Source organism: Pseudomonas sp. H1h (genome assembly GCF_000633255.1).
Taxonomy (GTDB): domain Bacteria; phylum Pseudomonadota; class Gammaproteobacteria; order Pseudomonadales; family Pseudomonadaceae; genus Aquipseudomonas.
Genome location: NZ_AYMJ01000019.1, coordinates 1 through 45,262 on the forward strand (window position 1 = coordinate 1; position 45,262 = coordinate 45,262).

General features: G+C 60.8%; 40 protein-coding genes. 18 read left to right on the plus strand and 22 right to left on the minus strand.

Annotation, left to right across the window (positions count from 1 at the left end):
• The 6 genes from U862_RS0117835 to U862_RS0117860 all read right to left on the minus strand — a co-directional run.
• On the minus strand, positions 1-1,055 hold a 1,055-nt coding region (locus U862_RS0117835), incomplete at its 3' end, for an ABC transporter ATP-binding protein (protein ID WP_025111657.1).
• A 13-nt stretch (positions 1,056-1,068) separates the two neighbouring features.
• A complete protein-coding gene (locus U862_RS0117840) occupies positions 1,069-1,917 on the minus strand; it encodes an ABC transporter permease (RefSeq protein ID WP_025111658.1) in 849 nt (282 codons plus the stop codon).
• Positions 1,914-2,822 carry an ABC transporter permease gene (locus U862_RS0117845; protein WP_025111659.1) on the minus strand — a complete coding sequence of 303 codons (909 nt, stop codon included), beginning with the start codon at positions 2,820-2,822 and terminating at the stop codon, positions 1,914-1,916. The genes U862_RS0117840 and U862_RS0117845 overlap by 4 nt, the downstream gene beginning before the upstream one ends.
• Before the next feature lie 169 nt (positions 2,823-2,991).
• Positions 2,992-4,095 (minus strand): ABC transporter substrate-binding protein, encoded by a 1,104-nt coding sequence (locus U862_RS0117850; protein WP_025111660.1) that lies wholly within the window; start codon positions 4,093-4,095, stop codon positions 2,992-2,994.
• Positions 4,096-4,312: 217 nt separating this feature from the next.
• Entirely contained in the window at positions 4,313-5,761 is a 1,449-nt protein-coding gene (locus tag U862_RS0117855) for an aldehyde dehydrogenase family protein (protein ID WP_025111661.1), read from the minus strand.
• On the minus strand, positions 5,761-7,398 hold the full coding sequence (locus U862_RS0117860) for a 5-guanidino-2-oxopentanoate decarboxylase (protein ID WP_025111662.1): 1,638 nt from the start codon (positions 7,396-7,398) through the stop codon (positions 5,761-5,763). The genes U862_RS0117855 and U862_RS0117860 overlap by 1 nt, the downstream gene beginning before the upstream one ends.
• Before the next feature lie 146 nt (positions 7,399-7,544).
• Here U862_RS0117860 and U862_RS0117865 point away from each other — a divergent pair, with 146 nt between their 5' ends.
• The gene (locus U862_RS0117865; RefSeq protein WP_025111663.1) at positions 7,545-8,426 is read left to right on the plus strand and encodes a LysR substrate-binding domain-containing protein; all 882 of its coding nucleotides are present in this window, start codon (positions 7,545-7,547) and stop codon (positions 8,424-8,426) included.
• A gap of 124 nt (positions 8,427-8,550) precedes the next feature.
• On the opposite strand, the gene U862_RS0117870 is transcribed toward U862_RS0117865, so the two are convergent.
• Together U862_RS0117870 and U862_RS0117875 are read right to left on the minus strand one after the other, a co-directional pair.
• Positions 8,551-9,165 carry an NAD(P)-dependent oxidoreductase gene (locus tag U862_RS0117870; protein WP_025111664.1) on the minus strand — a complete coding sequence of 205 codons (615 nt, stop codon included), beginning with the start codon at positions 9,163-9,165 and terminating at the stop codon, positions 8,551-8,553.
• 45 nt (positions 9,166-9,210) lie between these two features.
• Positions 9,211-10,089: an MBL fold metallo-hydrolase gene (locus U862_RS0117875; RefSeq protein WP_025111665.1), complete on the minus strand. Its 879-nt coding sequence runs from the start codon at positions 10,087-10,089 to the stop codon at positions 9,211-9,213.
• Positions 10,090-10,203: 114 nt separating this feature from the next.
• Between U862_RS0117875 and U862_RS0117880 the strand changes: the two genes are divergently transcribed.
• Positions 10,204-11,109 carry a LysR family transcriptional regulator gene (locus U862_RS0117880; RefSeq protein WP_218187652.1) on the plus strand — a complete coding sequence of 302 codons (906 nt, stop codon included), beginning with the start codon at positions 10,204-10,206 and terminating at the stop codon, positions 11,107-11,109.
• A gap of 132 nt (positions 11,110-11,241) precedes the next feature.
• A complete protein-coding gene (locus U862_RS30915) occupies positions 11,242-11,418 on the plus strand; it encodes a hypothetical protein (protein WP_007964044.1) in 177 nt (58 codons plus the stop codon).
• A gap of 74 nt (positions 11,419-11,492) precedes the next feature.
• Here the strand turns inward: U862_RS30915 and U862_RS0117890 are convergent, their stop codons facing one another.
• Entirely contained in the window at positions 11,493-12,377 is an 885-nt protein-coding gene (locus U862_RS0117890) for a helix-turn-helix domain-containing protein (RefSeq protein ID WP_025111667.1), read from the minus strand.
• Positions 12,378-12,554: 177 nt separating this feature from the next.
• Here U862_RS0117890 and pobA point away from each other — a divergent pair, with 177 nt between their 5' ends.
• Both pobA and U862_RS0117900 read left to right on the plus strand, forming a co-directional pair.
• Positions 12,555-13,748 carry a 4-hydroxybenzoate 3-monooxygenase gene (pobA, locus tag U862_RS0117895; protein ID WP_025111668.1) on the plus strand — a complete coding sequence of 398 codons (1,194 nt, stop codon included), beginning with the start codon at positions 12,555-12,557 and terminating at the stop codon, positions 13,746-13,748.
• Positions 13,749-13,828: 80 nt separating this feature from the next.
• The gene (locus U862_RS0117900; protein WP_025111669.1) at positions 13,829-15,346 is read left to right on the plus strand and encodes an MDR family MFS transporter; all 1,518 of its coding nucleotides are present in this window, start codon (positions 13,829-13,831) and stop codon (positions 15,344-15,346) included.
• 124 nt (positions 15,347-15,470) lie between these two features.
• Here the strand turns inward: U862_RS0117900 and U862_RS0117905 are convergent, their stop codons facing one another.
• The 4 genes from U862_RS0117905 to U862_RS0117920 form a co-directional block, all read right to left on the minus strand.
• Positions 15,471-16,319 carry a cache domain-containing protein gene (locus tag U862_RS0117905; protein ID WP_025111670.1) on the minus strand — a complete coding sequence of 283 codons (849 nt, stop codon included), beginning with the start codon at positions 16,317-16,319 and terminating at the stop codon, positions 15,471-15,473.
• 196 nt (positions 16,320-16,515) lie between these two features.
• Positions 16,516-17,370 carry an ATPase gene (locus U862_RS0117910; protein ID WP_025111671.1) on the minus strand — a complete coding sequence of 285 codons (855 nt, stop codon included), beginning with the start codon at positions 17,368-17,370 and terminating at the stop codon, positions 16,516-16,518.
• A gap of 115 nt (positions 17,371-17,485) precedes the next feature.
• A complete protein-coding gene (locus U862_RS0117915; RefSeq protein WP_025111672.1) occupies positions 17,486-18,478 on the minus strand; it encodes an NAD(P)-dependent oxidoreductase in 993 nt (330 codons plus the stop codon).
• 108 nt (positions 18,479-18,586) lie between these two features.
• Complete coding sequence (locus U862_RS0117920; RefSeq protein ID WP_025111673.1) at positions 18,587-19,474, minus strand: LysR family transcriptional regulator ArgP; 888 nt, start codon at positions 19,472-19,474, stop codon at positions 18,587-18,589.
• A gap of 96 nt (positions 19,475-19,570) precedes the next feature.
• On the opposite strand from U862_RS0117920, the gene U862_RS0117925 reads away from it, so the two are divergent.
• From U862_RS0117925 to U862_RS0117975, 10 genes are all read left to right on the plus strand, one after another.
• Complete coding sequence (locus U862_RS0117925; protein ID WP_025111674.1) at positions 19,571-19,972, plus strand: ACT domain-containing protein; 402 nt, start codon at positions 19,571-19,573, stop codon at positions 19,970-19,972.
• Positions 19,973-19,977: 5 nt separating this feature from the next.
• Positions 19,978-20,580 (plus strand): LysE/ArgO family amino acid transporter, encoded by a 603-nt coding sequence (locus tag U862_RS0117930; protein WP_025111675.1) that lies wholly within the window; start codon positions 19,978-19,980, stop codon positions 20,578-20,580.
• A 176-nt stretch (positions 20,581-20,756) separates the two neighbouring features.
• Positions 20,757-21,353, plus strand: coding sequence for a superoxide dismutase (locus tag U862_RS0117940; protein WP_025111676.1), 597 nt, complete (start codon positions 20,757-20,759; stop codon positions 21,351-21,353).
• 368 nt (positions 21,354-21,721) lie between these two features.
• Complete coding sequence (locus U862_RS0117945) at positions 21,722-23,773, plus strand: bifunctional diguanylate cyclase/phosphodiesterase (protein WP_025111677.1); 2,052 nt, start codon at positions 21,722-21,724, stop codon at positions 23,771-23,773.
• Positions 23,774-23,912: 139 nt separating this feature from the next.
• The gene (locus U862_RS0117950) at positions 23,913-25,256 is read left to right on the plus strand and encodes an imelysin family protein (RefSeq protein WP_025111678.1); all 1,344 of its coding nucleotides are present in this window, start codon (positions 23,913-23,915) and stop codon (positions 25,254-25,256) included.
• 278 nt (positions 25,257-25,534) lie between these two features.
• Positions 25,535-26,962, plus strand: coding sequence for a di-heme oxidoredictase family protein (locus tag U862_RS0117955; protein WP_025111679.1), 1,428 nt, complete (start codon positions 25,535-25,537; stop codon positions 26,960-26,962).
• A 27-nt stretch (positions 26,963-26,989) separates the two neighbouring features.
• Complete coding sequence (locus tag U862_RS0117960) at positions 26,990-28,054, plus strand: imelysin family protein (RefSeq protein WP_025111680.1); 1,065 nt, start codon at positions 26,990-26,992, stop codon at positions 28,052-28,054.
• A gap of 14 nt (positions 28,055-28,068) precedes the next feature.
• Positions 28,069-29,169 carry a DUF1513 domain-containing protein gene (locus U862_RS0117965; RefSeq protein WP_025111681.1) on the plus strand — a complete coding sequence of 367 codons (1,101 nt, stop codon included), beginning with the start codon at positions 28,069-28,071 and terminating at the stop codon, positions 29,167-29,169.
• A gap of 157 nt (positions 29,170-29,326) precedes the next feature.
• Positions 29,327-30,475, plus strand: coding sequence for an efflux RND transporter periplasmic adaptor subunit (locus U862_RS0117970; protein WP_025111682.1), 1,149 nt, complete (start codon positions 29,327-29,329; stop codon positions 30,473-30,475).
• Between the two features lie 13 nt (positions 30,476-30,488).
• Positions 30,489-33,524 (plus strand): multidrug efflux RND transporter permease subunit, encoded by a 3,036-nt coding sequence (locus U862_RS0117975; protein WP_025111683.1) that lies wholly within the window; start codon positions 30,489-30,491, stop codon positions 33,522-33,524.
• Positions 33,525-33,691: 167 nt separating this feature from the next.
• On the opposite strand, the gene U862_RS0117980 is transcribed toward U862_RS0117975, so the two are convergent.
• The 5 genes from U862_RS0117980 to U862_RS0118000 form a co-directional block, all read right to left on the minus strand.
• Positions 33,692-33,919: a hypothetical protein gene (locus tag U862_RS0117980; RefSeq protein ID WP_025111684.1), complete on the minus strand. Its 228-nt coding sequence runs from the start codon at positions 33,917-33,919 to the stop codon at positions 33,692-33,694.
• A 2-nt stretch (positions 33,920-33,921) separates the two neighbouring features.
• Complete coding sequence (locus tag U862_RS0117985) at positions 33,922-34,635, minus strand: lipopolysaccharide kinase InaA family protein (protein ID WP_025111685.1); 714 nt, start codon at positions 34,633-34,635, stop codon at positions 33,922-33,924.
• A 4-nt stretch (positions 34,636-34,639) separates the two neighbouring features.
• Positions 34,640-35,308 carry a class I SAM-dependent methyltransferase gene (locus tag U862_RS0117990; protein WP_025111686.1) on the minus strand — a complete coding sequence of 223 codons (669 nt, stop codon included), beginning with the start codon at positions 35,306-35,308 and terminating at the stop codon, positions 34,640-34,642.
• A 305-nt stretch (positions 35,309-35,613) separates the two neighbouring features.
• Entirely contained in the window at positions 35,614-36,888 is a 1,275-nt protein-coding gene (locus U862_RS0117995) for a HAMP domain-containing sensor histidine kinase (RefSeq protein ID WP_025111687.1), read from the minus strand.
• A complete protein-coding gene (locus U862_RS0118000) occupies positions 36,878-37,561 on the minus strand; it encodes a response regulator transcription factor (protein WP_025111688.1) in 684 nt (227 codons plus the stop codon). Before U862_RS0118000 ends, U862_RS0117995 begins: the two co-directional genes overlap by 11 nt.
• Positions 37,562-37,764: 203 nt before the next feature.
• On the opposite strand from U862_RS0118000, the gene U862_RS0118005 reads away from it, so the two are divergent.
• Positions 37,765-39,714, plus strand: a complete 1,950-nt coding sequence (locus U862_RS0118005; protein WP_025111689.1) for an LTA synthase family protein — start codon at positions 37,765-37,767, stop codon at positions 39,712-39,714.
• A 258-nt stretch (positions 39,715-39,972) separates the two neighbouring features.
• Here U862_RS0118005 and groL read toward each other — a convergent pair whose 3' ends face one another.
• The 4 genes from groL to U862_RS0118025 form a co-directional block, all read right to left on the minus strand.
• Positions 39,973-41,619: a chaperonin GroEL gene (groL, locus tag U862_RS0118010; protein ID WP_025111690.1), complete on the minus strand. Its 1,647-nt coding sequence runs from the start codon at positions 41,617-41,619 to the stop codon at positions 39,973-39,975.
• 49 nt (positions 41,620-41,668) lie between these two features.
• A complete protein-coding gene (locus U862_RS0118015; RefSeq protein ID WP_025111691.1) occupies positions 41,669-41,962 on the minus strand; it encodes a co-chaperone GroES in 294 nt (97 codons plus the stop codon).
• A gap of 259 nt (positions 41,963-42,221) precedes the next feature.
• A complete protein-coding gene (locus U862_RS0118020; RefSeq protein WP_025111692.1) occupies positions 42,222-42,698 on the minus strand; it encodes an FxsA family protein in 477 nt (158 codons plus the stop codon).
• Between the two features lie 65 nt (positions 42,699-42,763).
• Positions 42,764-43,495, minus strand: a complete 732-nt coding sequence (locus U862_RS0118025; RefSeq protein ID WP_025111693.1) for a HugZ family protein — start codon at positions 43,493-43,495, stop codon at positions 42,764-42,766.
• A gap of 165 nt (positions 43,496-43,660) precedes the next feature.
• Between U862_RS0118025 and U862_RS0118030 the strand changes: the two genes are divergently transcribed.
• Both U862_RS0118030 and U862_RS0118035 read left to right on the plus strand, forming a co-directional pair.
• Positions 43,661-44,419: an SDR family oxidoreductase gene (locus tag U862_RS0118030; protein ID WP_025111694.1), complete on the plus strand. Its 759-nt coding sequence runs from the start codon at positions 43,661-43,663 to the stop codon at positions 44,417-44,419.
• A gap of 111 nt (positions 44,420-44,530) precedes the next feature.
• Positions 44,531-44,773, plus strand: coding sequence for a hypothetical protein (locus U862_RS0118035; RefSeq protein WP_157836076.1), 243 nt, complete (start codon positions 44,531-44,533; stop codon positions 44,771-44,773).
• Positions 44,774-45,262: the final 489 nt, after the last annotated feature.

Genomic DNA, 45,262 nt, shown 5'->3' on the forward strand with positions numbered 1-45,262 from the left:
CAAGCCCCCAACACCCGACATGCCTCCGCCGGCAACGTCACCGACACCGGATGCCCGATCCCCAATCCAATCCCCTGACACGGCGTGCTCAACGCAGTGAACGTCACCCCGGAACACTCCACCGTGGTCTCGATGGTCGCGCCGATATCGCGCACGAACGTCACCTTGCCCAGCAAGCGATTGCCCGCCGTCGCCTGTGGCGCGGACAGTTGCAGGTCTTCGGGGCGAATCAGCATTTTCACCTTCTGCCCCACCACGATGCTGCTGCAGATCGGCACTTGCAGCGCGTCACCGCCCGGCAGGCTGACCTTGCCATCGCCCAGCGCCGTGGCCGGGAAAATATTGCCCGAGCCGATGAAGTCGGCAACGAACTCGTTGGCCGGATGCCGGTAGATTTCAATCGGCGTGCCCACCTGCTGCACCTTGTGCTCACCCAACACCACAACGATGTCGGCCATGGTCATGGCTTCGCGCTGGTCGTGGGTAACCATGATCGTGGTGATGTTCAAGCGCTGTTGCAGTTGGCGGATTTCCACCTGCATCGACTCGCGCAGCTTGGCGTCCAGTGCCGACAGCGGTTCGTCGAGCAGAAGAATTTTCGGCCGCGAGGCGATGGCCCGGGCAATCGCCACACGTTGCCGTTGCCCTCCGGAAAGCTTGGCCACCGGCCGGTCGATCATCGCTTGCAACTGGATCAACTCCAGCAGTTCCACCACCCGCGCCTGCTGCTCGGCCTTGCTCACACCGCGCAGCTTCAGCGGATAGGCAATGTTTTCGCCGACGGTCATGTGCGGGAACAGTGCCAGCGACTGGAACACCATGCCGAAGTTACGCAAGTGCGCCGGGGTGTGGCCGATGTTCTCGCCATCGAGGCGAATCTCGCCGCCAGTGAGGGTTTCCAGCCCGGCGATCATCCGCAGCAAGGTGGTTTTGCCACAGCCCGACGGGCCGAGAAAACACACCAGTTTGCCTTCCGGCAAATGCAGGTTGACGTCTTGTACCGCACAAGCCGAGCCGTAGAATTTCTCGACGTTTTCCAGAATCAGACCAGTCATGTTGCACCTCAAATCAAAAGGAAACGCCGCCCTCGCCCACCAGTTTCTCCAGCGCCCAGATCAGGACGAAGTCGATCAGCACGATCAGCACGGCAAACGAGAACACGGTAGGGTCGAGCGATGACACGGTGCGGCTGTACATCCAGATCGGCACGGTCATGACGTCGATGGTGTAGAGGAAATAGGTCACGGTGAATTCGTTGAACGAGACGATGAATGCCAGCAGCATCCCCGCCAGAATCCCCGACTTCATCAACGGCACCACCACGTCGACAATCGCCCGCAGCGGCGAGGCGCCGAGCATCCGCGCGGCCTCTTCGACTTCACTGCCGATGGAGAGCATCGCGGCGGTGCAGTTTTTCACCACGAACGGCAGCGCCAGAATCACGTGGGCAATCACCAGCCGCGAGGTGGTCAGGTGGAACGGCAGACTGTCGAACACCAGCAACAACGCCAGGCCCAACACCACCATCGGAAACACCAGCGGCAGTGACATCAGTTGCAGCGCCACGGCTTTGCCGCGGAACTCGCAGCGGGTCAGTGCGTAGGCGGCGGGCACCGCGATCAGCGTGGCGAAGACCATAGTCAGGCACGACACCAGCAGGCTGGTGGCCATCGCCTGACCGAGGCTCAGCACATCGCTGGCGTCCGGTGAAACGAAGGTGTGCCAGGCCGCTTTGTACCATTGCAGGCTGTAGCTGCTCGGCGGGAAGTCGAGGTTCGACGCACCGCTGAACGACATCACGATCATGGTCAGGATCGGCAACACCGCCAGCAGCAGAATGAACCCGGAAAGAATCCCGGCGAACTTGCCGGTGTCGCCGGGCAACAGCGCCATGCGCTTCTTGGTCAGGGTACTCATTGCGAAGCCTCCAGCAGGCGCCGACGACGGCCAGTGATGTATTCGGACAGGGTCATGATCGCCAGCGTGGTGACGATCAGCACCACCCCGGCCGCCGACGCGGCGGGCCAGTTCATCAGCGGCGCAATCTGGTCATGCACCATCACCGCGAGCATCGGCACACGGCGGCCACCGAGCAGCAACGGCACGACAAAACTGCTGGCGTTGTAGGCGAACACCAGCGTCGCCCCGGTAATGATCCCCGGCAGACTCATCGGCAACACCACCTGACGGAACACCTGAAAACGACTGGCGCCCAGCGTTGCGGCGGCCTCTTCGTAAGTGCGGGCGACGCCGCGCATGGCGCTGGCAATCGGCAGCACGGCCAGCGGAAATGCGGTTTGCACCAGGCCCATCAGCACGCCGTTCTGGTTGTACAGCAACATGATCGGACGCTTGATCAGGCCCAGGCCCATCAGCGTCTGGTTGAGCATCCCGCCCGGGCCGAGAATCACCAGCCAGCCATAGCTTTGCAGCAGCAGGTTGACCAGCAACGGCAATAACACCGCCGCGAGGAAAATCCGCCGCACGAACGGCGAGGTCAGCCGCGACATGGTGTACGCCACCGGGATCGCCAGCAGCACGGCGATCACCGCACTGATCAACGCCAGGCGCAGGGTCAGCAGCAGCGACTTGAGGTAATAGGGTTCCAGCAATTGCGCGTAGCTGGCGAGGCTGAACCCGCTCCACTCCGCGCCTTTGGTGCCGACACTCATGCGCAGCACCAGCAGACTGGCGGCGATCAGCACACCGAGAAACAGCATCGACGGCGTGAGGAAAAACCACGCCCGGGCGGTCGGCGAAATACCGCGCGCCGGGCGCACGTCAGCGGCGCCGACCGGTTGGGTCAGGGATTGATGTTCCATAGCAATGATCTCGTCAATGGAAAGCGAATCTCCCAAACACCTCAGTCTCCTGTGGGAGCAGGCTTGCTCGCGAAAGCGGTGGATCAGTCAAACACTTTGGCGACTGACAGATTGCATTCGCGAGCAAGCCCGCTCCCACAGGGGATCTGTGGTGTCTGGAGGGTCGGCGTCAGGAAGAAAAAATTTCCGTGTAACGACGAATCCATTGGTCATGCACGGTGGCCAGGAAGGCGTTGTCGTGCATGATCGCCTTCTCGGCAATCTGCTCCGGCGTGAGGATGTACGGGCTCTTGCGTGCTTCGGCGGAGATGATCGCCTTGGCGTTGACCGGGCCGTTGAAGATGTCTTCGGCCATCTTGCCCTGCACCAGCGGGTCGAGAGAGTGGTCGATGAAGGCGTAGGCCAGATCGGTGTCGCCCGGACGGTTCTTCGGCATCACCGAGAGCATCAGGTCGGTGTAGAAACCTTCCTTCATGCCGAACGTGGCACCGAGGCCGTAGTTCGGATCGCGGATCTGCTTGGGGAAGAATGCCGGTGCGTACAAGCCGCCCATGTCCAGCGAGCCGGTGCGGAACAGCTCGGCAATCTGGTTCGGGTTTTCGCCCAGGGTGACCACACGATCCTTCAGCTCGGCGAGTTTCTTGAAGCCCGGTTCGATGTTGTGTTCGTCACCGCCCGCCAGTTTCGCGGCGATGATGATCAGGTCCATGGCCTCGGTCCAGTTCGGCGGCGGCAGGAAAATATTCGGTGCCAGATCGGCGTCCCACAACGCGGCGTAACTGTCCGGCGCCTGTTTGAGGGTGCGGGTGCTGTAGACCAGGCTGTTGCACCACAGCAGGTAACCGATGCCGTGGCCGTTAGCCCCGGTGCGGTACTTTTCCGGTACGTCGATCAGGTTGGGAATGCGGTTGAGGTCGGGTTTTTCCAGCAGCCCGGCGGCGGCCAGGCCTTCGGCACCGACCCCGGCCAGAGTGATGATGTCGTACTGCGCACGGTCACCGCCGGCCTTGAGTTTGGCGACCATTTCCGAAGTGCTGCCGGTGCGGTCGGCGATGACCTTCGCGCCGGTCTTGGCTTCGAACGTGGCGGCAATGTTGCGCAGTGCGGCGAGGCCGGTGTCATCCGACCAGGTCAGTAAACGCAGGGTCTTGCCGGCAAAACGCGTGTCGCTGGCACTGGCCCGGATGAAGGGCATGCTCAGGGCCGCCGCCGCTACCGAGGCGACGCCGACGGTTTTAATGAATTGACGCCTGTTCAGATCATGCTCGCCCATGAAGGACTCCCTTTGTTCTTTTAAGTATGAGGTTGGTCGCAACCGTTGCATCCGCGCGGCCGGATCCGCTGAAGGCCTTGTTTTAAAAGGCCTGCAGCGCAGCCGACGAGTTCATCCTGAGGTCGTGCAATACACCTGACTATCGATAAAAACTCATCGAAGCCATGACACCGACGCATGCCTCGTTGCGAGGCATGCGCTCACCTTTTTCGGGCGTTCAGAGCGCCCGGATCACGTGTTTGATTTCCTGGAACGCGGACAGACCCCACGGCCCCAATTCGCGGCCAATGCTGCTCTGCTTGTAACCGCCCCACGCCGTCTGCGGAAAAATCACTTGCGGCGCGTTGAGCCACACAAGTCCCGCCTGCAGGGCATTGGCGACCCGATCGGCGGTCTCGGCGTTACGCGTCACCACACTGGCAACCAGCCCGAACTGACTGTCGTTAGCCAAGGCAATCGCCTCGGCTTCGCTGCTGAAACTGCGCACGCACAGCACCGGGCCGAAAATCTCTTCGCACCACAGCGCACTGTCGAGGGGCACGTCGGTGAACACGGTCGGCTGCAAAAAATATCCTCGCGGCAGATCCGCCGGACGATTGCCGCCGCACAGCAGCCTGGCCCCGGCACTCAAGCCTCGGTCGATGTGGCCAAGCACGCGCTGGTATTGCGCCTGATTCACCAGCGCGCCCATCTCCACCTCAGGGTCGAACGGGTCAGCCACGCGAATCGCTTGCGCACGTTTTTTCAGGCGTTCAAGAAACTCTTCGGCCAGCTCATCGGCGACCAGCACCCGACTGGTGGCCGAGCACATCTGCCCGGCGTTGAAAAAACCGCCGCCGCAAGCCAGCTCCACGGCCAGTTCCAGATCGGCATCGGCCAGCACCAGCAGCGAAGATTTGCCGCCCAGTTCCAGGCTCACGCCTTTCACGGTTTCCGCGGCGCGCTGCATCACCTGCACGCCGACGGCGTTGCTGCCGGTGAAGGAAATCCTGGCGATACGCGGGTCAGCCGAGAGCGGTGCACCGACCGCCAGGCCGGTGCCGCAGACCAGGTTGAACACGCCTTTGGGCAGGCCGGATTCAGCGATGATCGCCGCCAGTTCCAGCTCCGGCAGCGGCGTGACTTCCGACGGTTTGAGCACCACGCAGCAGCCGGCAGCCAGCGCCGGTGCAAGTTTCCATGCGGTGGTGACCATCGGGAAATTCCACGGCACGATCAGCCCCACCACACCGCACGGTTCGCGGCGCAGACGTGCGCTGAAATCGTCGCTGGGCAGCGCCACGTTGCTGTCCTGTCTGGCGTCGAGACCTTCGGCCAACTCGGCGTAGTACTCGAAGGTAGCGATCACGTCGTCGACGTCGATGGCCGCTTCGAATTGCGGTTTGCCGTTGTTGCTCGACTGCAACTGCATCAAGTGATCACGACCGTTGCGTACGCCGTTGGCGATGTTGCGCAGGATTGCGCCGCGCTCGGCACCGGTGGTTTGCGACCAGTCCTTGAACGCCGCAGTGGCAGCGCTCACGGCCTGGTCGACCGCGTGCTCATCACCGCCATTGACCGTGGTCAGCAGCGCTTCGGTGGCCGGGTTGATCACCCGCAGATGCTCGCGACCGGCCGACCATTGACCGTTGATGTACAGGCCGTCGAGTGTGGTTGGGAAATTGATCATTGGGCCACCGCCTGCATCCACTGGGTCTGGTCGATTTCGATCAGGGTCGGGCCCTGACGATCGGTTGCGGCACGCAGTGCGCCGCGCAATTGCTCAACCGAACTGATCGCTTCGGCAGCGCAGCCCAGGGCCTTGGCGACGCCAATGAAGTCCGGGGTGTAGATGTCGACGCCGACTGGCTCGATGGCACGGTTGACCATGTACTTCTTGATCTCCTCGTAACCCTGGTTATTCCACAGCAGGATAATCACCGGGGTGCGCGCTTCGACGGCGCTGGCCAGTTCCGGCAAGGTGAATTGCAGACCGCCATCGCCGATCAGGCACACCACGGGCGGGCGAACGCCGCCCTCAAGGCTGCCGCCGAGCCATGCGCCGATTGCCGCCGGCAAGGCGTAACCGAGGGTGCCGTAACCGGTCGAGGAGTTGAACCAGCGGCGCGGACGTTCTGGATTGAACGTCAGATTGCCGGTGTACACCGGTTGCGTGGAGTCGCCGACGAACACTGCATCCGGCAACTCGTGCAGGACGGTTTCGAGGAAACGCGTCTGGGCCAGTGTCGGCGCATCCCACGTCGCGGCCAGATCATCACGCAAACGCGCCGCCCGTACCTGCCCCCAATCGTTGCGACGCTCGGCCAGCGCTTGATGCGACAACGCGCTGAGCAGTGCCTGCGCGGCGTTGCGCGAGTCGGCGACCAACGCCACGTGCGGCGGATAGTTGCGCACGGTCTGATCGGCGTCGATGTCGATGCGCAGCAACTTGCCGGGAATCTCGAAACCGCCGGCGAAGGTCACGTCGTAATCGGTTTCGCCCAGCTCGGTGCCGATCGCCAGCACCACGTCGGCATCGGCCACCAGTGCGCGGGTCGCGACCAGGCTTTGCGTCGAGCCGATCAGCAGCGGATGGCTGGAGGGCAGCATGCCTTTGGCGTTGATGGTCAGCGCCACCGGAGCGCCGAGCAGCTCGGCCAGTTCGGTGAGTTCGGCGGCGGCATCGATGGCACCGCCACCGGCAAGGATCAGCGGACGCTGGGCGCCGGCCAGCAGTTCAGTCATGCGCCGTACGGCCACCGGCGCAGCCCCGGCGCGGTCGATATTCACCGCAACACTGGCGAGCAGCGCATCGGCTTCTTCCACCAAAACATCCAGTGGAATTTCGATGTGCACCGGACGCGGACGCCCGGCCTGGAACAGCGCGAAAGCCCGGGCCAGCACGCCCGGCAATTCCGCCGCCGACATCAGGGTGTGGGAGAACGCAGCGACGCCACCGACCAGTGCACTCTGGTTCGGCAGCTCGTGGAGCTTGCCGCGACCGCCGCCCAATTGGCTGCGCGTCTGTACGCTGGAGATCACCAGCATCGGGATCGAGTCGGCATACGCCTGGCCCATCGCGGTGGTGATGTTGGTCATGCCCGGACCGGTAATGATGAAGCACACTCCGGGTTTGCCGCTGGTGCGCGCATAGCCATCGGCCATGAAACCGGCGCCCTGTTCATGCCGTGGAGTGACGTGGTTGATGCTCGAACGGGCCAGCCCGCGATACAGCTCCACGGTGTGCACGCCGGGAATGCCGAACACCTGCTCGACCCCATAATCCTCGAGTAACTTGACCAGTACTTCGCCACACGTCGCCATGTCGATTGCCCTTTATATTCGGTTGAAACACAGAGCCCTTGGTGGAAGCGGGCCGTGGAATGGGCTCATTGAACGGGTGGCAGGTAGCGGCAACAATCGATTAAAAGTCATACTAGCCATGTCCTCACGTCATACCTTGGATCCACATGAAACGACTGCCTCCCCTGCCCGCCCTGCACACGTTTCTGATCACCGCGCAGTGCTGCAACTTCACTCGGGCAGCCGAGCAGTTGCACATCACTCAGGGTGCGGTGAGCCGGCAGATCGCCGGGCTGGAGGATCATCTGGGGTATGAGCTGTTCATCCGTCTGGCCCGAGGCCTGGAGCTGACCGCCGAAGGGCGTGAATGGCTGCCACGGGTGGAAAAAATCTTCGGCCTGATCAGCGAAGCGACCGAGCAGATTGGTCTGAAGCGCGAAACCCTGCAGCTCAAGGCACCCAGCTGTGTGATGCGCTGGCTGGTGCCGCGCCTGCTGCAATGGCAGAAGGAACGCCCGGACGTGCCGGTCAAACTGACCACCACCCTGGCTCACGGGGTGGATTTTCAGCGCGAGCAATTCGATGCCGCCGTGGTCTACGGCACGTCGCCGGCCAACTCGTCGACTGCGCTGCACCTGTTTGACGAGCAACTGACTCCGGTGTGTTCGCCAACGTTATTGAAGGGGCCGCCGGCGCTGTCCGAGCCGGCTGATCTGCAACAGCATCTGCTGTTGCATCCGACCCGCGATACCCAGGACTGGACCGTGTGGCTGACCGCCGCCGAACTGCAGTTGAGCAACGTCAACATGGGCCAGCATTTCGAAACACTGGATCAGGCGATGTCGATGGCGTCCCACGGGACGGGGGTGGCGATTGGCGACTGGTCGTTGATCGGCGATGACCTGCGCGCCGGGCGGCTGGTGATGCCGTTTGAGTTGAAGGTGAAGACAGGACTGGGGTACTACGTGGTGATGCCGCAGGGCGTGGAAGCCTCGCCGCAGCTGGAGGAACTGATGATCTGGCTGGTGGAGCAGGCGCATACCCGCTGAAACACCCAAAAAAACCTGTGGGAGCGGGCTTGCTCGCGAATACGGTGTGTCATTCACCGTTGAGGTCGACTGACACTCCCTCTTCGCGAGCAAGCCCGCTCCCACATTTGTTCTGCGTCGTTGCTTAATACCCGACAGTAAACCGCTGACGCGAATGCTTCGGCGTTTCCACTTCGTCGATCAGCGCAATCGCGTAATCGGCGAAAGTGATCCAGCTGCGCCCTGCGGCACTCACCAGCAAGTGATCCTTGCCGACACGAAAGGTGCCGGTGCGCTCACCTTCGACAAACTCTGCCGACGGCGACAGAAAGGTCCAGTCAAGATCCTTCTCCTGACGCAACGCATCGAGGAATGCCGCGCCAGCGCTGGCCTCGGTTTTGTACTCGGCCGGGAATCCTGCGCTGTCGATCACGCGGGTGTCGTCCGGCAGCAACAGCGAACCGGCACCGCCGACCACCAACAGACGCTTCACGCCCGCCTGCTTCACCGGCCCGACCACAGCACTGGCGGGCACGGTGGCGAAATGCGCGGCGCTGATCACCACGTCGTGACCGGCGACTGCAGCTTGCAGCGCTGCCGAATCCAGCACATCGACATTCTTGCTGACCACACCGGCACGCGCGCCGATCTTCGAGGTATCACGGGCGATAGCGGTCACGCTATGGCCGCGACGCAGGGCTTCTTCCAGCAGTTGGCTACCGGCACGGCCGGTGGCACCAATAATTGCGATCTTGCTCATGACATTCTCCAGTTGGCTTGAGAGTGCTGCGTTTTCAGAATCGGCTTACCACTGCATTTCGCCCTTGGCGACTTTGGCGCTCAGCTCCAGCGAGCTTTCTTCGCCAAGTTTCGGGTAGCGCTTGTGCATGGCTTTGATCAGTGCGGCGGAATCCTTGGCCTTGGCGGTTTCGGCGTCGAAAGCCTTAATGTAGTCGGCGGTGAACTTCACGCTGGCCAGTGAACGGCTGCTCTCGCCCAGGTAGTGACCCGGCACCACGGTTTTCGGCTTCAGGGTTTCGATCGAGTGCAGGGTTTCCAACCAGTCGGCGTGGGATTGCGCGGTCTGGGTATCAGCCATCCACACATGGATGTTCTCGGCCACCACGACGCCACCGACCACGGCCTTGAGCGACGGAATCCACACGAAGCTGCGATCCGGTTGTTTGCCTTCAAGACCCACCACCTGCAGTTTCTGCCCTTCGAGCATCAGGCTGTCGCCCTTGAGCACGCCCGGCACGATGGTTTTGGCCGGCACGTCGGCGCCCATTTTCGGGCCCCAGAAAGCGAGCTTGCCTTCGACGGTTTTGTTGATGTGGTCCACGGTCGGTTGCGAGGCCAGCACTTCGGCATCCGGGAAGGCTTTGGTCAGGGTGTCGAGGCCGAAGTAGTAATCCGGGTCACCATGGCTGATGTAAATGGTGGTCAGGTGTTTGCCGCTGGCGCGGATCTTTTCCACCACCTGCTCGGCTTGGGCCTTGCCGAATTGGGCATCGACCAGAATCGCGTCTTTCTCGCCGCTGACCAACACCGAGGTCACCGGAAAAATCGCCTGGGTGCCAGGGTTGTAGACATCCAGGCTCAGGTTGGCGGCAGCGGCGTGGGCCGCGAAACCGAGGGTGGCGGTGGCCAGCAAAACGCGCTTGAGGGTAGTGAAGCCGATCATCTGTTGCTCCGTTGTCTGAATGCCGTGTTTGGCGATGGGACAGAGCTTAGTTGCCTGACTCGGTACAAAAAATGCGATGCTTGAACATAGTTTGTTTCTGAAAGCGGGCAAATCATGGATCGTCTTCAAGCAATGCGGGTGTTTGTCACGGTAGTCGACCTCGGCAGCCAGTCGGCCGCGGCCGATCATCTGGACCTGTCGCGACCGGTGGTGTCGCGCTATCTGGCGGAGCTGGAGGACTGGGTCGGCGCGCGCCTGATGCACCGCACCACACGCAAGTTGAGCCTGACGGCCGCTGGCAGCGAGATCCTGCCGCGCTGCCGGCAGATGCTCGAACTCTCCAGCGACATGCAGGCGGCGGTCAGCGAACCCCACGACGCACCGCGCGGGCTGCTGCGCATCAGCGTCAGTACCTCGTTCGGCCAGGCGCAACTGGCCGATGCCATGGCGGCGTACGTCAAGCGCTACCCCGGGGTCAGCATCGACATGCAGATGCTCGACCGCACGGTGAACCTGGTGGATGAGCGCATCGATCTGGCGATCCGCACCAGCAATGACCTGGACCCGAACCTGATCGCCCGGCGCCTGACAGTATGCCGATCGCTGGTCTGCGCTGCGCCCGCCTACCTGCGGGACAATCCGCCACCACAACGGGTCGAGGACCTGAGCCGGCACAATTGCCTGACCCACTCGTATTTCGGCAAGAGCCTGTGGCATTTCGAAGAGCACGGCGAACCGGTGTCGGTGCCGGTGCAAGGCAACATCAGCGCCAACGAGGCCAGCACCCTGTTGCGCGCCACGCTGGCCGGTGCAGGCGTGGCGATGCTGCCGACCTATCAGGCCGGGGTGCACGTGCATGCCGGTGAACTGGTGCGCCTGTTGCCCGACGCCGAGCCGCGGCAGATGAACATCTACGCGGTGTACGCCTCGCGCAAACACATGCCGGCGGCGCTGCGCAGCATGCTGGATTTTCTCGTCGAACGATTCCCGGAAAATCCCGAATGGGATATGGGCCTGTAAATCCGATTCCCCCAGGGTGTTATCCGTATTCTGAATGGGATGGCACCTACGCGGGCGCCGTGGCTGGAAACTCTGTGCCGCTGACCTATGCTGAAAGTAATACCGCAGGGTATGCGTTCAGAGGTCCACGCCATGAACATCAGAACAAGAAGGTACTTCGCGATTTTCATCACCTGCGCCGCCACACTGGCGCTGTACGGCACTGCGGCCTGGCGGGTCGAGCAACTGCGACAGCTGCCCCGCGAGTATGCGAGCTGCAATTTCGAGCGCTGCATTCCGCACAATGCGACGCTCAATGCGTTGCGCTGATCGACCTTGGCTGGAATGCGAACCTGTGGGAGCGAGCCTGCTCGCTCCCACAGGACTTTGCAGCGTTTACACGATCACTGATCGGCCTTCAGCCGGTCACGAAACGCCTTTGGCGAAATCCCCACCCGGCGCCGGAACAGGCGCGTGAAGTTGGTCGGATCGGAAAACCCCAACAGCTCCGACATCTCGTAAATGGTCATGCTGGTGTACGTCAGCAAACGTTTGGCTTCCAGTAACTGGCGTTCGTGCATTATCTGCAGCGCTGGCTGCCCTGCCAGTTCCCGGCAAGTACCGTTGAGGTGCGAGACCGAGATACCGAGGCGATGAGCGAGGTCTTCGACCTTCACATGCTGGCGGTACGTCTCTTCCACCAATTGAATGAAACCGTTGAGGTATTCGCGCTGGCGTTGCGGCCGCTGGCTGGCATTGTGGCGCACGAGCGCCTGACGGCTGACCCAGACCATGATCACGCTGACCAGCGAATGCATGAGCATTTCCCGCGCGGGTTGATGGCCGTTGTACTCGGCTTGCAACGCAGAAAACAGACTGTTCAGGTACTGCGCATCCTTGCCCGCCGGGTAGTGCTCGGCCTGGGCCAGGGCGTGCACCGAATTGCCCAGTTGCGCCTGCAGGTGGTGGATCAACGGATTGGCGAGGGTGACGACAAAACCTTCGACGTCCTCGGAAAAACGAAAGCCATGCACCGACAACGGTGGCAGGACTTGAATGGCGGGTTCGTTGAGCTGCGTGCGTTGACCTTCGATTTCAAGCTCTGCCTGACCTTTGAAAACGAAGAGTAACTGGCACAAATCGGCGTGACGGTGGGGTTTGATTTCCCATTGATGTTCGCGGCTGCGTTTGGAAATGGTTTCACAGTGCAGCAAGTCAGGGGTCGGCCAGTCCAGGCTTTCACCGTAGAGCTTGAACACCGGAATCGAAGGCAGGTCAGGCTTGTTCATCACTTCAATCCAGGCCTCGAGGTTGCGGGCGATAATCGCACCGATTGGCAGAATGTACAGGTATCGGCTCAGTTTTCACCTTCAATTGACAGACCCGCAAGGGAAAAATGCAAGCACTCGATCCATAAAAATCATTCACCGGTTCATACCGCGTGAAGCTTGCGAGTCATAAAAACAATGAAAACGCTGAAAACCCAAGTCGCCATCATTGGCGCCGGCCCCTCCGGATTGCTCCTCGGCCAGTTGCTGCACAACGCTGGCATCGACACCCTGATTCTTGAACGCCAGACACCCGACTATGTACTCGGGCGAATTCGCGCCGGCGTGCTTGAACAAGGCATGGTAGAGCTGTTGCGTCAGGCCGGAGTGGGCGCGCGCATGGATGCTGAAGGGTTGGTGCACACCGGCTTCGATCTGGCATTGGACGGGCGTCTGGCCCACATCGATCTGCAGGGTTTGACCGGGGGAAAAACCGTCATGGTTTACGGTCAGACCGAGGTCACTCGCGACCTGATGGCCGCTCGTCGGGAGGCCGGTGCGCCGACGATTTACGAGGCGAGCCATGTCGTTCCTCACGGCATGAAAAGCGACGAAGCGTTTGTCACCTTCGAAAAGGATGGTGAAACCTGGCGCGTCGATTGCGATTACATCGCCGGCTGCGACGGTTTTCACGGTGTAGCCCGGCAGTCGATTCCCGAGGACTGCCTGAAGATTTTCGAACGGGTCTATCCGTTCGGCTGGCTGGGGATTCTTGCCGACACCCCGCCGGTGCATGAGGAACTGGTCTACGCCCGCCACGAACGCGGCTTTGCCCTGTGCAGCATGCGCTCGGCCACGCGCACCCGTTACTACCTGCAAGTGCCGGCCGAAGAAAACGTCGCAGACTGGTCCGATCAACGCTTCTGGGATGAACTCAAAACACGCTTGCCCGTGGAGCTCGCCGAAAAACTGGTCATCGGCCCGTCGATCGAAAAAAGCATCGCGCCGCTGCGCAGTTTTGTCGTCGAGCCGATGCAGTACGGGCGGATGTTTCTGCTCGGCGATGCCGCGCACATTGTTCCGCCCACCGGTGCCAAGGGTCTGAACCTGGCCGCCAGTGATGTCAGTACGCTGTTCAATATTCTGCTGAAGGTCTATCGCGAGGGCCGCACCGACCTGCTGGAGAAGTACTCGCAGATCTGCCTGCGCCGGGTATGGAAAGCCGAGCGGTTTTCCTGGTGGATGACCTCGATGCTGCACCGCTTCGACGAGCATGACGATTTCAGCCAGCGGATCAGCGCCTCGGAACTGGACTACTTTGTCAGTTCAGAAGCAGGTCGAAAAACCATTGCAGAAAATTACGTCGGACTTCCGTATGAGGCTATCGAATAGCCTGCTATCGACTTACACTGGCGAGCATCTCCCGCTCGCCTTGCGACCTGCGGGATCCTCACTGCACGCAGGTTCCGCCCGTGACCAATCTTCACCAGCCTGAAACACCCAAACCGGCCATTCGCAGCGTGCTGGTCGCGCTGATGCTGGCGATCTTTCTTGGCGCGCTGGACCAGACCATCGTCGCCGTCTCGATGCCCGCCATCTCGGCACAATTCAAAGACGTCAGCCTGCTGGCCTGGGTAATTTCCGGGTACATGGTGGCGATGACCGTGGCCGTGCCGATCTACGGCAAGCTCGGCGATTTGTACGGGCGGCGCAAACTGATGCTGTTCGGCATGGGCCTGTTTACCCTGGCCTCACTGTTTTGCGGCATGGCGCAAAGCATGGAACAACTGGTGCTGGCGCGGATTCTCCAGGGCATTGGTGCCGGCGGGATGATTTCGGTCAGCCAGGCGATCATCGGCGACATTGTTCCGCCCCGCGAACGTGGCCGTTATCAGGGTTACTTCAGCAGCATGTACGCGGTGGCCAGCGTCGCCGGGCCGGTGCTCGGTGGCTACATGACCGAATACCTGTCGTGGCGCTGGGTGTTTCTGATCAACCTGCCGCTGGGGCTTGGCGCCTATTGGGTCGCGCGGCGCAACCTGCGTGGGCTGCCGATACCGCAACGCAAGCCGATCATCGACTATCTCGGCACCCTGCTGATGATCATCGGCCTGACTGCGTTGCTGCTGGGCATCACTCAGGTCGGCCAGGGCCATTCTTGGCGCAGCAGCGAAGTGCTTGGATTGTTCGCCTGTGCCGTGCTGGTGCTGGCGGTGTTCGTCTGGCATGAACGCCGCGCGCGTGAGCCTTTGCTGCCGATGCATCTGTTCACCAATCGCAACGCGCTGCTGTGCTGGTGCACGATTTTCTTCACCAGTTTCCAGGCGATATCACTGATCGTATTGATGCCGCTGCGCTTCCAGAGCGTCACCGGTGCCGGCGCCGATGCGGCGGCGTTGCACTTGCTGCCGCTGGCGATGGGGCTGCCGATTGGTGCCTATTTCGCCGGGCGTCGGACCTCGGTGACCGGGCGCTACAAACCGCAGATTCTGACGGGCGCGATGCTGATGCCGATCTCGATTCTCGGCATGGCGTTCACCCCACCCGACGCAACGCTGGTCAGCAGTCTGTTCATGTTGCTCAGCGGTATTGCCGGCGGCATGCAGTTCCCGACTTCACTGGTAGGCACGCAGAACTCGGTGGAACAACGCGACATCGGCGTCGCCACCAGCACCACCAACCTGTTCCGCTCATTGGGTGGCGCAGTGGGGGTGGCGTTGATGTCGGCGCTGTTGCTGGCCTTGTTGCAGGATTCGAGTTTCGCCCATCTGGCGAGCAATTCACTGATCAGCGAAGGGCACTCGGGCAACGTACTGCTCGACGGTTTGAACGCGGCCCCGGGCGATGCGCAGAACGCCTTGCGCGCAGAGCTTTCGGTGACGTTCCGGCATTTGCTGTGGGTGAGCACGGCAGTGTCGTTGCTGGGGCTGGCGGCAGCGATCGCGATGCCGAACAAGCTGTTGCGCGGACGTGAGCACGGCGCCAAATAGCAGCAACACTGCGATCCCTATAAGAGTGAGCCTGCTCGCGATGAAGGTGTGTCAGTCGACATGACTGTTGAACGACACACCGCATTCGGGAGCAAGCCCCCTCCCACAGGGGAAAGTGTTTCACTCAAGGGCTGTAGTAACCCACCGCCACCAGAAAGTGCCCGACCTTCTTCAGGTAGGCATGCTTGTCCTCGACCTTGCCGGTCACCGGGTTTTTCCAGCGGTATTCGTATTCGCCGTCATCCTGCTTGGCGATCAGCGCCAGAATCGGCTCGCCCACCGGTTTGCCTTCCGGGTCCTTGATCTTGCTGAAATCAGTGTTGATCAGCCGCAGGTTGGTGCCGTGGGCCACGTAGCGCCGGGTATCCAGATCGACCACGAACACGTACAGGTCATCCTGCAGATAACCACCCTTGAGCGAGTTGATTGCCGTCAACGTGCCCTTCTCGTCCTTGCCCAGGTCAGTCGCGGCTTTATCAAGCAGCGCCTTGGCCTGTTCCGCCGAAGCTCGCGGCAGGTAATAGCCGACCGCGAGGATCCGCTGGCCGATGCGCTGGTAGTAGACATGCTTGCGCTCGACCTTGCCGTCCGCCCAATTCTGCCAGCGGTACTCGGCTTGCTGGATACCGTTGCCTTCGGGCACCAGCAACGCATCCTTGAAGGCCTTTTGCAGATCTGGCCCGAGCACTTCGCTCACATCGCGACCGATCAAGGCAGAGGATGGCCCGCCACTGGCAAGCATCACGCCTTTGGTGTCGAGCACGAACACGTAGCGATCCTTGTCGACAAACTCGCCCTGACGGCTGAACGCGGCGAAGGCCTTGTCGCCGTTGTCGTGGTAATAGGCCAGGGCCTTTTCCAGCAAAGCGATGGCCGCCTTGCTGTCGTCCTTTTGCGCAGTGGCGGCGCTGACCTGCCCCGCCCCCACCAGAAGCATCACACCGAGCCACGCCACTTTATGCAAAAACCCCATAACGCATCCCTCGTTCTTGTTGGTGTTTCAAGAGCGTAGACGGCTTGGGGTGATGCATGGATATTCAGCGCATGTCGAAAGATTGCAGCAGATGTCTGTAGCGAGGGGGCTTGCCCGCTCACCACAGAAACAGCTTCACCACAGAGGTATCTTTACCACGAAGATATTTCCACCTCAGGTGTGGCTGACTCAGGCCCTATGGCCGGGCGTTGATCTGTTGCTGCAGGTTCTGGATCTGCGCTTGCAGGGTGTTGAGATTACGGGTCATCTGGCCACGGAACGCATCGAACTCAGCGGTGCTGCCGCCACCCTGTGGCGTTGCCGGGCGGTTGTCCTGCTCGCTTTTGAGGACCACGATTTCCTGCTCCAGACGCTCGATCGCCGCGTTCGAATTGCCCTGCTTTTTCAGCGCGGTGATATCAGCGCCCAGGCTTTTCAGCTGGGCGTCATAGCTCTTGAGCTGCGCGTCGACCTTGCCAGTGTCGGCCGGTGCAGTTTTCAGGGTCGCCAGTTCGGCGCTCAAGGCTTTGACCTGAGCCTGCAACTGGCTGTTGGCGTTCTGTTGTTCAGTGGTCTGCGCGGTCATCTGCGCCAGGCGCTTGTCCAGATCGCTGGCCTGGCCGACCACGCCCTGTTGCTGCTTGCTCTGATCCACCAGCTTGTCTTCCAGCTGTTTGATCTGCAGCTTCAACGCTTCGCTGTCGCTGGTGACGTTGCTCTGACTCGCCACTACCTTGCCGGAAATGTCCTGCAGGCGCCCCGCCGCTTCCTCGCTGATGCGCGCAAAGCTTTCCTGGGTGGCGACCAACTGCTGCTCCATCAGCGAAATCTGCTGGAAGCTCCACCAGGCCAGACCGATGAAGGCGAAGAACAACGCGCCGACCAGTGCCCACAGCGGCCCGGTACTTGCGGCCTTGACCTTGACCACCGGTGGCGTGCGCGAGTGCACGGCCGTGCGGGCGGTGGGCGCAATGTCATCGTCGTCAAAGGTGTCGGCCCGCAGGCTCGGTACATCGTCGAAATCGTCGTTGGCATCGTTACGCATGGACATTGAGGCAACCTTTGTGGAAGCAGTGATGGCTAAATGCTGCGAAGTATAACTGCCGCAGCCGCAGGGATTGACCCTCAAGCAGCAGTGCGGTTCATTGCCGGCCGGCCGACTTGTATCAGCGGATGTCCTGAGCTTTCCACCAACTGCAGAACTCATCGAGGGCCGACCACAGGCTGACTTTCGGATCGTAGTCCAGATAATGCCGGGCGCGGCTGATGTCGAGGGTGAAATTTTTCTTCATGACCTGCATGCCCAGTCGCGACAGCGTAGGTTCCGGACGCCCCGGCCAGAGTTTACAGGCGCCTTCGTTGAGCGCAGCAACGCTGTAGGCCAGGCCGTACGAGCGGTACTTGGTGACCTGCGGCACATCCATTTTGCGCATCACATAATTGACCACGTCCCACAACGGCACCGGTGCGCCATTGCTGATGTTGTAGGCCTTGCCCAGCGCCGAACCCGCCGCCAGCAGACTGCCGAGCAGCGCTTCGTTGAGGTTCTGCACGCTGGTGAAATCGACCTTGTTCAGGCCGTCGCCGATGATCGCCAGACGCCCCTTGCGCTGCATATTGAGCAGACGCGGAAAGATGCTCATGTCGCCAGCGCCGGTAACGAAGCGCGGGCGCAGGGCAATGGTTTCGAGACCGAATTCCTGCGCGCCGAAGACCTTCTGCTCAGCCAGATACTTGGTTGCGGCATAGTGATGCTTGAAGCGCTTGGGTACTTGCTCTTCGGTCAGGCCAAGGTGATCGCGGCCATCGAAATAGATCGACGGCGACGACAGGTGCACCAGCCGTCGCACGCGCTGCTTGAGGCAGGCTTCAACGACGTTTTCGGTGACCTGCACGTTGCCCTGATGAAAGTCCTGATAACGCCCCCACAAGCCGACTGCACCGGCGCAGTGCACCACCGCTTCGACGTCGGCGCAGAGATCGCGCGCCAGATCCGCATCGGTGAGGTCGCCCGGGACGAACTCCGCACCACGGCGCACCAGATGCTCGACGCTTTCGGCCCGGCGACCGTTGACCCGCACGTCCAGGCCCTGCTCCAGAGCGAAACGCGCAAAGCGTCCGCCAATGAAGCCGCTTGCGCCGGTGACCAGAATTTTCATGCAAAACTCCAACAAAAAGCAGCTGCGAGCATCAAGCCTCTAGCTGCAAGTCTAAAACGGTGCGCAGCGCTTTACTTGCCGCTTGCAGCTTGACGCTCGCAGCTGCTTTCAAGCCACCAGCCATTGTGGTGAAGAACGTACCAATTGCTCGGTCAGCAACCCCAGCAACTGACCGCCATTGCGCCAATGATGCCAGTACAACGGCACATCGATCGGTTTATCTGGCAACAGTTCACGCAACACCCCGCGTTGCAGTTGCTCGCGCACTTGCAGTTCCGGCACCAGCCCCCAGCCAAGGCCGGCCTCGGTCAGGCGGATGAAACCTTCGGAGGACGGGCACAAATGGTGCTCGAATCCGCCATCGACGCCGAGCGATGCGAGGTAACGATGCTGGAGGAAGTCGTCCGGGCCGAACACCAGCGCCGGGGTGCGTGGCAGTTGCTCGGCACGTACGCCGTCGGGGAAATGCCGCTCGATGAACGCCGGACTGGCCAGCGCGCGGTATCGCATTGCGCCGAGCAACACGCTGCGCGCACCGGCGACAGGTCGTTCACTGGCGCACAGGCAGGCGGCCACTTCACCGGCACGCATGCGCTTGAGCCCAACCGTCTGGTCTTCTACCACCAGATCAAGCAACAGATGCTGTGCGGCGCAGAAATCCCCCACCGCCTCGGCCCACCAGGTGGCGAGGCTGTCGGCATTAAGCGCGATGCGCAGGCGTTCCGGCAGCCCTGCTTCATCCAGCGCCGGCACCAGCGTTTGCAAATCACGTTCAAGCAGGCGCACCTGCTGCACATGGTTAAGCAAACGCCGGCCGATCTCGGTCGGTGACGGTGGCGTGCCACGTACCAGCACCGGTTGGCCAACCCGCGCCTCCAGCAGTTTGATTCGCTGCGAGATCGCCGATTGCGACAGGCCCAGCACCTGCGCGGCGCGTTCGAATCCGGCCTGCTCGACCACGGCGGCCAGAGCGGAAAGCAATTTGTAGTCGAACATCAGTTTTCCTAATGAGCGATCAGCACTATTGGTTTTTCTTATACCGCTTTCAACCGGAGAATAGCCAGCAAGCACTCTTTATCAAGGATCACTTCAATGGCTGGCGAAACCTCACTCACGACCTTGCTGCGCAGCATGAGCCCGCAGCTCAACGCCGGCGAATACGTGTTCTGCACCCTGCGCGACGGCCAGTTGCCGAGCGGCCTGGAGATTGTCGGCAGCTTTCGCGAACAGGAAGGCCTGACCGTGATCCTGGACCGCGCCAACGCTGAACGCGCCGGTTTCAGTTTCGACTACGTGGCAGCGTGGATCACCCTGAACGTGCATTCGGCGCTGGAGGCAGTCGGGCTTACCGCCGCGTTTGCCTCGGCACTGGGCAAGGCCGGGATCAGTTGCAACGTGATCGCCGGCTACTACCACGATCATTTGTTTGTCGGTCAGGCCGACGCCGAACGTGCCATGCACGTGCTGCGCGATCTCGCAGCCAACGCGGAGTGAACCTTATGTGGCAAAGCTATGTGAACGGCTTGCTGGTGGCGTTCGGGCTGATCATGGCGATCGGCACCCAGAACGCCTTTGTCCTGGCCCAGAGCCTGCGCCGCGAACACCACCTGCCGGTGGCGGCACTGTGCGTGGCCTGCGATGCGCTGCTGGTGGCGGCCGGAGTGTTTGGTCTGGCGACGATCCTTGCGCAGAACCCGACATTGTTGGCAGTGGCGCGCTGGGGCGGTGCAGTCTTTCTGATCTGGTACGGCAGCCAGGCGCTGCGCCGTGCATGCACGAAACAGAGTCTGGATCAGGGCGAAAATCAGACCGTGCGTTCGCTGCGGGCGGTGATGCTCAGTGCGCTGGCGGTGACGCTGCTCAACCCGCACGTTTATCTGGATACCGTGTTGCTGATCGGCTCGCTCGGCGCGCAGCAATCGGTGCCGGGGGCTTATGTGGTGGGCGCGGCGAGTGCGTCGCTGTTGTGGTTTTTCACCCTGGCGCTGGGCGCGGCATGGCTTGCACCGTGGCTGGCCCGGCCGAGTACCTGGCGGATTCTCGATCTGGTGGTCGCACTGATGATGTTCACGGTAGCGGGGCAATTGATATTGGCGAGCTGATTTATTCCAAACAGCTCTGGAACCTCTATCCCACACAGTTGTTGCGTGGTTAAGCCTTGACCCCGGTGCTATGATCCGAACCCTGCGCCGCAAAGAGTAAAAACTCGTCGGTGCATTTCTGGCCGCCCGTGATCGGCCTTGCGCTCACCGCAACAGACCTGATTAGGAGAATCATCATGGCTTTCGAATTGCCGCCGCTGCCTTACGCACACGATGCCCTGCAGCCGCACATTTCCAAGGAAACCCTGGAATTTCACCACGACAAGCACCACAACACCTATGTCGTGAACCTGAACAACCTGGTGCCAGGCACCGAGTTCGAAGGCAAGACTCTGGAAGAAATCGTCAAATCTTCCTCGGGCGGTATCTTCAACAACGCCGCTCAGGTCTGGAACCACACCTTCTACTGGAACTGCCTGGCGCCAAACGCCGGCGGTCAACCAACCGGCGCACTGGCTGATGCCATCAACGCTGCTTTCGGTTCGTTCGACAAGTTCAAGGAAGAATTCAGCAAAACCTCGATCGGCACCTTCGGTTCCGGCTGGGGCTGGCTGGTGAAAAAGGCTGACGGTTCCCTGGCCCTGGCCAGCACCATCGGCGCCGGCAACCCGCTGACCAGCGGCGACACCCCGCTGCTGACCTGCGACGTCTGGGAACACGCTTACTACATCGACTACCGTAACCTGCGTCCGAAGTACGTTGAAGCGTTCTGGAACCTGGTCAACTGGAAGTTCGTTGCGGAGCAGTTCGAAGGCAAAGCCTTCACCGCTTAAGCTGCGTGCGAGTCAAAAAACCCGGCATTGCCGGGTTTTTTTATGCCTTTGGTTTCTCCAGACGCTGCCCCAGGCTGCGATCTTGATCAGTGGGTAGCGTGTTTCCTACCAGGAAAGCAGCCTTCGCCCCCTTGCTGCCACGCCATGGCGGGCTAACATCAAACAGAGGAAATTTTCTCCCGTTCCCCTCAAGTTGCAGGCTCAAACTACCGACACAGTACGATCAGGGTAAGAACTCCAGGCAGCTGCATTTCGGCCAACGCCACAGGCAAATATCCCTGGGCTTGATTGTCCCTTTGACTGCCAACACGGGATTGCCAATACTCATGGCAACTTGACGCTACCCGCACGGAACAAGGAATAACCCTTTGAAGCTGGAACTCAAGAACAGCTTGTCGGTGAAGTTGCTCCGGGTCGTGCTCCTTTCGGCATTGATCGTCGGCGTTGTCTTGAGCTGTGCCCAGATCGTCTTCGACGCCTACAAGACCCGCCAGGCTGTGGCCGGCGACGCCCAACGGATCCTCGACATGTTCCGTGACCCATCGACCCAGGCCGTCTACAGCCTGGACCGGGAGATGGGCATGCAGGTGATCGAAGGCCTGTTTCAGGACGATGCCGTGCGTCAGGCCTCCATCGGCCATCCCAACGAGGCGATGCTCGCGCAAAAGTCCCGTGAGTTGCAGCATTCCAACAGCCGCTGGCTGACCGACCTGATCCTCGGCCAGGAGCGCACCTTCACCACACAATTGGTCGGGCGCGGTCCCTATAGCGAGTATTACGGCGACCTGAGCATCACCCTCGACACCGCCACTTACGGCGAGAGCTTCATCGTCAGTTCGGTGATCATTTTCATTTCCGGCGTATTGCGCGCCCTGGCCATGGGCCTGGTCCTGTACCTGGTCTATCACTGGCTGCTGACCAAACCGCTGTCGCGGATCATTGAGCACCTGACCGAAATCAATCCGGATCGCCCCAGCGAGCACAAGATTCCGCAGCTCAAGGGCCACGAGAAAAACGAACTCGGCATCTGGATCAACACGGCCAACCAGTTGCTCGAATCCATTGAACGCAACACCCATCTGCGCCATGAAGCGGAAAACAGCCTGCTGCGCATGGCTCAGTATGACTTCCTCACCGGCCTGCCCAACCGCCAGCAATTGCAGCAGCAACTGGACAAGATTCTGGTGGATGCCGGCAAGCTGCAACGCCGGGTCGCGGTGTTGTGTGTGGGGCTGGATGACTTCAAGGGGATCAACGAGCAGTTCAGCTACCAGACTGGCGATCAGTTGTTGCTGGCACTGGCCGATCGCCTGCGCGCCCACAGTGGCCGCCTCGGCGCCCTTGCCCGTCTGGGTGGCGACCAGTTCGCCCTGGTGCAGGCCGATATAGAACAGCCTTACGAGGCGGCGGAACTGGCGCAGAGCATCCTCGATGATCTGGAAGCGGCGTTTGCCCTCGACCATCAGGAAATCCGCCTGCGCGCGACCATCGGCATTACCCTGTTCCCCGAGGACGGCGACAGCACCGAGAAGCTGTTGCAGAAGGCCGAGCAGACCATGACGCTGGCCAAGACCCGTTCGCGCAACCGCTATCAGTTCTATATCGCCAGCGTCGACAGCGAAATGCGCCGCCGCCGCGAACTGGAAAAAGACCTGCGCGATGCGCTGATTCGCGATCAGTTCTATCTGGTCTATCAACCACAGATCAGCTACCGCGATCACCGTGTGGTCGGGGTCGAAGCGCTGATTCGCTGGCAGCACCCGGAACACGGGCTGGTGCCGCCGGACCTGTTCATCCCGTTGGCCGAGCAGAACGGCACGATCATCGCCATCGGCGAGTGGGTACTCGATCAGGCCTGCAAGCAATTGCGCGAATGGCACGATCAGGGTTTCGTCGATCTGCGCATGGCGGTCAACCTGTCCACCGTGCAACTGCACCACGCGGAGCTGCCACGGGTGGTCAACAACCTGCTGCAGATCTACCGCCTGCCGCCGCGCAGCCTGGAACTGGAAGTCACCGAGACCGGCCTGATGGAAGACATCAGCACCGCCGCGCAGCATCTGCTGAGCCTGCGCCGCTCCGGGGCACTGATCGCCATCGACGACTTCGGCACCGGCTATTCATCGCTCAGCTATCTGAAAAGCCTGCCGCTGGACAAAATCAAGATCGACAAGAGCTTCGTCCAGGACCTGCTGGATGACGACGACGATGCGACCATCGTTCGCGCGATCATTCAACTGGGCAAGAGCCTGGGCATGCAGGTCATCGCCGAGGGCGTGGAAACCGCCGAGCAAGAGTCCTACATCATCTCCGAAGGCTGTCACGAAGGTCAGGGTTATCACTACAGCAAGCCGCTGCCGGCCCGGGAACTGAGCGCCTATCTCAAACAAGCCCAGCGCAGCAACGCGGCGATCCTTTGATGCAGCGCATAACCCTCGGCTAAACAAGAAATATTTCCAGCCACAGCCCTTTACACATAATGCGAAAGATTTGCATTATGTCGCAGCTTTGCGCACCCCCGCGCCCTGTCCATTCAATTACCGAAGCAGGATGTTCGCCATGATTCGTATGCCTCTGGCTACCGCCAGTCTGCTGGCCATCGCTATTTCCCTCGCCGGTTGCGGCGAAGGCAAAGACAAGGCTGCCGCCCCGGCCGCGCCGACTCCGGCCGCCAGCACCGCCGCTGCAGCAGCACCTGCCGCCGCCGGTAAAGTCGATGAAGCCGCCGCCAAGGCTGTGGTCGCGCACTACGCCGACATGGTCTTCGCCGTCTACAGCGATGCCGAATCCACCGCGAAAACCCTGCAAACCGCTATCGACGCGTTCCTCGCCAAGCCGAACGCCGAGACGCTGAAAGCCGCTCGCGCTGCCTGGGTTGCCGCTCGCGTGCCGTATCTGCAGAGCGAAGTGTTCCGCTTCGGCAACACCATCATCGACGACTGGGAAGGTCAGGTGAACTCCTGGCCACTGGACGAAGGCCTGATCGACTACGTCGACAAATCCTACGAGCATGCACTGGGCAACCCGGGCGCCAACGCCAACATCATCGCCAACACTGAAGTCCAGGTCGGCGAAGACAAGGTCGACGTGAAAGACATCACTCCGGAAAAACTCGCCAGCCTCAACGAGCTGGGCGGTTCCGAGGCCAACGTCGCCACCGGCTACCACGCCATCGAATTCCTGCTGTGGGGCCAGGACCTGAACGGCACCGGCCCGGGCGCTGGCAACCGTCCGGCTTCGGACTACCTGGAAGGCGCCGGCGCTACCGGCGGGCACAACGATCGTCGCCGTGCGTACCTCAAAGCCGTGACCCAACTGCTGGTCAGCGACCTGGAAGAGATGGTCGGCAACTGGAAACCGAACGTGGCCGACAACTACCGCGCCACCCTGGAAGCCGAACCGGCCGAAAGCGGTCTGCGCAAAATGCTCTTCGGCATGGGCAGCCTGTCCCTGGGTGAACTGGCGGGCGAGCGCATGAAGGTTTCCCTGGAAGCCAACTCGCCGGAAGACGAACAGGATTGCTTCAGCGACAACACCCACAACTCGCACTTCTACGACGCCAAAGGCATTCGTAACGTGTACCTGGGCGAGTACACCCGTGTCGACGGCACCAAAATGACCGGCGCCAGCCTGTCGTCGCTGGTGGCCAAGGCCGACCCGGCTGCCGACACCGCGCTGAAAGCCGATCTGGCCGCGACTGAAGCCAAGATCCAGGTCATGGTCGATCACGCCAACAAGGGCGAGCACTACGACCAGTTGATCGCCGCGGGCAACACGGCGGGCAACCAGATCGTGCGTGACGCCATCGCTTCGCTGGTCAAGCAGACCGGTTCGATCGAAGCCGCTGCCGGCAAACTGGGCATCAGTGACCTGAACCCGGACAACGCTGATCACGAGTTCTGATCACAGCGTCTGCGTCAAAAAAGGCGACCTTCGGGTCGCCTTTTTCATGCCTGCCATACACACAACCCTGTGGGCGCGGGCTTGCTCGCGAAAACGCCGGGTCAGACACAGATGAGCTGACTGACACACCGCTTTCGCGAGCAAGCCCGCTCCCACAGAGGCGACTGCGTTTCTCCAAATCACTGCGCTGTATCAAGCAAACGATAATTCCTCTTATTCAAACCCCCTCGCCCTGTTAGACTTTGCGCCTTTATTTTCGCCCGTCCGCAGGATGTCTGATGCCCTCGCTGCCTCTTCGCTTGTCCGCACTGTTTCTGGCCTTGAGCCTGAGTGCCTGCGATGACGCCCCGCGTTTTACCAAGGCCGAGCCGGGTGAAGCACGTTCGGGTGGTGCGGCGACCGTGCGCAAGACTGATCAGAATGCGTTTTCCCTGCCCTCGGCCAACCTGCCGCCGTCGCGCCGGGTCGACTTCAGTGTCGGCAACAGTTTCTTCCGCAGCCCGTGGGTGATCGCCCCGTCGACCACCACCGCCCGCGATGGCCTCGGCCCGCTGTTCAATACCAATGCCTGCCAGGGCTGTCACATCAAGGATGGCCGCGGCCATCCACCACCGCCCGACGCGCCCAACGCCGTGTCGATGCTGGTCAGACTGTCGATCCCCAATACAGCGCAGTTTGCCAAACTCATCGAACAGGTTGGCGTGGTGCCGGAGCCGGTCTACGGCGGGCAGTTCCAGGACATGGCCGTGCCCGGTGTCACACCTGAAGGCAAGGTGCGCGTCGAGTACACGCCGATGCCGATCCGCTTCAAGGACGGCACTGAAGTGGAACTGCGTAAACCGGTTCTGCAATTCAGCCAGCTGGGCTACGGCCCGATGCACCCGGACACACGTTTCTCGGCCCGCGTCGCGCCGCCGATGATCGGCCTCGGCCTGCTCGAAGCGATCCCGGAAGAAGCGATTCTCGCCAACGCCGCCGCCCAAGCCGAAGACAACAAAGGTATCAACGGGCGCCCGAACCGGGTGTGGGATGACGCGTTGCAGAAGACCGTCATGGGTCGATTTGGCTGGAAAGCAGGGCAGCCGAACCTCAATCAACAGAATGTTCACGCGTTTTCTGGTGATATGGGCCTCACCACCAGCCTGAGACCGTTCGATGACTGCACCGACGCGCAAACCGCCTGCAAACAGGCGCCGAACGGCAATGGTCCGGATGGCGAGCCGGAAGTCAGCGATAACATCCTGCGCCTGGTGCTGTTCTACACCCGCAACCTCGCGGTGCCGGCACGTCGTGGCGTCAACGACGAACAAGTGCTGGCCGGCAAGAACCTGTTCTTCCAGGCCGGTTGCCAGTCCTGTCACACCCCCCGATACACCACCGCCGCCAACGCGGCCGAACCTGAACTGGCCAATCAAGTGATTCGCCCGTACAGCGATCTGCTGCTGCATGACATGGGCGATGGCCTGGCCGACAACCGCACTGAATTCCAGGCCTCCGGCCGCGACTGGCGCACCCCGCCGTTGTGGGGGATCGGCCTGACGCAGGCGGTCAGTGGCCACACTCAGTTTCTGCATGACGGCCGCGCCCGCAATCTGCTCGAAGCCGTGCTCTGGCATGGCGGCGAAGCACAGAAGGCGCAGCAACAGGTTTTGTCTTTCAACGCCGAACAGCGTGCCGCGCTGCTGGCGTTTTTGAACTCACTTTAAACACTAATAAAGAATCGGGAGCCCGACATGTTCCGTCCCAAGCTACTGTTCACCAGCCTTGCCGCATTGGCACTCGGCGCCTGCTCGCCACAGGATCCGCAAGCGGTCACCTCGGCGGCCATCGCCAAATCGGTGATCCTGCCGACCTACACCCGCTGGGTCGAGGCCGACAAGCAACTGGCCGTCAGCGCCCTCGCCTACTGCCAGGGCAAGGAAAACCTGGAGACCGCCCGCGCCGACTTCCTGCACGCGCAGAAAGCCTGGGCCGAGCTGCAACCGTTGCTGATCGGCCCGCTGGCTGAAGGCAACCGTTCGTGGCAGGTGCAGTTCTGGCCGGACAAGAAAAACCTCGTCGGCCGTCAGGTCGAGCAACTGGTCGTCGCCCAGCCGCAGATCGATGCCGCTGCCCTGGCCAAGTCGAGCGTGGTGGTGCAAGGCCTGTCGGCTTACGAATACATCCTGTTCGATGCCAAGCCTGACGTCGCCAATGACGAACAGAAAGCCAAATACTGCCCGTTGCTGATCGCCATCGGCGAGCGCCAGAAGCAACTGGCCGAAGAGATTCTGCAAAGCTGGAACACCACCGACGGCATGCTTGCGCAAATGAGCAAGTTCCCGAACCAGCGCTACGCCGACTCCCACGAAGCGATCGCCGATCTGTTGCGTGTACAGGTCACCGCCCTCGACACTCTGAAGAAAAAACTCGGCACGCCAATGGGCCGCCAGAGCAAGGGTGTGCCGCAACCGTTCCAGGCTGATGCATGGCGCAGCCAGTCGTCGCTGACCGCGCTGGAAGCCAGCCTCGCCGCCGCCAAAACCGTGTGGGAAGGCGTCGACAACAAAGGTCTGCGTGGTCTGTTGCCGGCCGAGCAGAAACCGTTGGCAGACAAGATCGACGCCGCGTACGCCGCTTCGTTGAAACTGTTCGGCAGCACTCAGCGCTCGCTGACCGAAATGCTCCAGGACGACGCCGGTCGCCAGCAGCTCAATGATCTCTACGACAGCCTCAACGTCGTCCATCGCCTGCACGAAGGCGAACTGGCCAAGGCGCTGGGCATTCAACTGGGCTTCAACGCCAACGACGGTGACTGATGAGGGCAAGTGCCATGCTGCGACGCCAGGCTCTGACTTTAGGTAGTGTGCTGCTGGGAGCAGTGACTCTGGGCGGCTGGACGCTGTTCAAGCGCAAGGATCAGAGCCCGCTGTTGCTCTCGGCGCGCGACGACACCGATGGCAAGCATTACGCCGTCGGTTATCGGCTGGACGGCACCCGAGTGTTCGCCACCGAAGTCGGCCAGCGTTGTCACGACATCATCAACCACCCGACGCTGCCGATCGCGCTGTTCGTTGCCCGCCGCCCGGGCACCGAAAGCTATCTGATCAACCTGCGCGACGGGGCGTTGCTGCAAACCGTGACGTCGCAGCCGAACCGGCATTTCTACGGCCACGCGGTGGTGCACAAGGACGGCGAATACCTGTACGCCACCGAGAATGACACCCGCGATCCGGGGCGCGGCCTGCTCGGGGTGTACAGGTTCGAAGGCGAGCGGCTGGTGCACAGCGGCGAGATCTGCACCCATGGCCTCGGTCCGCACCAAGTGTCGTGGATGCCCGACGGCGAAACCCTGGTGGTGGCCAACGGCGGGATTCGTACCGAGGCGGAAAGCCGCGTCGACATGAACCTCAACGCCATGGAGCCGAGCCTGGTGCTGATGCAACGCGACGGCACCCTGCTGAGCAAGGAAACCCTGGCCCAGCAGATGAACAGCGTGCGTCATCTGGGGATCGCCAGCGACGGCACCATTGTCGCCGGTCAGCAGTTCATGGGGGCTTCTCACGAGCGCTCGGAGCTGCTCGCAATCAAGCGCCCGGGCCAGCCGTTCGTGGCGTTCCCGGTGCCGGATCATCAGTTGCAGTCGATGGGGCATTACACCGCCAGCGTCGCCGTGCACAGCGAACTGCGCCTGGTGGCGTTGACCGCGCCACGCGGCAACCGGTTCTTTATCTGGGATCTGGACAGCGGCGAAGTGCGCCTCGACGCACCGCTGCCCGATTGCGCCGGCGTCGGTGCGGTGAAGGACGGATTTGTCGTGACCTCGGGTCAGGGTCGTTGCCGTTACTACGATTGCCGCCAGGATGAGCTGCTGGCCAAACCGCTGGATCTGCCGGCGGGGCTCTGGGACAACCATCTGCACTTGATGGCCTGACCCACCAGAGAGAACGCCGTACCTGTGGCGAGGGGGCAAGCCCCTCACCACCGGATTTGTCGGCGTCTTCGCTTGTAAAAACTGGCAGTTGGAATCCCCACCTGACTCGGAGTAATGTGCCCGACTGTCTCACCTGATTTATCCAAGGAACTGGAATATGCTGCGTCGCCGCATGCTGATCATGTTGGGTGTTGTCTTGCTGGTCGTCCTGGTATTGGGCGGTTACAAAGCCTTTTCGATCTACACCATGATCCAGGGCTTTGCCAAACCCAAACCGCCGATCAGTGTCGCCGTGGCCAGCGCCAGCGAACGGCCGTGGCAGATGCGCCTGCCGACCGTCGGCACGCTCAAGGCGCTGCAAGGCGTCGAGCTGAGCCTGGAAGTCGCCGGCACCGTCACCGACATCAAGTTCGAATCCGGGCAGAAGGTCAAGGCCGGGCAACCGTTGCTGCAACTCGACAGCGCCGTCGAAACCGCCCTGCTGGAAACCGCCAAGGCCGACCTGGGTCTGGCGCAACTGGACTTCGGGCGTGGCAGCCAGTTGATCGACAGCCGCGCCATTTCCAAAGGTGAATACGACCGGCTCTCGGCAGTCCTGCAAAAGGACAAGGCCACGGTCAATCAGCTCAATGCTGCACTGGCAAAAAAACGCATCGTTGCGCCGTTCAGCGGCACTATCGGCATTCGCCAGGTCGATGTCGGCGACTATCTCGCCAGCGGCACCCGAATCGCCACCCTGCAGGATCTGAGCAGCCTCTACGCCGACTTTTACGTGCCTGAGCAATCGGTGCCGAAACTGGCCATCGGTCAACCGGTGCAGATCGGCGTCGCGGCCTATCCCGGGCAGAATTTCCCCGGTGCGATCAGCGCGATCAACCCGATTGTCGAGAGCACCACGCGCAACATTCTGGTCCGCGCCACCCTGGCCAACCCCGACGGCAAGTTGCTGCCGGGCATGTTCACCAGCCTTGAGGTGTTGCTCCCCGATCCGCAGAAACACATCGTGGTGCCGGAAAGCGCGATCACCTACACCCTCTACGGCAACTCGCTGTACGTGGTCGGGCAAAAGAAAGCCGAGGACGGCAGCGTCGTAAAAGACGACAAGGGCCAGCCGGTGTTGATCGCCGAGCGGCGCTTCATCGAGACCGGTGAACGCCGTGATGGCCTGGTGATGATCAACAAGGGCGTGCAGAACGGCGAACAAGTGGTGACCGCCGGCCAGATCAAACTGGACAACGGCGCACACATTGCCATCAGCGACGGCAAGACCCTCGGCGAGCAGAACAGTCCGCCTCGCGCCGACTGATCAAGGAATCCCCATGGCTTTTACCGATCCGTTCATCCGCCGCCCGGTGCTCGCCACCGTGGTCAGCCTGCTGATTGTGCTGCTGGGTTTCCAGGCCTGGAGCAAACTGCCGCTGCGCCAATACCCGCAAATGGAAAATGCCCTGATCACGGTGACCACCGCCTACCCCGGGGCCAACGCCGAGACCATTCAGGGCTACATCACCCAGCCGATGCAGCAGAGCCTGGCGAGCGCCGAGGGCATCGACTACATGACCTCGGTCAGTCGTCAGAACTTCTCGGTGATCTCGATCTACGCCCGCATCGGTTCCAACACCGACCGTTTGTTCACCGAGCTGCTGGCCAAGGCCAACGAGGTGAAAAACAAGCTGCCGCAGGACGCCGAAGACCCGGTGCTGAGCAAGGAATCGGCCGACGCTTCGGCCCTCATGTACATCAGTTTTTTCAGCAAGGACTTGAGCAACCCACAGATCACCGACTACCTGTCGCGGGTGATCCAGCCGAAACTGGCGACGCTGCCGGGTATGGCCGAGGCGGAGATTCTCGGCAATCAGGTGTTCGCCATGCGTCTGTGGCTCGACCCGGTGAAGCTCGCCGGTTTCGGCCTCAGCGCCAGCGACGTGACCAACGCGGTGCGCCAGTACAACTTCCTCTCCGCCGCCGGCGAAGTGAAAGGCGAGTACGTGGTCACCAGCATCAACGCCAACACCGAGCTGAAGTCCGCCGAAGCCTTCGCGGCGATTCCGCTCAAGGTCAGTGGCGACAGCCGCGTGCTGCTCAGCGATGTGGCGCGGGTCGAGATGGGCGCGGAAAACTACGACTCGATCAGCTCGTTCGGCGGCACGCCGTCGGTGTACATCGGCATCAAGGCCACGCCCGGCGCCAACCCGCTGGACGTGATCCGGGAAGTGCGCAAGCTGATGCCGGAGCTGGAAGCCCAGTTGCCGCCCAACCTCAAGAGCGAGATTGCCTACGACGCCACCCTGTTCATCCAGGCCTCGATCGACGAAGTGGTGAAAACCCTGTTCGAGGCGGTGCTGATCGTGATTGTGGTGGTGTTCCTGTTCCTCGGCGCGCTGCGCTCGGTGGTGATCCCGGTGGTGACCATCCCTCTGTCGATGATCGGGGTGATGTTCTTCATGCAGATGATGGGTTACTCGATCAACCTGCTGACCCTGCTGGCGATGGTGCTGGCGATCGGGCTGGTGGTGGACGATGCGATTGTCGTGGTGGAGAACATCCATCGCCACATCGAGGAAGGCAAGACGCCGCTGGAGGCCGCACTGGAAGGCGCACGGGAAATCGCCATGCCGGTAGTGTCGATGACCATCACCCTGGCGGCGGTGTATGCGCCGATCGGCTTCCTCACCGGACTGACCGGGGCGCTATTCAAGGAGTTTGCCTTGACCCTGGCCGGCGCCGTGGTGATTTCCGGGATCGTCGCCCTGACCCTGTCGCCGATGATGTGCGCCCTGCTGTTGCGCCACGAGCAAAACCCCAGCGGTCTGGCGCACCGGCTCGACCGCATCTTTGACGGCCTCAAGCGCCGCTACCAGAGCCTGTTGCACGGCACGCTCAACACCCGCCCGGTGGTGCTGGTGTTTGCGGTAATCGTGCTGTGCCTGATCCCGGTATTTCTCAAGTTCACCAAGTCGGAACTGGCGCCGGATGAAGACCAGGGCATCATTTTCATGATGGCCAACGCGCCGCAGCCAACCAACCTCGATTACCTGAGCACCTACACCGACGAGTTCATCAAGATCTTCAAGGAGTTTCCGGAGTACTACTCCTCGTTCCAGATCAACGGCTACAACGGCGTGCAATCGGGCATCGGCGGCTTCCTGCTCAAGCCGTGGAACGAACGCAGCCGCACGCAGATGCAGATCCTGCCCGAGGTGCAAGGCAAACTGGGCGCCATCCCGGGCCTGCAGATCTTCGGCTTCAACCTGCCTTCCCTGCCCGGCACCGGTGAAGGTTTGCCGTTCGAGTTCGTGGTCAACACGGCCAATGACTACGAATTGCTGCTACAGGTCGCGGACCGGATCAAGAAGCGCGCCATGGAGTCGGGAAAGTTCGCCTTCGTCGACCTTGACCTGGCGTTCGACAAGCCGGAAGTGGTGGTCGATATCGATCGCGCCAAAGCTGCGCAGATGGGCGTGTCGATGCTGGATCTGGGCAGCACCCTGGCGACATTGCTGGGCGAGGCGGAAATCAACCGTTTCACCATCGAAGGCCGCAGCTACAAGGTGATTGCCCAGGTTGAGCGACCGTTTCGCGAGAACCCTGGCTGGTTGAACAATTACTACGTGAAAAACACTCAGGGCGAGCTGCTGCCACTGTCTACCCTGATCAAGGTCACCGACCGGGCACGACCGCGTCAGCTCAACCAGTTCCAGCAACTCAATGCCGCGAAGATCTCTGGATTCCCGCTGGTCAGCATGGGCGAGGCGATCGACACCGTATTGCAGATCGCCCGGGAAGAGGCGCCGGCCGGTTTTGCCTTCGACTATGGCGGCGCCTCACGCCAATACGTGCAGGAAGGCAGCGCATTGTGGGTGACCTTCGCCCTCGCGCTGGCAATCATTTTCCTGGTGCTGGCAGCGCAGTTCGAAAGCTTCCGCGATCCGTTGGTGATTCTGGTGACGGTGCCGCTATCGATCTGCGGGGCGTTGATTCCGCTGTTCCTGGGCTGGTCGAGCATGAACATCTACACCCAGGTCGGGCTGGTGACGCTGATCGGGCTGATCAGCAAGCACGGGATCCTGATCGTCGAATTCGCCAACCAACTGCGCAAGGACAAAGGACTGACCGCACGCGAGGCGGTCGAGGAAGCGGCGGCGATTCGGCTGCGGCCGGTGTTGATGACCACGGCGGCCATGGTGTTCGGCATGGTGCCGTTGATTCTGGCGACCGGTGCGGGTGCAGTCAGCCGGTTTGATATCGGCATGGTGATTGCCACGGGCATGTCGATCGGGACGTTGTTTACGCTGTTCGTGCTGCCGTGCATCTACACCCTGCTGGCCAAACCTGATCCCAAACAAACCACATAACCCTGCGGGCTTGCTCGCGAAGGCGGTGTGTCAGTTGAAGAATTTGTTTACTGAAACATCGCTTTCGCGAGCAAGCCCGCTCCCACAGGGGAAGGGTGTGATCCCTGGAAACACGCAATAAAAAAGGCCTCGCAACTGCGAGGCCTTTTACGTGGGCTTCAATCGGTTCAACTCTGTGGCCTCATCCCTTGAGAAAGTCCAAACATGAACAACAACAAATCATGGTCAGGTTTAGTCGCCACGGAGGCTTTCGCCACCCGTGGTACTGCGCAGTGAGCATCGCCGGTGGTGGCTCCGATCACCTGCATGCGGGGCTGCTCCCAGGCCGCCACCGCCAATGATGCAACTGCCAAGGCTCCAACCAAGAACAAACCTCGTGCAATTTCGAGTTTCATCGCTATAAACCTTTGATAGCGCTGCCAAACGCCGTCTCATAAAAATAGACGAGTTTTTTCCAGTCCGTGTCGCTGAACGACGAATGGCGACGCAATTGCTTCATGTCATGGGCGGCCGCGCGATGAGCGGTCAGACGCTGACGGCATTTTTCCAGATCGATCAATGCCACCTCGACCTGGGCCGAATCACCCTCGCCGGTCACCCGTACAAACACGTGTTTGATGTAGATACAGCTGTGCTGCCAACGGCCCTTGTGCATGCGCGCAAGGTTTTGTGCCAGGTCCTTCAGGACGCGTTCATACACGGCTTCGCCATATTGCGCGCGACCACCAGCGGCTTCCCACTTTTCCAGTTCATCGAAACCGTCCAGCGACTTGGTCACCAGCAAGGCACGCCACTTGTGCTGCGGATCGGGCTGCGCGCCGCAGAACACGATTTGCGGTACGCGCACACCGAGTCGGCTGACGCCGGTCAGGGCATCCAGTTCGCGCAGCACCGTCGGGCGACCGAAGGGATGCAGCCAACTGCGGTAGATATGTCCGGTCTGGCGCTTGGCATACAGTAACTGGCCGTCTCGACCCATGACTCGTTGCACACCACTTTCACCACCACGGCGTACGTTGGGTTCTTCCACCCATTCACCGCGCTGGTTCCAGAAGTAGTCGAAGCGATCCTGGGGAGCGACTTCCGTTTCTGCTGCTGTTTGCACCGCCATCCTGTTACCTCTTGCGTAATACGTAAACCCGCCACATGGCATAGAGCGGAATAAAGTCCAGTTGTTCCTGAATGCGAAAACCTGCTTCTTCGAATTCTTTTTCCACTGTCACAGCCGGTAACACAAACCGGTTCTGGTAACCTTCCTGCCCACGGCGCTGCTCGGCGCGCTTGCGTTTCCAGGCCTTGAAATTACCGTCGACCCACAACGAAATAATCACACTGTCGCGGGTGACACGCTCGAATTCGCGCAAAATCGTCCGCCGATGTTCGGCCTCACCGATGTGATGCAGCAAACGCATGCAGAAAATGCTGTCGACGGCGTTATCCGGCAAGGCAATGTCGAACGCAGATGTGTGCAAAGGTTGTACCCGTTTCACCACATCGGCCGGTTGCGACTGCATCGCGGTCTTGATCATCGATTCGGAATTGTCCGCGCCAATGATCACCCGGTTGGGCTTCTCTGCCAGCAACGGCCAGAAGCGCCCTGCGCCGCATGGCAGGTCCAGGACCAGCCCGGGCTCGCCCGCCAGCGTCAGCGCCTTGCGGGCCAACTGCTCGTCCCGCCAGTGAGACAACCGACGACCGAGGCCGTCCTGATGCTTGCGCAAATATTTTTGTGCATGCTGGTCATCATACTTTTCGGAAAAATCGAGCTTGATCGGTCTGCTCATCATCAGGGCTCCTGAATTACTGATACCCCTACCATAGGTAGTGGCATGTCAGCGTCAGGTCGTCCCTTTGTGAAAAATACGTCAGGTAAACCAACAAACTATTACAGGGTTTTACACGGAGAAAGCAATAGCGCGGGGCCATTAACTGATTCTGGGGGGCACTGATGGTTCAATTTCGCCGTTCAATCCCCTTCGCGAGCAGGCTCGCTCCCCACTTTGTAGCGTCTATTGCTGTGGGAGCGAGCCTGCCCGCGAAGGCGTCATCAAAGGTCAGCACTCAGGGCTCGGCCGCTTTGGTCTATGGTTCAACGCAGCCCCAGCGTGACTTCAAAGCGGCAGCCATTGGGTTCCATGGTGCTCAACGTCACCTCCCAGCCCTGGTTCTCACAGATCCGCTGCACCAGCGATAACCCCAGCCCGAGACCCTCGCCGCGTTTTTCATTGCCGCGAACAAAGGGCTGGAACATGGCTTCACGTTTTTCTTCGGGGATACCGACTCCCGAGTCTTCGACGACAAACCCGTTGTCGTTGAGTGTCAGGCGAATGAATCCCTGTTCGGTGTAGTGGCAAGCGTTGCGCAGCAGATTGCCCATGACGGCGCCGAGTAGCGTGGCATTGAAGCGGGTGTCCGGCGGATTGCCTGGCTCGAACATCAGCTGCAGCCCTTTGGACTCGATCGGTTCACGCCAGACGTTCAAAAGGCCGTCAGCCACTTGGCCGAGGTTCTGCTGCGGCGCTGAACCGGCGTCTTCACGCTGGGCGCGAGCGAGCATCAGGAACGTCTGCACCAGCTCGCGCATTTCTTCGCTGGCCCGGGCGATGCGTTCGACCTGGGCCCGACCGCGTTGATCCAGTCCCGGGTTCTCGAGGAGTAACTCGCAGGAGCTGGCCAGCACCATCAGCGGTGTTCGAAGTTCATGACTGACGTCGCTGGTGAACAGTCGCTCGCGAGTCAGCGCCTGGCGCAGACGCCCGAGCGTGGCATCGAATGCCACCGCCAGCTCGCCGACTTCGTCAGCGGCATAATCCGGTGCCAGCGGTGGCGCCAGACCGAGCAGTTGATCGCGGTGCCGTACTTGCCGGGCCAGTCGCACCACCGGCGCCATGACCTTGCGCGCCAACACCCAGCCGAGGAACACGGCCAGCGCCAGACTGAGCACGAAGCCCACCAGCACCACGGCGAACAGCACGCGTTCGCGCTCCTCGAAATCGCTTTGATCCTGCAGCAGCACATAGCGGCGACCGTCGACGATCTCGACCATCGCGTGATACGACAGCTGTTCGCGGAACACTTCGTGGAAACCCGCATCGAGGTGACGCAGGTCTTTGGGCAGCTCGAAATCACCCGGGCCGCCGCTGAAGTAGAACAGTTGATCCGGTTCCGGGCGATGGCTCCAGTCCGACACGTTGTCCATCAGCAGCAGGCGCTGAAGGTCGCCGCCCAGCCCCGCCGAAATCAGTTTTTCCTCCACCAGGTGCACCGTCGCCACAATGCCCATGGCGAAGGCCCCGGCCACCAGCGCACTCATCAGCGCAAAGGCGATGATGATCCGCTGGGAAAGGCTTTGCTTAAACTCCATCACGCCCCTCGGCCAGGCGGTAACCCACACCGTGCACGGTTTGCAGCAGCGGTTTGGCGAATGGCTTGTCGATCACCTGGCGCAATTGGTGGACGTGACTGCGCAAGCTGTCGCTGTCCGGGCAGTCATCGCCCCACAGCGCTTCTTCGAGAATTTCCCGGCGCAGGACGTGCGGACTTTTCTGCATCAATACCGCCAGCAGTTTCAAGCCGACCGGATTGAGCTTGAGCAGCTTGCCCTCGCGGGTCACTTCCAGCGTGTCGAGGTCATAAGTCAGGTCGCCGACCTGCAGCGCACGACGGCCACCGCCCTGGGTGCGACGCATCACCGCTTCGACCCGTGCCGCCAGTTCGGACAGTGCAAACGGCTTGACCAGATAATCGTCGGCCCCGGATTTGAAACCCTGCAAGCGGTCGTCCAGTTGATCGCGGGCGGTGAGCATGATCACTGGCGTGTCGCGCCGGGCATCTTCACGCAGGCGCTTGCACAGGGTGTAGCCGTCGATCCCGGGCAGCATGATGTCGAGCACGATCAGGTCGTAATGCTCGGTGGCGGCCAGATGCAGGCCCGACAAGCCGTCCTGGGCGCAATCGACGGTATAGCCTTTGAGCCCCAGGTAATCGGCCAGGTTGGCCAGGATATCGCGGTTGTCTTCGACCAATAGAATTCGCATTGGCATTTCCTCCGTACACAGTAACGGCCGTCATGGCCCGCGCAGCTTAAGGCCAACGCCGGTTCAGGGCTAGGGCCGGCAAGCGTGCAATTCCATTTGCCCAGGCAAATTAAATAATTAACAAAGTTTTCACTATCGATTCACAACCTGATTACAGTGGCGCCGCGACACTCGCGCGCCATTGATATAAGGAAAACGAGACAATGGACTCTTTCAAGACAGCGCCCATGCGCTTTCTGCTGCTTATCACCGGCGCCTGGCTGGTCATTTTTCTCCTCACCCGAGCGGTCTTGCTGCTGACTCACCTGGATGAAGCCGGTGGCTTCGCCCTCTCCGTGTTCGGCATCGGCGCGCTCTATGACCTGGGGTTCCTGGCTTACGCGGCGCTGCCGATGGGCCTGTACCTGCTGCTCTGCCCACCGGGCCTGTGGCGACGTCGCGGGCATCGCGGGTTCCTGCGGGTTCTGCTGACCATCAGCCTGTTCGCGATGTTGTTCGTGGCGGTGGCCGAATGGCTGTTCTGGGACGAGTTCGGCGTGCGCTTCAACTTCATCGCCGTCGATTACCTGGTGTATTCCGACGAAGTGCTGAACAACGTCCTCGAGTCCTACCCGATCGGCAAACTGTTGAGCCTGCTCGCCGTGCTGGCCGTGGTGATCAGCGTTGCGCTGCGCAAGCCGTTCAATGCGGCCATGAATGCCCCGCTGCCACCGCTGCGCGCGCGTCTGCTCAATGCATTGGGCCTGTTGATCGTTGCCGGTTTGAGCCTGCAACTGCTCAGCCAGGACGCCCCGCGCGCTCAGGGCGGCAACGCTTACCAGAACGAACTGGCCAGCAACGGCCCCTATCAGTTCTTCGCCGCGTTCCGTAACAATGAACTGGACTACGCCCAGTTCTACAAGAGCCTGCCAGCGGAAAAAGTCGCCAGCCAGATCCGCGCCGAACTGAGTGAAAGCAATGCTCGTTTCATCGGCCAGGACCCGCAAGACATCCGCCGGGTAATCGACAACCCCGGCACCGCGCGCAAACCGAACATCGTGCTGGTGACCATCGAAAGCCTGAGCGCCAAGTACCTGGGCAGCAACGGTGACGGTCGCAACCTGACGCCGAACCTCGACGCCTTGCGCAAGCAGAGTCTGTACTTCAACAACTTCTACGCCACCGGCACCCGCACCGACCGTGGCCTGGAAGCCATCACCCTGGCCATCCCGCCGACGCCGGGTCGCTCGATCGTCAAGCGCATCGGCCGTGAAAGCGGTTTCGCCAGCCTTGGCCAACAATTGAGCGCCGTGGGTTACGACAGCGTGTTTGTCTATGGCGGACGCGGTTACTTCGACAACATGAACGCGTTCTTCAGCGGCAACGGCTATCGCGTCGTCGACCAGAGCAGCGTCGATGAAGCCGAGATTCACTTCAAGAACGCCTGGGGCATGGCCGACGAGGATCTGTATCGCCAGACCCTGAAGCTGGCGGATGCCGATTACGCCAAACAGCAACCGTTCCTGTTGCAATTGATGACCACCTCCAACCACCGGCCTTACACCTACCCGGACAACCGGATCGATATCAAATCCGGCAATGGCCGTGATGGTGCGGTGAAGTACACCGACTACGCGATTGGTCAGTTCCTTGAGCAGGCGCGGCAGAAACCGTGGTTCGACAACACGATCTTCATCTTCGTCGCCGACCACACCGCTGGCAGCGCCGGTAAAGAAGACTTGCCGATCGCCAACTATCAGATCCCGCTGTTCATCTACGCGCCGAAAATGATCGAAGCACGCGAGAGCGCGCAACTGGCCAGCCAGATCGACCTCGCCCCGACACTGCTGGGCTTGCTGAATCTGGACTACACCTCGACGTTCTTCGGTCGCAACCTGTTGCAGGACAACCCGCTGCCACCGCGCGTGGTCGTCGGCAACTACCAGCACCTGGGCTTGTTCGATGGCAAGGATCTGGCGATCCTCAGTCCGCGCCAGGGCTTGCGTCGGCATGACGATGCGCTGACCGAAAGCCGTGAATCGCGTGTCACCAGCGACGACCCGCTGGTCAGCCGGGCGATCACCTATTACCAGACCGCCAGTTATGGCTTCAAACAGCAGCTGTTGAGCTGGAAGCCGGCGAAGGACAGCACTGTCCAGGTCAGCGAACAGTAACCGTCAATAGAAACGCCCCGGGCTGATGCACCGGGGCTTTTTTTTTGCGCAACCGGTTATCACAGGAAATACAGATCCCAATGTGGGAGCGAGCCTGCTCGCGAATGCTGTGTATGCGTCACGGCTGTAGTGAACGCTGGATTGCTTTCGCGAGCAGGCTCGCTCCCACAGGGGACGGTGTGAAGCCTGATATCCGGGCAATAAAAAACCCCGCCTGCTCATCGCAGGCGGGGTTTTTCGTTACGGGGTAAGGCTGGCTTACATCATGCCGCCCATGCCACCCATGCCGCCCATGTCTGGCATACCGCCGCCAGCACCGCCGTCTTTCTTCGGCGCATCAGCAACAGCAGCTTCGGTAGTCAGGATCAGACCGCCGATCGAGGCTGCAGCTTGCAGAGCGGAACGGGTTACCTTGGTTGGGTCCAGGATACCCATTTCGATCATGTCGCCGTATTCGCCGGAAGCAGCGTTGTAACCGAAGTTACCTTTGCCGTTCTTCACTTCGTTGACGACTACGCTTGGCTCGTCGCCGGAGTTGGCAGCGATCTGACGCAGCGGCGCTTCAACAGCGCGACGCAGCACAGCGATACCGACGTTCTGGTCAGCGTTGTCGCCGGTCAGTTCGGTCAGGGCTTCCAGAGCACGGATCAGCGCAACGCCGCCGCCAGGTACCACACCTTCTTCAACGGCTGCACGGGTAGCGTGCAGGGCGTCTTCAACGCGGGCTTTCTTCTCTTTCATTTCAACTTCGGAACCAGCACCAACCTTGATCACTGCAACGCCGCCGGACAGCTTGGCCAGACGCTCTTGCAGTTTTTCACGGTCGTAGTCCGAGGAAGTTTCGGCAACCTGAGCACGGATCTGAGCGATACGCGCCTGGATGTCGGCTTCAACGCCAGCACCGTCAACGATGATGGTGTTTTCCTTGGACAGGGTGACGCGCTTGGCGTTACCCAGGTGCTCCAGAGTGGTGCTTTCCAGGCTCAGGCCGATCTCTTCGGAGATGACGGTACCGCCGGTCAGAACGGCGATGTCCTGCAGCATGGCCTTGCGACGGTCGCCGAAGCCTGGAGCCTTGACGGCTGCAACCTTGACGATGCCACGCATGTTGTTCACTACCAGAGTCGCCAGGGCTTCGCCTTCAACGTCTTCGGCAACGATCAGCAGTGGGCGGCCGGCTTTGGCAACGGCTTCCAGCACTGGCAGCATTTCGCGGATGTTCGAGATCTTTTTGTCGACCAGCAGGATCAGCGGGCCGTCGAGCTCGGCAACCATGGTGTCCGGCTTGTTGACGAAGTACGGGGACAGGTAGCCGCGGTCGAACTGCATGCCTTCTACAACCGACAGTTCGTTTTCCAGGCCCGAGCCTTCTTCAACGGTGATCACGCCTTCTTTACCGACTTTTTCCATGGCTTCGGCAATGATGTCGCCGATGGAGTTGTCGGAGTTGGCGGAGATGGTGCCTACCTGAGCGATAGCCTTGGTGTCAGCGCATGGCTTGGACAGGGCTTTCAGCTCTTTGACGATCGCGATGGTCGCTTTGTCGATACCGCGCTTCAGGTCCATCGGGTTCATGCCGGCAGCGACGGCTTTCAGGCCTTCGTTGACGATCGACTGAGCCAGAACGGTAGCGGTGGTAGTACCGTCACCAGCGTCATCGTTGGCACGGGAGGCAACGTCTTTGACCAGCTGCGCGCCCATGTTTTCGAAACGGTCTTCGAGTTCGATTTCTTTGGCGACGGAAACGCCGTCCTTGGTGATGGTCGGAGCGCCGAAGCTCTTCTCGAGGATCACGTTACGGCCTTTCGGGCCCAGGGTCGCTTTTACCGCGTCAGCCAGGACGTTGACGCCTTTGAGCATCTTGGAGCGGGCGGCATCGCCGAACTTAACTTCTTTAGCAGCCATGATCGATATTCCTTAAATACTTTGTAGTAGCGGGAAAATGAGCGGGAAATCAGCCTTCCAGTACAGCGAGAATCTCGTTCTCAGCCATTACCAGCAGGTCTTCGCCGTCGACTTTCACAGTGTTGCTGCCGGAGTAAGGACCGAACACAACCTTGTCGCCGACTTTAACGGCCAGCGCACGCACTTCACCGTTTTTCAGAGTCTGGCCTGGGCCAGCAGCGACGATCACACCGTGGTTGGCTTTTTCAGCAGCCGAACCTGGCAGGACGATACCGCCAGCGGTTTTCTTTTCTTCTTCGCTGCGACGGATGACGACGCGGTCATGCAGAGGACGAAGCTTCATTGTCGATCTCTCCTAATTGTGGTTTTCATCGGCCGGTGTAGTCCCGGCGGGTTTAACAAATCCGGCCTGCGCCGGTTGCGGTTCGTCAAGCGAGCCGCGGAAGTCTGTCCGACTCAAATGTCGGAAACCTTTCGGTGACCGATACATAAGGGCGCATAAGCTTATTACAAGGGCGGGGGCAGAAAATTTTTCATCGATTTGCCCCTTGAATGCCGCGCATAAAGAAACGGCACCCGAAGGTGCCGTGTCGATGCAACGGTTATTTGCTGTCGCGGTGTTCGAACTCACCTTCGATCACATCGCCCTCGCGGCCAAGAGGCTGACGCGGTGCAGGACCGCCGCGGGGTTGCAGGTCGTCGGCGAACGCACGCTGACGCATGGCCTGTTCTTCGGCGCGCTGGCGCATTTTGTTCGCCAGTAGACGACGGCTGAACGGCAACAGCATCACCAGACCGACCACGTCGCTGACGAAGCCTGGCAGGATCAACAGGCCGCCGGCCAATGCCAGCATCAGGCCTTCAAGCATGGTCTGCGCGGGCAGTTCACCGCGGTTCAGGCTTTCACGGGCACGCAGGGCCGTGGCCAGACCGGCGATGCGCAGCACAAACACGCCGAACATCGAGCCGAGAATGATCAGCAGCAGGGCCGGGAAGAACCCGATAGCCCCTGCCACTTTGACGAATACGAACAGCTCCAGCACCGGAAACAGCAGAAAGAGCAACAAAAAAGGGCGCATCAGAGATTCCTCAACGCAAGAAATGCCTTGCAGTAAGCATTAGATGACGTCGCCCTTTCGTGAATTCAAGCGTCGGCCACCGCATTTTTTGGCCAGACCTCGGCGTGAGCCAGAGAAACCAAGGCTTCGCGCACTTGTATCGGCGTATGACAAGGGGTTTGAAACGGCAACCAGTACAGCGCTTGGCCGATGCGCAGGTGCATGCCTTCGCTGTCGATCCCGGCCAGTTGCGCCGGCACGGTTTGCGGCAGGCCGGCCAGTTCCACGTAGTGTGCGATGGCCTTGGCGTGGTCGCTGTTCATGTGCTCGACCATGCTGATCTCGGCCTTGCCGGCAAACGGGTTGGCCAACGTCAGTTGATCGACCCAGTGGATCGCGCCGAAACCGCCGATGTAGCGATGACGCACCGGATTGAGCACCCAGAAGTCGAAGTCATGGGCCTTGTGATAATTCTGCGAGTCGGGGAAATAGCGGTAGTAACGCTCCGCAGCCGCTTCGATGGCGAGCGGATCGTCGAGCTTTTGCGCTTCGGCCAGATAGGTCAGGCGACCAACGGCTTGAACGTCATCGGCCTCGCGCTCACCAACCAGCAGCGAACATTTAGCGTCCTTTTGCAGGTTATGGGTGTGCTGGGCGATACGACTGATCAGGATCAGCGGGCGGCCCTGCTCGTCCAGGCAATAGGGCACCACGGAGCCAAAAGGGAAACCGGGCATCGATTTGGAGTGGGTGGACAATACGCCACGGTATTCCTTGAGAAGCAATTCTCGGGCATTCTTGGCCGCTTCAACGCTCAATTTATGACTCCTTATATAGAATCCGTCGAAAAAACGGACAGGCGCCCGGGGATAAGTACCGGTCACGCCATCGGGCACTGCGTATGTGCATTCGGGCCACGCCCGCTGCAGATCGAGCGGCGCCAATAACAAAAAACCACTCAGACCGGCTATCGGGGCATGCGAATGCAACTCAACGACAAAGTAATCATTATCACCGGCGGTTGCCAGGGTTTGGGCCGCTCCATGGCCGAGTATTTCGCCGGCAAAGGCGCGAAGCTGGCCCTGGTGGACCTCAATCAGGAAAAACTCGACGACGCGGTAGCTGCCTGCAAGGCCAAGGGCGTTGAGGCGCGCAGCTATCTGTGCAACGTGGCCAATGAAGAACAGGTTGAGCACATGGTCTCTCAGGTTGCCGAAGACTTTGGCGCGATCCATGGCCTGATCAACAACGCCGGGATCCTCCGTGATGGCCTGCTGCTCAAGGTCAAGGACGGCGAAATGACCAAGATGAGCCTGGCCCAGTGGCAGGCAGTGATCGACGTCAACCTGACCGGCGTGTTCCTGTGCACCCGTGAAGTCGCGGCGAAAATGGTCGAGCTGAAGAACAGCGGCGCGATCATCAACATCTCGTCGATCTCGCGTGCCGGTAACGTTGGCCAGACCAACTATTCCGCCGCCAAGGCTGGCGTGGCAGCAGCCACCGTGACCTGGGCCAAGGAACTGGCACGTTACGGGATTCGCGTTGCGGGCATCGCCCCGGGCTTCATCGAAACCGAGATGACCCTGGGCATGAAGCCGGAAGCGCTGGAGAAAATGACGTCGGGAATTCCGCTCAAGCGCATGGGCAAGCCGCAAGAGATCGCCCATTCGGCGGCATACATCTTTGAAAACGACTACTACACCGGGCGGATTCTGGAGATGGATGGCGGGTTACGCATCTAGCAGCGTCACCACAAAACCAACTGTGGGAGCGGGCTTGCTCGCGAAGGCGGCGGATCAAACAACTGATGAGTTGAATGACACACCGCCTTCGCGAGCAAGCCCGCTCCCACAATGGATTGCATTCAGTCAGCTAATCAATCGTCGCTGATGGTGATCGATCTCTACACCGGGCGGATTCTGGAGATGGATGGCGGGTTGCGCATCCAGCAGCGTCACCACAAAACCACTGTGGGAGCGGGCTTGCTCGCGAAGGCGGCGGATCAAACAACTGATGAGTTGAATGACACACCGCCTTCGCGAGCAAGCCCGCTCCCACAATGGATTGCATTCAGTCAGCTAATCAATCGTCTCTGATGGTGATCGATCTCTACACCGGGCGGATTCTGGAAATGGATGGCGGGTTGCGCATCCAGCAGCGTCACCACAAAACCACTGTGGGAGCGGGCTTGCTCGCGAAGGCGGCGGATCAAACAACTGATGAGTTGAATGACACATCGCCTTCGCGAGCAAGCCCGCTCCCACAATGGATTGCATTCAGTCAGCTAATCAATCGTCTCTGATAGTGATCGATCTCTACACCGGGCGGATTCTGGAAATGGATGGCGGGTTACGCATCCAGCAGTGTCACCACAAAACAACTGTGGGAGCGGGCTTGCTCGCGAAGGCGGCGGATCAAACAACTGATGAGCAGCTGAATGACACACCGCTTTCGCGAGCAAGCCCGCTCCCACAACGGGTTGCATTCAGTCAGTTGATCAATCGTCGCTGATGGTGATCGATCTCTACACCGGGCGGATTCTGGAGATGGATGGCGGGTTGCGCATCCGGCAGCGTCACCACAAA

What these genes read in the sequence shown, in the direction of transcription:
- U862_RS0117840 (WP_025111658.1), bottom strand. Translation starts at nt 1,917, where the DNA reads ATGAGTACCCTGACCAAGAAGCGCATGGCGCTGTTGCCCGGCGACACC.
- U862_RS0117845 (WP_025111659.1), bottom strand. Translation starts at nt 2,822, where the DNA reads ATGGAACATCAATCCCTGACCCAACCGGTCGGCGCCGCTGACGTGCGC.
- U862_RS0117850 (WP_025111660.1), bottom strand. Translation starts at nt 4,095, where the DNA reads ATGGGCGAGCATGATCTGAACAGGCGTCAATTCATTAAAACCGTCGGC.
- U862_RS0117860 (WP_025111662.1), bottom strand. Translation starts at nt 7,398, where the DNA reads ATGGCGACGTGTGGCGAAGTACTGGTCAAGTTACTCGAGGATTATGGG.
- U862_RS0117865 (WP_025111663.1), top strand. Translation starts at nt 7,545, where the DNA reads ATGAAACGACTGCCTCCCCTGCCCGCCCTGCACACGTTTCTGATCACC.
- U862_RS0117870 (WP_025111664.1), bottom strand. Translation starts at nt 9,165, where the DNA reads ATGAGCAAGATCGCAATTATTGGTGCCACCGGCCGTGCCGGTAGCCAA.
- U862_RS0117875 (WP_025111665.1), bottom strand. Translation starts at nt 10,089, where the DNA reads ATGATCGGCTTCACTACCCTCAAGCGCGTTTTGCTGGCCACCGCCACC.
- U862_RS0117880 (WP_218187652.1), top strand. Translation starts at nt 10,204, where the DNA reads ATGGATCGTCTTCAAGCAATGCGGGTGTTTGTCACGGTAGTCGACCTC.
- U862_RS30915 (WP_007964044.1), top strand. Translation starts at nt 11,242, where the DNA reads ATGAACATCAGAACAAGAAGGTACTTCGCGATTTTCATCACCTGCGCC.
- U862_RS0117890 (WP_025111667.1), bottom strand. Translation starts at nt 12,377, where the DNA reads ATGAACAAGCCTGACCTGCCTTCGATTCCGGTGTTCAAGCTCTACGGT.
- pobA (WP_025111668.1), top strand. Translation starts at nt 12,555, where the DNA reads ATGAAAACGCTGAAAACCCAAGTCGCCATCATTGGCGCCGGCCCCTCC.
- U862_RS0117905 (WP_025111670.1), bottom strand. Translation starts at nt 16,319, where the DNA reads ATGGGGTTTTTGCATAAAGTGGCGTGGCTCGGTGTGATGCTTCTGGTG.
- U862_RS0117910 (WP_025111671.1), bottom strand. Translation starts at nt 17,370, where the DNA reads ATGTCCATGCGTAACGATGCCAACGACGATTTCGACGATGTACCGAGC.
- U862_RS0117915 (WP_025111672.1), bottom strand. Translation starts at nt 18,478, where the DNA reads ATGAAAATTCTGGTCACCGGCGCAAGCGGCTTCATTGGCGGACGCTTT.
- U862_RS0117920 (WP_025111673.1), bottom strand. Translation starts at nt 19,474, where the DNA reads ATGTTCGACTACAAATTGCTTTCCGCTCTGGCCGCCGTGGTCGAGCAG.
- U862_RS0117925 (WP_025111674.1), top strand. Translation starts at nt 19,571, where the DNA reads ATGGCTGGCGAAACCTCACTCACGACCTTGCTGCGCAGCATGAGCCCG.
- U862_RS0117930 (WP_025111675.1), top strand. Translation starts at nt 19,978, where the DNA reads ATGTGGCAAAGCTATGTGAACGGCTTGCTGGTGGCGTTCGGGCTGATC.
- U862_RS0117940 (WP_025111676.1), top strand. Translation starts at nt 20,757, where the DNA reads ATGGCTTTCGAATTGCCGCCGCTGCCTTACGCACACGATGCCCTGCAG.
- U862_RS0117950 (WP_025111678.1), top strand. Translation starts at nt 23,913, where the DNA reads ATGATTCGTATGCCTCTGGCTACCGCCAGTCTGCTGGCCATCGCTATT.
- U862_RS0117955 (WP_025111679.1), top strand. Translation starts at nt 25,535, where the DNA reads ATGCCCTCGCTGCCTCTTCGCTTGTCCGCACTGTTTCTGGCCTTGAGC.
- U862_RS0117960 (WP_025111680.1), top strand. Translation starts at nt 26,990, where the DNA reads ATGTTCCGTCCCAAGCTACTGTTCACCAGCCTTGCCGCATTGGCACTC.
- U862_RS0117965 (WP_025111681.1), top strand. Translation starts at nt 28,069, where the DNA reads ATGCTGCGACGCCAGGCTCTGACTTTAGGTAGTGTGCTGCTGGGAGCA.
- U862_RS0117970 (WP_025111682.1), top strand. Translation starts at nt 29,327, where the DNA reads ATGCTGCGTCGCCGCATGCTGATCATGTTGGGTGTTGTCTTGCTGGTC.
- U862_RS0117975 (WP_025111683.1), top strand. Translation starts at nt 30,489, where the DNA reads ATGGCTTTTACCGATCCGTTCATCCGCCGCCCGGTGCTCGCCACCGTG.
- U862_RS0117980 (WP_025111684.1), bottom strand. Translation starts at nt 33,919, where the DNA reads ATGAAACTCGAAATTGCACGAGGTTTGTTCTTGGTTGGAGCCTTGGCA.
- U862_RS0117985 (WP_025111685.1), bottom strand. Translation starts at nt 34,635, where the DNA reads ATGGCGGTGCAAACAGCAGCAGAAACGGAAGTCGCTCCCCAGGATCGC.
- U862_RS0117990 (WP_025111686.1), bottom strand. Translation starts at nt 35,308, where the DNA reads ATGAGCAGACCGATCAAGCTCGATTTTTCCGAAAAGTATGATGACCAG.
- U862_RS0117995 (WP_025111687.1), bottom strand. Translation starts at nt 36,888, where the DNA reads ATGGAGTTTAAGCAAAGCCTTTCCCAGCGGATCATCATCGCCTTTGCG.
- U862_RS0118000 (WP_025111688.1), bottom strand. Translation starts at nt 37,561, where the DNA reads ATGCGAATTCTATTGGTCGAAGACAACCGCGATATCCTGGCCAACCTG.
- U862_RS0118005 (WP_025111689.1), top strand. Translation starts at nt 37,765, where the DNA reads ATGGACTCTTTCAAGACAGCGCCCATGCGCTTTCTGCTGCTTATCACC.
- groL (WP_025111690.1), bottom strand. Translation starts at nt 41,619, where the DNA reads ATGGCTGCTAAAGAAGTTAAGTTCGGCGATGCCGCCCGCTCCAAGATG.
- U862_RS0118015 (WP_025111691.1), bottom strand. Translation starts at nt 41,962, where the DNA reads ATGAAGCTTCGTCCTCTGCATGACCGCGTCGTCATCCGTCGCAGCGAA.
- U862_RS0118020 (WP_025111692.1), bottom strand. Translation starts at nt 42,698, where the DNA reads ATGCGCCCTTTTTTGTTGCTCTTTCTGCTGTTTCCGGTGCTGGAGCTG.
- U862_RS0118030 (WP_025111694.1), top strand. Translation starts at nt 43,661, where the DNA reads ATGCAACTCAACGACAAAGTAATCATTATCACCGGCGGTTGCCAGGGT.
- U862_RS0118035 (WP_157836076.1), top strand. Translation starts at nt 44,531, where the DNA reads ATGGATTGCATTCAGTCAGCTAATCAATCGTCGCTGATGGTGATCGAT.